The sequence below is a fragment of the Rhizobium sp. BK377 genome, from assembly GCF_014193935.1.
Lineage (GTDB): Bacteria > Pseudomonadota > Alphaproteobacteria > Rhizobiales > Rhizobiaceae > Rhizobium.
Window position 1 is genome coordinate 1,357,381 of sequence record NZ_JACIAC010000001.1, and the last position, 56,673, is coordinate 1,414,053.

Annotated in this window: 57 protein-coding genes (2 of these 57 cut by a window edge); 37 read left to right on the forward strand and 20 right to left on the reverse strand. The window is 59.7% G+C overall.

Annotation, left to right across the window (positions count from 1 at the left end; all coding sequences use genetic code 11):
• Positions 1-108: the final stretch of a methyl-accepting chemotaxis protein gene (locus FHT92_RS06710; protein WP_183823349.1), read on the forward strand. The gene continues 2,229 nt to the left of window position 1, outside the view; only the last 108 of its 2,337 coding nucleotides appear in the window; its start codon lies off the left edge, out of view; it ends in the stop codon at positions 106-108.
• Positions 109-184: 76 nt separating this feature from the next.
• Here FHT92_RS06710 and ptsN read toward each other — a convergent pair whose 3' ends face one another.
• The 6 genes from ptsN to lptC form a co-directional block, all read right to left on the reverse strand.
• Entirely contained in the window at positions 185-649 is a 465-nt protein-coding gene (gene ptsN / locus FHT92_RS06715; RefSeq protein ID WP_183746231.1) for a PTS IIA-like nitrogen regulatory protein PtsN, read from the reverse strand.
• Between the two features lie 71 nt (positions 650-720).
• A complete protein-coding gene (gene hpf, locus FHT92_RS06720) occupies positions 721-1,302 on the reverse strand; it encodes a ribosome hibernation-promoting factor, HPF/YfiA family (protein WP_183746508.1) in 582 nt (193 codons plus the stop codon).
• 323 nt (positions 1,303-1,625) lie between these two features.
• A complete protein-coding gene (gene rpoN / locus FHT92_RS06725) occupies positions 1,626-3,173 on the reverse strand; it encodes an RNA polymerase factor sigma-54 (RefSeq protein WP_183746228.1) in 1,548 nt (515 codons plus the stop codon).
• 155 nt (positions 3,174-3,328) lie between these two features.
• Positions 3,329-4,129: an LPS export ABC transporter ATP-binding protein gene (gene lptB / locus FHT92_RS06730; RefSeq protein ID WP_183823351.1), complete on the reverse strand. Its 801-nt coding sequence runs from the start codon at positions 4,127-4,129 to the stop codon at positions 3,329-3,331.
• 16 nt (positions 4,130-4,145) lie between these two features.
• On the reverse strand, positions 4,146-4,793 hold the full coding sequence (locus FHT92_RS06735) for an LptA/OstA family protein (protein ID WP_183746222.1): 648 nt from the start codon (positions 4,791-4,793) through the stop codon (positions 4,146-4,148).
• A gap of 13 nt (positions 4,794-4,806) precedes the next feature.
• Positions 4,807-5,472, reverse strand: coding sequence for an LPS export ABC transporter periplasmic protein LptC (gene lptC, locus FHT92_RS06740; RefSeq protein WP_183746219.1), 666 nt, complete (start codon positions 5,470-5,472; stop codon positions 4,807-4,809).
• Positions 5,473-5,686: 214 nt separating this feature from the next.
• Between lptC and sppA the strand changes: the two genes are divergently transcribed.
• The 3 genes from sppA to FHT92_RS06755 all read left to right on the forward strand — a co-directional run bounded on the left by sppA (position 5,687) and on the right by FHT92_RS06755 (position 7,400).
• Entirely contained in the window at positions 5,687-6,637 is a 951-nt protein-coding gene (gene sppA / locus FHT92_RS06745) for a signal peptide peptidase SppA (RefSeq protein WP_183823353.1), read from the forward strand.
• A 30-nt stretch (positions 6,638-6,667) separates the two neighbouring features.
• Positions 6,668-6,967: an integration host factor subunit beta gene (locus tag FHT92_RS06750; protein WP_003544934.1), complete on the forward strand. Its 300-nt coding sequence runs from the start codon at positions 6,668-6,670 to the stop codon at positions 6,965-6,967.
• Positions 6,968-7,067: 100 nt separating this feature from the next.
• Positions 7,068-7,400: a LapA family protein gene (locus FHT92_RS06755; protein WP_183823355.1), complete on the forward strand. Its 333-nt coding sequence runs from the start codon at positions 7,068-7,070 to the stop codon at positions 7,398-7,400.
• A 6-nt stretch (positions 7,401-7,406) separates the two neighbouring features.
• Here the strand turns inward: FHT92_RS06755 and FHT92_RS06760 are convergent, their stop codons facing one another.
• Complete coding sequence (locus tag FHT92_RS06760; RefSeq protein WP_183746210.1) at positions 7,407-7,850, reverse strand: GNAT family N-acetyltransferase; 444 nt, start codon at positions 7,848-7,850, stop codon at positions 7,407-7,409.
• Positions 7,851-7,882: 32 nt separating this feature from the next.
• The gene (locus FHT92_RS06765) at positions 7,883-8,335 is read right to left on the reverse strand and encodes a CoxG family protein (protein WP_183823846.1); all 453 of its coding nucleotides are present in this window, start codon (positions 8,333-8,335) and stop codon (positions 7,883-7,885) included.
• Between the two features lie 115 nt (positions 8,336-8,450).
• Between FHT92_RS06765 and FHT92_RS06770 the strand changes: the two genes are divergently transcribed.
• The 5 genes from FHT92_RS06770 (at position 8,451) to FHT92_RS06790 (ending at position 14,179) form a co-directional block, all read left to right on the forward strand.
• A complete protein-coding gene (locus tag FHT92_RS06770) occupies positions 8,451-9,548 on the forward strand; it encodes a class I SAM-dependent methyltransferase (RefSeq protein WP_183746204.1) in 1,098 nt (365 codons plus the stop codon).
• The gene (locus FHT92_RS06775; RefSeq protein ID WP_183746201.1) at positions 9,545-10,402 is read left to right on the forward strand and encodes a TrmH family RNA methyltransferase; all 858 of its coding nucleotides are present in this window, start codon (positions 9,545-9,547) and stop codon (positions 10,400-10,402) included. Before FHT92_RS06770 ends, FHT92_RS06775 begins: the two co-directional genes overlap by 4 nt.
• A complete protein-coding gene (lspA, locus tag FHT92_RS06780; RefSeq protein WP_183823357.1) occupies positions 10,399-10,905 on the forward strand; it encodes a signal peptidase II in 507 nt (168 codons plus the stop codon). Before FHT92_RS06775 ends, lspA begins: the two co-directional genes overlap by 4 nt.
• Positions 10,906-11,110: 205 nt before the next feature.
• Positions 11,111-13,195 carry a hybrid sensor histidine kinase/response regulator gene (locus FHT92_RS06785; protein ID WP_409527145.1) on the forward strand — a complete coding sequence of 695 codons (2,085 nt, stop codon included), beginning with the start codon at positions 11,111-11,113 and terminating at the stop codon, positions 13,193-13,195.
• 108 nt (positions 13,196-13,303) lie between these two features.
• On the forward strand, positions 13,304-14,179 hold the full coding sequence (locus FHT92_RS06790) for a GNAT family N-acetyltransferase (protein ID WP_183823361.1): 876 nt from the start codon (positions 13,304-13,306) through the stop codon (positions 14,177-14,179).
• 375 nt (positions 14,180-14,554) lie between these two features.
• Here the strand turns inward: FHT92_RS06790 and FHT92_RS06795 are convergent, their stop codons facing one another.
• Positions 14,555-16,840, reverse strand: coding sequence for an NADP-dependent malic enzyme (locus tag FHT92_RS06795; RefSeq protein ID WP_183823363.1), 2,286 nt, complete (start codon positions 16,838-16,840; stop codon positions 14,555-14,557).
• A 113-nt stretch (positions 16,841-16,953) separates the two neighbouring features.
• Between FHT92_RS06795 and mutS the strand changes: the two genes are divergently transcribed.
• The 4 genes from mutS (at position 16,954) to murJ (ending at position 24,552) form a co-directional block, all read left to right on the forward strand.
• On the forward strand, positions 16,954-19,680 hold the full coding sequence (mutS, locus tag FHT92_RS06800) for a DNA mismatch repair protein MutS (protein WP_183823365.1): 2,727 nt from the start codon (positions 16,954-16,956) through the stop codon (positions 19,678-19,680).
• Between the two features lie 13 nt (positions 19,681-19,693).
• The gene (locus FHT92_RS06805) at positions 19,694-19,969 is read left to right on the forward strand and encodes a hypothetical protein (RefSeq protein WP_183746183.1); all 276 of its coding nucleotides are present in this window, start codon (positions 19,694-19,696) and stop codon (positions 19,967-19,969) included.
• A gap of 114 nt (positions 19,970-20,083) precedes the next feature.
• Positions 20,084-22,975, forward strand: a complete 2,892-nt coding sequence (locus FHT92_RS06810; protein ID WP_183746180.1) for a [protein-PII] uridylyltransferase — start codon at positions 20,084-20,086, stop codon at positions 22,973-22,975.
• Entirely contained in the window at positions 22,972-24,552 is a 1,581-nt protein-coding gene (murJ, locus tag FHT92_RS06815) for a murein biosynthesis integral membrane protein MurJ (protein WP_183823367.1), read from the forward strand. Before FHT92_RS06810 ends, murJ begins: the two co-directional genes overlap by 4 nt.
• An 89-nt stretch (positions 24,553-24,641) precedes the next feature.
• Here the strand turns inward: murJ and FHT92_RS06820 are convergent, their stop codons facing one another.
• Positions 24,642-25,070 carry a YcbK family protein gene (locus FHT92_RS06820; RefSeq protein WP_183823369.1) on the reverse strand — a complete coding sequence of 143 codons (429 nt, stop codon included), beginning with the start codon at positions 25,068-25,070 and terminating at the stop codon, positions 24,642-24,644.
• A gap of 185 nt (positions 25,071-25,255) precedes the next feature.
• On the opposite strand from FHT92_RS06820, the gene FHT92_RS06825 reads away from it, so the two are divergent.
• From FHT92_RS06825 to FHT92_RS06900, 16 genes are all read left to right on the forward strand, one after another.
• Positions 25,256-25,651 carry a VOC family protein gene (locus FHT92_RS06825; protein ID WP_183823371.1) on the forward strand — a complete coding sequence of 132 codons (396 nt, stop codon included), beginning with the start codon at positions 25,256-25,258 and terminating at the stop codon, positions 25,649-25,651.
• A gap of 100 nt (positions 25,652-25,751) precedes the next feature.
• Entirely contained in the window at positions 25,752-26,816 is a 1,065-nt protein-coding gene (trpS, locus tag FHT92_RS06830) for a tryptophan--tRNA ligase (protein ID WP_183823373.1), read from the forward strand.
• Positions 26,817-26,893: 77 nt separating this feature from the next.
• Entirely contained in the window at positions 26,894-27,385 is a 492-nt protein-coding gene (locus FHT92_RS06835) for a universal stress protein (RefSeq protein WP_112541815.1), read from the forward strand.
• Positions 27,386-27,492: 107 nt separating this feature from the next.
• Complete coding sequence (locus tag FHT92_RS06840; protein WP_183746163.1) at positions 27,493-28,059, forward strand: NifU family protein; 567 nt, start codon at positions 27,493-27,495, stop codon at positions 28,057-28,059.
• Between the two features lie 88 nt (positions 28,060-28,147).
• Entirely contained in the window at positions 28,148-28,807 is a 660-nt protein-coding gene (tsaB, locus tag FHT92_RS06845) for a tRNA (adenosine(37)-N6)-threonylcarbamoyltransferase complex dimerization subunit type 1 TsaB (protein ID WP_183823375.1), read from the forward strand.
• Positions 28,804-29,304: a GNAT family N-acetyltransferase gene (locus FHT92_RS06850; RefSeq protein ID WP_183823377.1), complete on the forward strand. Its 501-nt coding sequence runs from the start codon at positions 28,804-28,806 to the stop codon at positions 29,302-29,304. The genes tsaB and FHT92_RS06850 overlap by 4 nt, the downstream gene beginning before the upstream one ends.
• 33 nt (positions 29,305-29,337) lie before the next feature.
• Positions 29,338-29,766 (forward strand): Fur family transcriptional regulator, encoded by a 429-nt coding sequence (locus FHT92_RS06855; RefSeq protein WP_183823379.1) that lies wholly within the window; start codon positions 29,338-29,340, stop codon positions 29,764-29,766.
• Positions 29,767-29,793: 27 nt separating this feature from the next.
• Positions 29,794-30,591: a lysophospholipid acyltransferase family protein gene (locus FHT92_RS06860; RefSeq protein ID WP_183823381.1), complete on the forward strand. Its 798-nt coding sequence runs from the start codon at positions 29,794-29,796 to the stop codon at positions 30,589-30,591.
• A gap of 47 nt (positions 30,592-30,638) precedes the next feature.
• The gene (gene miaB / locus FHT92_RS06865; RefSeq protein ID WP_183823382.1) at positions 30,639-32,048 is read left to right on the forward strand and encodes a tRNA (N6-isopentenyl adenosine(37)-C2)-methylthiotransferase MiaB; all 1,410 of its coding nucleotides are present in this window, start codon (positions 30,639-30,641) and stop codon (positions 32,046-32,048) included.
• 18 nt (positions 32,049-32,066) lie between these two features.
• On the forward strand, positions 32,067-33,119 hold the full coding sequence (locus tag FHT92_RS06870; RefSeq protein WP_183746144.1) for a PhoH family protein: 1,053 nt from the start codon (positions 32,067-32,069) through the stop codon (positions 33,117-33,119).
• Positions 33,119-33,634: an rRNA maturation RNase YbeY gene (gene ybeY, locus FHT92_RS06875; RefSeq protein ID WP_183823384.1), complete on the forward strand. Its 516-nt coding sequence runs from the start codon at positions 33,119-33,121 to the stop codon at positions 33,632-33,634. The genes FHT92_RS06870 and ybeY overlap by 1 nt, the downstream gene beginning before the upstream one ends.
• Positions 33,631-34,764, forward strand: a complete 1,134-nt coding sequence (locus tag FHT92_RS06880) for a hemolysin family protein (protein WP_183746138.1) — start codon at positions 33,631-33,633, stop codon at positions 34,762-34,764. The genes ybeY and FHT92_RS06880 overlap by 4 nt, the downstream gene beginning before the upstream one ends.
• A gap of 78 nt (positions 34,765-34,842) precedes the next feature.
• Entirely contained in the window at positions 34,843-36,447 is a 1,605-nt protein-coding gene (gene lnt, locus FHT92_RS06885) for an apolipoprotein N-acyltransferase (protein WP_183823386.1), read from the forward strand.
• A 153-nt stretch (positions 36,448-36,600) separates the two neighbouring features.
• Entirely contained in the window at positions 36,601-37,020 is a 420-nt protein-coding gene (locus FHT92_RS06890) for a helix-turn-helix domain-containing protein (protein WP_183746132.1), read from the forward strand.
• A 176-nt stretch (positions 37,021-37,196) separates the two neighbouring features.
• The gene (metK, locus tag FHT92_RS06895) at positions 37,197-38,450 is read left to right on the forward strand and encodes a methionine adenosyltransferase (protein ID WP_183823388.1); all 1,254 of its coding nucleotides are present in this window, start codon (positions 37,197-37,199) and stop codon (positions 38,448-38,450) included.
• Positions 38,447-39,148, forward strand: coding sequence for a tRNA (guanosine(46)-N(7))-methyltransferase TrmB (locus FHT92_RS06900; RefSeq protein WP_183823390.1), 702 nt, complete (start codon positions 38,447-38,449; stop codon positions 39,146-39,148). The genes metK and FHT92_RS06900 overlap by 4 nt, the downstream gene beginning before the upstream one ends.
• Before the next feature lie 175 nt (positions 39,149-39,323).
• On the opposite strand, the gene FHT92_RS06905 is transcribed toward FHT92_RS06900, so the two are convergent.
• On the reverse strand, positions 39,324-39,581 hold the full coding sequence (locus FHT92_RS06905) for a DUF1150 family protein (protein ID WP_007814896.1): 258 nt from the start codon (positions 39,579-39,581) through the stop codon (positions 39,324-39,326).
• 47 nt (positions 39,582-39,628) lie between these two features.
• Positions 39,629-40,054, reverse strand: coding sequence for an Hsp20 family protein (locus FHT92_RS06910; protein WP_183823392.1), 426 nt, complete (start codon positions 40,052-40,054; stop codon positions 39,629-39,631).
• Positions 40,055-40,336: 282 nt separating this feature from the next.
• On the opposite strand from FHT92_RS06910, the gene FHT92_RS06915 reads away from it, so the two are divergent.
• Positions 40,337-41,281, forward strand: a complete 945-nt coding sequence (locus FHT92_RS06915; RefSeq protein WP_183823394.1) for a nucleoside hydrolase — start codon at positions 40,337-40,339, stop codon at positions 41,279-41,281.
• A gap of 72 nt (positions 41,282-41,353) precedes the next feature.
• On the opposite strand, the gene grpE is transcribed toward FHT92_RS06915, so the two are convergent.
• Together grpE and hrcA are read right to left on the reverse strand one after the other, a co-directional pair.
• Positions 41,354-41,989: a nucleotide exchange factor GrpE gene (grpE, locus tag FHT92_RS06920; RefSeq protein ID WP_183746116.1), complete on the reverse strand. Its 636-nt coding sequence runs from the start codon at positions 41,987-41,989 to the stop codon at positions 41,354-41,356.
• 111 nt (positions 41,990-42,100) lie between these two features.
• A complete protein-coding gene (hrcA, locus tag FHT92_RS06925; protein ID WP_183746114.1) occupies positions 42,101-43,186 on the reverse strand; it encodes a heat-inducible transcriptional repressor HrcA in 1,086 nt (361 codons plus the stop codon).
• 175 nt (positions 43,187-43,361) lie between these two features.
• Between hrcA and rph the strand changes: the two genes are divergently transcribed.
• The 4 genes from rph (at position 43,362) to hemW (ending at position 46,434) form a co-directional block, all read left to right on the forward strand.
• The gene (gene rph, locus FHT92_RS06930) at positions 43,362-44,078 is read left to right on the forward strand and encodes a ribonuclease PH (RefSeq protein WP_183746111.1); all 717 of its coding nucleotides are present in this window, start codon (positions 43,362-43,364) and stop codon (positions 44,076-44,078) included.
• Positions 44,079-44,151: 73 nt separating this feature from the next.
• A complete protein-coding gene (locus FHT92_RS06935) occupies positions 44,152-44,568 on the forward strand; it encodes a VOC family protein (protein ID WP_183823396.1) in 417 nt (138 codons plus the stop codon).
• 9 nt (positions 44,569-44,577) lie between these two features.
• Positions 44,578-45,222: an RdgB/HAM1 family non-canonical purine NTP pyrophosphatase gene (gene rdgB / locus FHT92_RS06940; RefSeq protein WP_183823398.1), complete on the forward strand. Its 645-nt coding sequence runs from the start codon at positions 44,578-44,580 to the stop codon at positions 45,220-45,222.
• Between the two features lie 15 nt (positions 45,223-45,237).
• The gene (hemW, locus tag FHT92_RS06945; RefSeq protein ID WP_183823400.1) at positions 45,238-46,434 is read left to right on the forward strand and encodes a radical SAM family heme chaperone HemW; all 1,197 of its coding nucleotides are present in this window, start codon (positions 45,238-45,240) and stop codon (positions 46,432-46,434) included.
• 106 nt (positions 46,435-46,540) lie between these two features.
• Here the strand turns inward: hemW and FHT92_RS06950 are convergent, their stop codons facing one another.
• Positions 46,541-47,461 (reverse strand): DMT family transporter, encoded by a 921-nt coding sequence (locus FHT92_RS06950; protein ID WP_183823402.1) that lies wholly within the window; start codon positions 47,459-47,461, stop codon positions 46,541-46,543.
• Between the two features lie 141 nt (positions 47,462-47,602).
• On the opposite strand from FHT92_RS06950, the gene gcvA reads away from it, so the two are divergent.
• Positions 47,603-48,487 carry a transcriptional regulator GcvA gene (gene gcvA, locus FHT92_RS06955; RefSeq protein ID WP_183746096.1) on the forward strand — a complete coding sequence of 295 codons (885 nt, stop codon included), beginning with the start codon at positions 47,603-47,605 and terminating at the stop codon, positions 48,485-48,487.
• On the opposite strand, the gene FHT92_RS06960 is transcribed toward gcvA, so the two are convergent.
• The 5 genes from FHT92_RS06960 to mutM all read right to left on the reverse strand — a co-directional run bounded on the left by FHT92_RS06960 (position 48,484) and on the right by mutM (position 54,256).
• A complete protein-coding gene (locus tag FHT92_RS06960; RefSeq protein WP_183823404.1) occupies positions 48,484-49,566 on the reverse strand; it encodes a saccharopine dehydrogenase C-terminal domain-containing protein in 1,083 nt (360 codons plus the stop codon). The two genes, gcvA and FHT92_RS06960, sit on opposite strands and share 4 nt — an antisense overlap.
• A 131-nt stretch (positions 49,567-49,697) precedes the next feature.
• Entirely contained in the window at positions 49,698-51,251 is a 1,554-nt protein-coding gene (gene dnaA, locus FHT92_RS06965; RefSeq protein ID WP_183746091.1) for a chromosomal replication initiator protein DnaA, read from the reverse strand.
• A gap of 858 nt (positions 51,252-52,109) precedes the next feature.
• The gene (gene rpsT, locus FHT92_RS06970) at positions 52,110-52,388 is read right to left on the reverse strand and encodes a 30S ribosomal protein S20 (RefSeq protein ID WP_007814867.1); all 279 of its coding nucleotides are present in this window, start codon (positions 52,386-52,388) and stop codon (positions 52,110-52,112) included.
• A 194-nt stretch (positions 52,389-52,582) separates the two neighbouring features.
• Complete coding sequence (locus tag FHT92_RS06975) at positions 52,583-53,356, reverse strand: enoyl-CoA hydratase (protein ID WP_183823406.1); 774 nt, start codon at positions 53,354-53,356, stop codon at positions 52,583-52,585.
• Between the two features lie 9 nt (positions 53,357-53,365).
• Positions 53,366-54,256, reverse strand: coding sequence for a bifunctional DNA-formamidopyrimidine glycosylase/DNA-(apurinic or apyrimidinic site) lyase (mutM, locus tag FHT92_RS06980; protein ID WP_183823408.1), 891 nt, complete (start codon positions 54,254-54,256; stop codon positions 53,366-53,368).
• Between the two features lie 153 nt (positions 54,257-54,409).
• On the opposite strand from mutM, the gene ubiE reads away from it, so the two are divergent.
• Positions 54,410-55,186, forward strand: a complete 777-nt coding sequence (gene ubiE / locus FHT92_RS06985) for a bifunctional demethylmenaquinone methyltransferase/2-methoxy-6-polyprenyl-1,4-benzoquinol methylase UbiE (RefSeq protein ID WP_183746082.1) — start codon at positions 54,410-54,412, stop codon at positions 55,184-55,186.
• A gap of 5 nt (positions 55,187-55,191) precedes the next feature.
• Positions 55,192-56,673 carry the 5' portion of a 2-polyprenylphenol 6-hydroxylase gene (gene ubiB / locus FHT92_RS06990; RefSeq protein ID WP_183746079.1) on the forward strand. The gene runs 93 nt beyond the window's last position, so the window shows 1,482 of its 1,575 coding nt (coding positions 1-1,482); its start codon is at positions 55,192-55,194; its stop codon lies beyond the right edge, outside the window.

Here is a 56,673-nt window from a genome sequence, read left to right on the forward strand (position 1 = left end):
GCGCCGGCTGCTCCGGCACAACGCGCGGCTGCTCCGGCGCCGCGCCGGGCCGCTGCCAAGTCGCTCGGCTCGACCGCTGTCGCTCAGGACAATTGGGAAGAGTTCTGATTGCTGAACGCATGACAAGAAAAAGGCGCCTGATCCCTCGGGCGCCTTTTTTGCATTCAGGGCAGATCGTCAGACGTCAGGCAGCGTTCGACGTCTGCTCTTCGTTGAGGAAGGCATAAATCGCGGATGCGGAATCGGTCGCGCGTAACTTGGCGACCAGATCATGGTCGCGCAGGACGCGGGCGATGCGTGAAAGCGCCTTCAGATGATCGGCGCCCGCACCTTCGGGCGCCAGAAGCAGAAACACCAAATCGACGGGCTGATCGTCCAACGCTTCGAAGTCGACGGGCTGTTCCAGCCGAGCGAAAATACCGACGATGGAGTGGATATTGACGAGCTTGCCGTGGGGAATGGCGATGCCGTTGCCGACGCCGGTCGAGCCCAGACGTTCGCGCTGCAGGATCACATCGAAGATTTCCCGCTCGGAAAGCCCCGTCGTTTTGGAGGCTTTTGCTGCCAATTCCTGAAGCAACTGTTTCTTGGAATTTACCCTGAGGGCGGGAATGATCGCATCCTGGTGCAGCAAATCTGCCAATGCCATTTCTTTTTCCTTCTGTCGCCGAAATCAGGATTTGAGAGAGCAGCACCTTGCGCCGCTCCCTCGTCCTGATCTCAGCCTTTGATATTGGCCGAATCGATCCAGCCAATATTTCCGTCGTGACGACGGTAAACGATGTTGATTTGTTCCTTGCCGGGGCTGCGGAACAGGAGAAGCGGCTCGTCGGTCATGTCAAGCGCCATGACGGCGGTTGCGACAGACATCGTCTTGAGCTGCTTCGTGCTTTCGGCGACGATGGCCGGAGCGAAATCGTCCGGGACCTCGTCTTCATGATCGGGAACCGCATCCATGACGGTATAGGCGACTTCTGCAAAGCCGTTGCCGTTCAGATGATTTCCGGCGTGGTGATCCTTGAGCTTCCGCTTGTAGCGGCGCAGGCGCTTCTCGATACGCTCGGATGCCGCATCGAAGGCAATCTGCGGATCCATGGCCTCGCCTGCGGCATGCAGCACGACGCCACTATCGAGATGAAGCTTACAATCGGCGGAAAAACGAGAATTCGACTTTTCCACGATCACTTGGCCGGAATATCCCCCGTCGAAGTATTTCGTGACGGCCAAACCAATTTGGTCCTCAATCTTTTGACGGAACGAGTCACCAATTTCCATATGTTTACCGGATACACGCACACTCATGGAGTTTCCCTTCTTATGGTCGTTTGCGAGTATCAGTTTACGCCAAGCCTTAACCTCATCCAAGCACTTCGCGCAATCTCAAGCAAGATGAGCTCAAGTCTGCGTGTCCCTGGTGCCATGAGGATGATGGGGATAATGCCCGGATGCCCTTCGCTGCTCCGATTGCGGCGGGCTTCTAGCGACAGCTTTCCGGAAAGTCAATAGTCTGGCGCGACGAAACCCAGCACACACGGAAAACGTGCAGCGGAAATCACTGAAATGGGAGGGTCTCCACCATAAACGATTCCTGGCGGCGGCCATAAAGCTCATCCTTGCGTTGCAACTCAGAAGCCGGCGACCTTCGCCAGCGCGCGTTTTTCCCTGCGGCGCTGGACGGAGGAGGCGATGTTCATCGCCTCTCGGTATTTGGCGACCGTCCGACGAGCGAGATCGATCCCACCCTTCTTGAGCATATCGACGATGTCGTCGTCGGAGAGCACCGCATCTGGACTTTCCTGCAGGATCAGCGCGCGAATCTTGTGGCGAACGGCTTCGGCAGAATGGCTGTCGCCGCCCTCGACTGAGCTAATCGAAACCGTGAAAAAATACTTCAGCTCGAAGAGGCCGCGTGGCGTCAGCATGTATTTATTCGAGGTGACGCGGCTGACCGTCGATTCATGCATCTTGATCGCCTCGGCCACCGTCTTCAGGTTCAGTGGCCGCAGATGATCCACTCCATGCAAGAGGAAGGCATCCTGCTGGCGCACGATCTCGCTTGCGACCTTCATGATGGTCTTGGCGCGCTGGTCGAGGCTGCGCGTCAGCCAGTTGGCGCTCTGCAGACATTCGGAGAGGAAGGCATGATCCTCGCCGTTCTTCGCTACGTGCGAGAAATAAGACTGATTGACGAGAACCCGCGGCAACGTATCCGGATTGAGCTCGACCAGCCAGGCGCCATCCGAGGAAGGGCGAACGACGACGTCAGGCATGATCGCCTCTGAAACGCCAGCCTCAAAACCGCTGCCTGGCTTCGGATTGAGCTGGCGAATTTCGGCGAGCATCTCGAGCAGGTCTTCCTCATCGACGCCGCAGAGGCGCTTCAGGGTGATGAAGTCACGCCGTGCCAGCAGTTCGAGATTTTCGACCAGCGCCTGCATGGCGGGATCGAAACGATCCTTCTGGCGAAGCTGGATCGCCAGACATTCGGCAAGGCTGCGGGCAAAGACGCCTGGCGGATCGAGCGTCTGCAGCGCTAAGAGCACGCGCTCGATGTCTGCTGCGTCGGTACCGAGACGCTCGCCGGCTTCCGCGACATCTGCCTGCAGATAGCCGGTATCGTCGAGCTGATCGACGAGATTCTGGGCAATTAGGCGATCGGCCATATCGGGCAGTATGAAGGGTATCTGCTGGGCGAGATGATCACGTAAGGAAACCTGGCCTGCGACGAAATCGTCGAGATCGTAATTGTCAGCACCTTCGGCGCTGCCCGGCATCGATTTCCACTGGCTGATGAGTTCCGGTGCGTCGAGACGCTGCGGCGCGCCGTCATCAGGGAAGACATTGGTGTAATTGGAATCCAGCTCGTCGCTCAGCCGGCTTGAGCTGCCATTATCGTACCAGTCGCCGGACAGCGTTTCGCTAGGGTCCTCATATTCTCCGTCACCCGCATCATCCGTTTGCGGAGTGTGTGGTTCGTCCGCAGCCTCGCCGCGTTCGCCGCCCTCGCCTTCGCCCGACGGAAATTCCAGGAGCGGGTTCTTCTCCACTTCCTGGGCGATGAACTGAGTGAGTTCGACATGCGTCATCTGCAGCAACTGGATGGATTGCATCAGTTGCGGTGTCATCACCAGGGACTGGTTCTGTCTCAGAAAAAGATTGGCAGACAGGGCCATGGCGGACGCGAAACTCCCTCGACTCCTCCAGGAAACCGCGTCCGATCAAGGCTTCGGGCCACGGAAATCCGAGTTGGCCCAAAAATTGCTTTTTTATCCTATTTGGTCAAGCGGAACTATGCCGCAGCCGCAATTTTCTGTCGTCCGGGACTGGTTCAGAGACTGAAATTGTCGCCCAAGTAAAGCCGGCGCACTTCCGGATTGTTGACGATATCGTTCGCACGCCCATGGGTCAGCACTTCGCCGGCATGAATAATATAAGCGCGGTCGATCAGCCCCAACGTTTCACGCACATTGTGATCGGTGATCAAAACACCGATGCCGCGTGCCGTCAAATGATGCACAAGGTTCTGAATATCGGCAACCGAGATCGGGTCGACACCGGCAAAGGGCTCGTCGAGCAGCATGAAGGTCGGGTCGGTCGCAAGCGCGCGGGCAATTTCCAGGCGCCGGCGCTCACCGCCCGAGAGAGCCACAGCCGCGCTCTTGCGGAGCTTCGCGATGTGAAACTCCTCGAGCAATTCGTCGAGCTTGCGCTCGCGCGCCGCCTTGTCCTTTTCATGCACCTCGAGGACGGCGCGGATATTCTCCTCCACCGTCAGCCCACGGAAGATCGAGGCTTCCTGCGGCAGGTAGCCGACACCGAGGCGGGAGCGGCGATACATGGGCATCGTCGTCACGTCGTTGCCGTCGATTTCAATCGTTCCCTCATCGACCGGCACAAGACCGGTGATCATGTAGAAACAAGTGGTCTTACCAGCGCCGTTCGGTCCCAGAAGACCCACGGCCTCACCACGCCGCACGACCAGCGAAACGCCATTGACGACACGGCGCGTCGCATAGGTCTTGGTCAGACCGCGTGCGATCAGCGTTCCCTGATAACGGGCCTTGTCAACAGGAGCCGCGGCTTCCGTCGCGGCTCTGCCGGACTTGGTGGATAAGGAGAATAGCTTCACGTGAAAGGCCGACTTCTCAGTTCTGCTTTGGCTGCTGACTCGGCTGCGATTTCGGGTCGAGCTGAATCTGGACACGACCACCGCAGCTTTCAAGCTCTGCCTGACCGGTCGCCATGTGAACCGTGAGCTGGCAGCCAGTAAAGACGTTCGGTCCGTCGGTGAGCACGACCTTCTTGCCGGTAAGGATAAAGACCTGCGAGGTCATGTCGAAATTGCCATCATCGGCTGTTGCGGTCTGCGTTCCCGAGGTCAGGTAGACCTTATCGGTCACCAGAATCTTATCGATATCCGCGCTGCCCGAAGCAAGCGAGTTCGATTGTTCGGCAGCAGCCTGTGCCGGCTGGGCAGCAGGTGCCGGCTGGGCAGCGCCGCCCGTTTGGGGCTGCTTCGCCTTATCCTTGTAATAGACCGTCATCTTGCCGGCCTGTAGCGTCGTCGTACCCTGAACGACCTTGACGTCGCCGGTAAAGAGCGCCGTGTGCTCCTGGTCATGGATTTCCAGTTTGTTGCTTTCAATCTGGATCGGCTGATCACTGGAAAGTTTCATACCTGGCATCGTCGTCGACTGGGCGGCCGCCCCCGCGACCGACAGAACGAAGGCAAGCGCGCCGGTGATGAAAGCTACGCCAGTCTTGCAAGTTGAAATGCGACAATCTTTTGTCATGTGACCCGGCTCTTTAGGTGCCCTGTTTATGGATGGTGGATGATTCAACATTCATGCGAACATTCCCCTCGAATGTGATCGCGCGCCCCTTATCCGTTATATTCATGGTGCGCGCAACAATCGAAGTATTGTCCTTGGTAATTCTGACGGGATCCTCGGTCGACATGTTTCCGCCCTTGATATCGAGATGGGCGGACTGAAAATTCGCAACCAGACCGCTGCTCAAGACGAGCGTGAACGGCGCCGTCATGTGAAGGTTGTCGGTCGCGCGATTGAAATCTGCCGTTGCGGCAGTAACGCGAGCCATCAGACCGTCATTCATCGGTACGGCGGCCTTGATCGTCTCGAGCGTGATGAGGTCGGGATTGCGGATGTCCTGAAGAGCGCGTTCGGCGAGCATCGAATAGTTGATGCCGTCGGAGTTACGTCCGGCGATCGCCGGCTTTTCCATCACCACCTTGCCGTTTTCGATCTTGGCGCCCTCGATCTTGATGGTTTCCGGGAGGTACGTGCGGATCACCGAGACCGCAATGAAGATGAAGGAAATAATGAGAGCTGCGACCGGCAGCAAGAACTTCAGGCGACGGACACGCGTGGAATGGAACCGGGCAAGGCCATAGGCGCTGTCCTTTGGCCCTGCGTATGCGGGCTTCCCGTTATTCCTGAGGGTATCGAGCATATGCCTGGTCCGTGTGTGATGATTGCGCCGCTTATATAGCGATGCCAGCGTCAATCACAGTTCGTTTCGCATTATTACATTGGCTTGCCAATATGGATTTTTTTCTGCAACAAGCAACTAAACCGAAAATAGCGGGTTTCCGGGCATTTTCTCGCGGCAGCTTGCGCCTTATTTCCTCAGCGGCGACCGCTGGGTTGCATCTCTGGAGGTTGAAATGGACAGCTCGATCATCGCAGACCGCCGGCTGCTGCGCCGCAGACTTGGCTTCTGGCGCCTTACCGCGGTCGTGCTGCTCGTTGCGCTCGGCTTTGCGCTTTATAATTTTGCCTTCAGCGAAGGCAGCACCGCGCGGCCGCATGTCGCCCATGTGACTGTCTCTGGGCTGATCACCGACGATGACGAGCTGCTCGAGCGGCTGGAAAAGATCAAGGACAATGATCAGGTCAAGGCAGTCGTGATCTCGATTTCCTCGCCCGGAGGCACGACTTATGGCGGCGAAAAGATTTTCAAGGCGATCCGGGCTATTGCAGAGAAGAAGCCCGTCGTCTCCGACGTCAGGACGCTTGCAGCTTCCGCCGGCTACATGATCGCGACGGCAGGCGATACGATCATCGCCGGCGAAAGTTCGATCACCGGCTCTATCGGCGTCATCTTCCAGTATCCGCAGGTCCAGCCACTTCTCGACAAGCTCGGCGTCTCGCTGCAGGAGATCAAATCCTCTCCGCTCAAGGCCGAACCCTCGCCGTTCCACGATACCAGCGAGGAAGCCAAGGCCATGATCCGCAACATGGTTCTCGACAGCTACGATTGGTTCGTCAACCTCGTAGCGGACCGGCGCAAATTGCCGCACGATGAGGTGCTGAAGCTTGCAGATGGAACTATCTACACAGGCCGACAAGCGCTCAAGGTGAAGCTCATTGACGCCATCGGCGGAGAGCCGGAAATCCGCGCCTATCTGACCTCGCGAAACGTCAGCGCCAAACTGCCGGTCGTCGACTGGGACAAGAAGAGCAACACGCCATTTCTGCTCGCTGAAGCTGTTTCTCGGTTGATTACGATCCTTGGTTATGGCGATCTTGTCAAAGGCCAGGATCTGAACGGCATCCTGCCCCCAAAGTTGCTCCTTGACGGGCTGCTTTCAGTTTGGCAGGTTGGCCAGGATTGAATAAGAAATCAATAATTTAAGGGGGCGACCGTGATCAAGTCCGAATTGGTGCAGATAGTTGCGGCACGCAATCCGCATCTCTACCATCGGGATGTGGAAAATATCGTCAACGCGGTCCTCGACGAGATCACTGATGCGCTTGCCGCCGGCAACCGTGTCGAACTGCGCGGCTTCGGCGCATTTTCCGTAAAGAACCGCCCTTCCCGCTCCGGTCGCAATCCGCGCACCGGCGATACGGTCTTCGTCGAGGAGAAGTGGGTTCCTTTCTTCAAGACTGGCAAGGAACTGCGCGAGCGCCTGAATCCCGGACAGGCAGACGAAGAGGATTGATCCTCGACACCGCGCATCACGCCGCACTTGAACTTCGCCGCCGCACTTCTATTCTGGCGTCCATGAAGCTTGCCTTCGCTAAACCGGCGCGGAGAACGAAATGACCAAGAAGATCATCAACCTTTTGATTTTGCTGCCGCTTGGTATCATCCTGATCATCTTCTGCGTCGCCAACCGGCAGAGTGTGACGCTCGCCTTCAATCCGTTCCGGCCGGAAGATCAGGTTCTTTCCCTGGCCGCGCCCTTCTTCGTTTTCCTGCTGATCGCCTTCATCATCGGCATGCTGGTGGGCTCTGCTGCGACCTGGTTCAATCAAGGCAAACACCGCAGGCGCGCACGCGTAGAAGCTAAGGAAGCAATCCGCTGGCAGGGTGAAGCTGACCGCCATAAGACGCGGGCGGAAGAGATCGCCGGGCAATTACCCTCGCGGTGATTGCCGCTATTCCGTCGTTGCGGGAGTGAAACTCAGCTCTTCATAATCGCCTTCGGTCGAGGCGCCCCTGCCGGTGACCTGGAAGCCGTGCGCCAGATAGAAGGTCTTTGCGTGGCTGTTGTTGACGAGGCATTTCAGCCGATATGTGTGTTTCGGCCAGGCGGGAAGCGATTGCAGCAAGGCGGCTCCCGCGCCTTTGCCCTGAAATTCGGGCAAGACATAGAGCATATGGATGAAGTCATCCGCCGCCCAGATCGAGATGAAACCGGCTATCCTGCCGTCAGGTGCCTCGCAGACGGAAACGACTTCGCCATTGGTATGGGCCGCAAAGTCCTCTCTGTGAAATTTGCCGGGGTCGACCCAAGTGAAAGTCTGCCGCCGAACGGTCAGATAGAGTTCCGCAAGCTTTATCGTGTCTTCGGGGCGGTTCGGCCGGATTTTCCAGTTCATGGATCTTGCGTGAAACGAGTTATGCATGGTGTCTAGCTTGCAGCCTTTTCAATAATCGCCGCATTGAAATTTCCCCAAAAGCGGCGGGCGAGCTTTTCCAATGTTGCGCGGATCAATCTGCCGCCGAGTTCGGCGAGCCGGCCGCCCGTGTCCCCATCAGCTTTATAACGCAACAGGGTATGCAGACCCTCGTCCTCCAGGGCGACATCGGCTTCGCCCCTGGCAAAGCCGGCGATGCCGCCCCGCCCTTCCGCGGCGATGGTGTACCTGCGCGGCGCATCGACATTCGAAAGCCTGATCTCACCGTTAAACGTCACCGAAAACAGGCCGAAGCCAACTTTCACCGTTGCCAGGAATTGCGTGGGTGACAGCTTTTCCACGCTCTGGCAGCCTGGAATGCACCGCCTGATGATATCGGGATCGTTCATGGCAGCCCATACTACGTCCCGCGGTGCAGCAATGCGTTCCTCCCCTATCAGGTCCATCAGCAATTCCCCGTTTCCATGGCCGGAGCATATCATAACGGGAAAGCGCTTTGCCAAGGTCGGGCGGGATGCTATTTGCACTGGCTCAAGTGAATTTAAGACGCGGAAGACCACGTTGAAACAAAGAGAACGCCGGCTTGGCGCGAAGATAGCGACAGGCCCTTCCGGCGGGCGCCGCTCCGATGTGCGGCCTGCAAAGCCGGAAAAGACGGCAATTAAGGCGGCACCGGCGCGCGAACAGCGCCCGCCGGCAGCCGTTCCAGCGATAATCGAACGCCCGCTTATGGCGCGCCACGGCGAACGGCCGGCGGAGCGCGTGCCTGTCATCCTGGAATCGACGGGTGCGGGCGATTTCCATCTGATCGACAGCGGCAACGGCCAGAAGCTTGAACAATATGGCCCCTATAGGGTCGTGCGGCCTGAGGGACAGGCGCTTTGGCAGCCATCGCTGCCCACCCATGTCTGGGAGAAGGCCGATGCTGCCTTCACCGGCGATACTGATGAAGAAGGCACCGGCCGCTGGCGTTTTCCGAAGCAAGCCCTTGGCGAAACCTGGCCGCTCAACCTGCTCGGTGTAGATTTCTTCGGCCGTTTCACCTCCTTCCGGCATGTCGGCGTCTTCCCGGAGCAGATTGTTCACTGGAGCTGGATGAAGAGCCAGGCAGAAAGCGCCGGACGCCCGCTGAAGGTGCTGAACCTCTTCGGCTATACCGGCGTCGCCTCTCTGGTCGCCGCCGCTGCCGGCGCGGAAGTCACCCATGTCGATGCCTCGAAGAAGGCGATCGGCTGGGCGCGCGAAAACCAGGCGCTGGGGCGCATGGAAAAGCTGCCGATCCGCTGGATCTGCGAGGACGCGATGAAATTCATCCTGCGCGAAGAACGCCGCGGCAGCCAGTACGACATCATCCTTACCGATCCGCCGAAATTCGGCCGCGGACCGAACGGCGAAGTCTGGCATCTCTTCGAACATTTGCCGCTGATGCTGGACATCTGCCGGGAAATTCTGTCGCCGAAGGCGGTTGGCCTCGTGCTGACGGCCTATTCGATCCGGGCAAGCTTCTACTCCATCCATGAACTGATGCGCGAGACGATGCGCGGTGCCGGCGGCGTCGTCGAATCCGGCGAACTTGTCATTCGTGAAGCGGGGCTGGACGGCAAAACACCGGGCCGGGCGCTCTCGACCTCTCTCTTTTCCCGCTGGGTGCCGAAATGACCGAATTCCATGATCGTGGCCCCCGCAGGGTCGGGCAGGTGAAGGAAGTCACCTCGCTTGCCAATCCGATCATTAAAGACATCAAAGCGCTGACGAACAAAAAGTCGCGCGAGGAGAGCGGCACCTTCATCGCCGAAGGTCTGAAGCTCGTCATCGATGCGATCGAGCTCGGCTGGACGATCCGCACGCTCGTCTACGCCAAGGCCGCCAAGGGGAAGTCACTCGTCGAGCAGATGGCGGCAAAGACCGTCGCTTCGGGCGGGCTCGTGCTCGAAGTCAACGAGAAAGTGATCTCCTCGATCACACGTCGTGACAATCCGCAGATGGTGGTCGGCATCTTCGAAAGCCGCTGGAGGGCCCTGAAGGATATCAGGCCGAAGGAGGGCGAGACCTGGGTGGCGCTCGACCGTGTGCGCGATCCCGGCAATCTCGGAACGATCATCCGCACTGCCGATGCTGCCGGCGCCTCCGGTATCATCCTCGTCGGCGAAACGACCGATCCCTTTTCGCTGGAAACGGTGCGCGCTACGATGGGCTCGATTTTTGCGGTTCCGGTTTCCCGCGCAACGGCGGAGGAATTCATCGCCTGGAAGAAGCAGGCTGGCGTTTCGATCGTCGCGACCCATCTTGCGGGCTCTGTCGATTATCGTACGATCGACTACAAGAAGAAGCCGGTCGTGCTGCTGATGGGCAACGAACAATCCGGGCTGCCGGATCAGCTTGCCGGGCAAGCGGATGCGCTTGCCCGCATTCCGCAGCAAGGCCGCGCCGATTCTCTCAATCTCGCGGTTGCCACAGCCGTCATGCTTTTTGAAGCACGCCGCCATCTCCTCTCACTGACCGAGGGCAAATGACCAACCAGACGATCGTACGCCCGGCGCTCTTCTCGCGCCCCCTGCCAATACTGATCTTCATCGTGATCGCCGTTATCCTCGACCAGATCGTCAAGATCGCCGTCGATCGCTATTTGCCGCTGCAGGAAGCCGTGCCCGTCATTCCGATGCTGGCCCTTTACCGCACCTACAATCTCGGCGTCGCCTTCTCGATGCTTTCCGGCATGGATGGCTGGTTCATTGTCGGCATGCGTTTGGCCATCGTCGCCTTCGTGCTTTATCTCTGGCGCCGCACCGCCAAGGACCGCTGGCTGGCCCATCTCGGCTATGCGCTCATCATTGCCGGAGCGATCGGCAACCTCGTCGACCGTTTCACCTATGGGCATGTCATCGACTACATCCTCTTTCACACGGAAACCTGGTCCTTCGCCGTGTTTAACCTTGCGGACAGCTTCATCACCGTCGGCGCCGGCTGCGTCATTCTCGATGAGATGCTGCCGAAGCCGAAAAACACGGACCATTAAACTTTTAGCGGATTCCTGAAAACATTCGGAACGGGCAATATGTTAGCTGATCTGCATGCAGAGTCTGGCGCAGTTTCAGGAACGATTGTCCGCTACATTCGGCGGAGCCGCCGTTAGGTCTGATCGAGGCCGAACAGCGGGCCAATTCGTGTCGCCCCCTCCTGTTCGCCCCCATCAGCCCTTGCTCTTCTACTGGCTCGGCGGAGTGGGCTTGCTGACGGCGATCCTATTATTGCTTCTCTTCCATTGGGGTGATTCACTTCTGGCCGGTCTCGGCTTTGTCCTGCTTGCCGCCATCGTCGGCTACCTCGCCGTTCTTTTCAAGAATAGACAGAGACCGGGCGGCGGCGGCCGGGAAACATCAGAACGCATCGATGTGACCGGCCTGCTCGGTACAGTCCATGACGTGCTCGGCGATATCGTCGTCACCCGTATGATGGACCGGCGGATCATCGGCGCAAATGAGACGTTCCGTAATCTCACCGGACGCGCCACACCCGAAGGCCAGACCTGCGAAGAGATCGGCCTCGCCTTCCGTCCCGGACCGCAGCCGCACCGTTACGATGTGGAGATTTCGACACCGACCGGGCAACGCATCTATCTCTGGCACGATGTCGTGACCCGCGATCCGGCAAACGGGCGCCTGCTTCTGCAGAGCATCGCACGGGATGTGACCGAAGAGCGGCTTGCAGCAGAGCGCCGCGAGGAGGCGCTGCAGAAGGCCGAATATAACAGCGCCGCCAAATCGCGGCTGCTCGCAACCGTCAGCCACGAAATCCGCACGCCTCTGTCAGGCATTCTCGGCATGGCCCATCTGATTTCCGAAACGAAGCTGACGCAGGAACAGCAGAATTATCTGACCAGCATCCGCCAGTCCGGTCATGCGCTGACGCAGCTGGTCGAGGATCTGCTCGACTTCTCCACCATCGAGGTTGGCCGTTTCCAGCTCCATCCGCGCTCGGAATCGCTGCGCAAGCTCGTCGAAAGCGTCGTGGAGATGCTCGCCCATCGCGCCCATGAGAAGGGTATCGAGATCGGCGCGACGGTTTCCTCCGACGTGCCGGAGCTGATGAGCTTCGATCCGGCACGGCTGCGGCAGGTGCTCTTCAACGTCATCGGCAATGCCGTCAAGTTCACGCAGGCAGGCGGCGTCTTCATCCGCGTTTCGAGAGGCGCCGGCGAGCTGCTGATATCAGTGACCGATACCGGCCCTGGCATGGCGGCAGAGGAGCAGGCGCGCATTTTCGGGGAATTCGAACAAGGCGGTTCGCTTGCCCAGAAGAGCAACGGCACCGGCCTTGGCCTTGCAATCTCCGCCCGCATCATGCGGGAATTCGGCGGCTCGCTGACAGTTGCAAGCGAGAGGGGCAAGGGTAGCCAATTTACCATCCGCTTCCCTGTTGAACTTTCGGAAGAGGATAAAGCCAGCCGGAGCGCGTTGCTGGCGGGAAACAGCATCGTGCTGCTTGCCCCGGCTGGTGCAGCGCGCACGGCGATCGCCGAGACGATCACGACGCTCGGCGGGCGCTGCCACCTTGTCGCCGGCGGCGACGCAGCGCGCGAGAGCCTGCTGTCACTCGCCCGCAGCGGCGAGCGGCCGACCGATATCATCGTCGATCACCGCATGTCCGAAGAATTCTCGCTGCATATTGCCGATCGCACAGAGATCGCGGCGCTCGGCCTGCGCAAGGTGCTGCTCGTCAATCCGGAAGAGCGGAACTCCTATTCGCTCGACCTCTTCGATGCGTGGCTAATCCGGCCGTTGCGCGAGCAGTCGCTGATCGACGTGCTGCGCGGACGCATGCGCGGCATGGAAAAGCGTGATGCGCTGAACGACAATCAGCCCGGCCTCGGCCCATCCATTGCAGAACGGACGGCAATGGGTGGCGGTCTTTCCGTTCTCCTCGGCGAGGACGATCCGATCAACGCCATGCTGGTGCGCGTCATGCTGGAAAAAGGCGGCCACTCCGTCAGGCATGTGGATGATTTCGAAACTCTGCTCGATTATGCGCTGGGTGACGACAGGCCTGATATCATCATCAGCGATCTCTCCATGCCCGGCGGCAACGGCATCGATATGCTCGGACGCCTGCGGGGACACGAAAGGCGGCTCGATCTTCAGCCCGTACCGGTGATCGTTCTGACAGCGGACAAGAGCGACGAATCACGGCGGCAGGTCTTGCTCAACGGCGCCAATCGCGTCATGGTAAAACCGGTGGATCCGGTCAGGCTGCTCACCGAAGTACAGGCAGTTGTTGCTCTTTCAGCCCGTCGAGCTGAGGTGCGCTGAAGCTGAGAAGATCGGCACGCTTCTTGCGTGCATAAATTCGGTATGTCACTTTCCTGTCGTACATAAGTGTTTTATGGCGTGTGATAAGCCGGAGACGGGAGAATCGCTATGTCTGTTGACATCCTTAATTGTGACGCCACTGCCGAGGCCGCTCGGCCATCGACGGCAGCCGCGCCAAAGGAAGGCGATGTTCTCGGCCGCATCGGCAATCTGGAGACTCGCCTTGCCCGCAGCGCGCGGGAGATCGATGCCGCGCAGGCTGTGCGCTATCGCGTTTTCGTCGAAGAAATGAAGGCTCAGCTGCCGGCGGACGCGATGCGCCGTGAGCGGGATTTCGATGCCTATGACGCCTTCTGCGACCACCTTCTCGTTCTCGACCGATCGATCGAAGGCGATGCCGAAGATCAGATCGTTGGCACCTACCGTCTGCTCAGGCAGGACGTCGCCATGGCAAATGGCGGTTTTTACTCGGCTTCGGAATTTGCGATCGACGAGCTCATTGCCCGTCATCCCGACAAGCGCTTCATGGAACTCGGGCGCTCCTGCGTGTTGCCGGAATACCGAACCAAGCGGACCGTCGAACTGCTCTGGCAGGGTAATTGGGCCTATGCGCTGAAACATGGCATGAGCGCCATGTTCGGCTGCGCCTCCTTCCCGGGCGTTCACCCCGAACGCCACGCTTTGGCGCTATCCTTCCTCTATCACAGCGTGCTCGCCAAAGGCGAATGGGCCGTTGGCGCCCTGCCGCATCTGGCCCGCGACATGGACCTGATGCCGCCCGAAGGCGTCAATCCGAAGAAGGCGCTGATGGCGTTGCCGCCACTCATCAAGGGTTACCTGCGCCTCGGCGCGATGGTCGGCTCCAGCGCCGTCGTCGATCAGGCTTTCAACACGACCGACGTGCTGATCGTGCTGCCGATATCGAGCATTTCCGACCGGTACCTGAACTATTACGGCGCGGATGCAGGCCGTTTCTCAAGTTGAGGCGACTGCCTGACGACTGTCTCGTTAATTCATTCTGTTCGGCGTTTTCAATAAGGCGCATCGGCAATGCCAGCTGGGCTATGCCCGCCTACAACATTAACACCATGCGCCATGTCGAATGTCGGAAATCTCAAGAAGAAGGCTGGCAAGCTTCGCCAGCGCGAGAGGGATATTCTCTCGGCGACGATTACGCTTGATGACGTGAAGGCGCTTTCTTGAATACACTGCAAACGGCGCTTCGTTTCATAAGCCGCGGCGGCCGGAGACCTGGGGCGCGCGAATATTCATCGTTTGCGGTCCAGATGATAATCTGATCGCTTCTGCAGGTCAGGCCGCCCTAAGGCGGACCACGCACGCGGTCCGCCCTTCCTGTTGTCACGAACCGGCGGCGTAGGCCGCGATGGCAGCCATGTTGACGATATCGCTGTCCTTGGCGCCCATCGCGGTGATCTGCACTGCCTTGTCGAGGCCGACGAGGATCGGGCCAATGACTGTCGAGCCGCCGAGTTCCTGCAGCATCTTGGTCGAGATCGATGCCGAGTGGAATGCCGGCATGACGAGGACGTTGGCCGGTCCGGAGAGGCGGCAGAAGGGATATTGCTCCATCACTTTGCGGTTCAGGGCAACGTCGGCGGCCATTTCGCCATCATACTCGAAATCGACGCGTCGCTTGTCGAGGATCTTCACTGCTTCGCGCACACGTTCGGATCGCTCCCCCGAGGGATGGCCGAAGGTGGAATAGGCGAGCAAAGCGACGCGCGGCTGGTAGCCCATGCGGCGCGCCAGACCTGCGGCCTCCTCGGCAATATCGGCAAGCTCCTCGGCCGTCGGCATGTCGTGAACCGCGGTGTCGGCAACGAAGACCGTACGGCCGCGGCAAAGAGCGATCGACACGCCAATGACGCGGTGGCCGGGCTTCTGATCGATGCAGCGGCGCACATCGTCCAGCGCCGTCGAATAGTTGCGGGTGATGCCCGTCACCATGCCGTCAGCATCGCCAAGCGCCACCATGGTGGCGGCGAAATGGTTGCGGTCATTATGGATCAGGCGCTGCGCGTCGCGGTGAAGGTAGCCTTTGCGCTGCAGGCGGGCGTAGAGATAATCGATATAGGCCTCGACGCGGGTCGAGATACGAGCGTTGACGATTTGAAGACCCGGACGATTGAGGTCGATGCCGGCGCGCTCTGCCGTTGCATGGATCAGGTCCTCACGGCCGAGCAATATGGCGGTGCCAAGCTGCTGATTGGCGTATGACATGGCGGCGCGGAGCACCTGCTCCTCTTCAGCCTCGGCGAAAACCACCCGCTTCGGGTGACGGCGCACACGCTCATAAAGGCTGGCGAGCGTGGAGGCGATCGGATCGCGGCGGGCCGACAGCTCTCGCTTGTAGCCAGCCATGTCGGTGATGGTCTTGCGGGCGACGCCGCTTTCGATCGCCGCCTCGGCAACCGCGGCCGGAATGGCAGATATCAGGCGCGGATCGAAGGGAACCGGAATGATGTATTGAGCGCCAAAACGCGGGCGGTTGCCCTGATAGGCGGCGGCGACATCGTCGGGCACGTCTTCGCGCGCCAGGCTGGCCAGCGCCTTGACGGCTGCGATCTTCATCGCATCATTGATGGTCGAGGCACGAACATCCAGCGCGCCCCGGAAGATATAAGGAAAGCCCAGCACGTTGTTGACCTGGTTCGGATAATCCGAACGGCCGGTCGCCATGATGGCGTCATCACGGATGCGGGCAACTTCTTCCGGCGTGATTTCCGGATCGGGATTGGCCATGGCAAAGATGATGGGCCGGTCGGCCATGGAGCGGATCATCTCTTCGGAGAAGGCGCCCTTCTGCGACAGGCCGAACACCACATCGGCGCCTTTCATCGCCTCCTCCAACGTGCGGGTATCGGTGTTTGCCGCATGCGCCGATTTCCACTGGTTCATGCCTTCGGTACGACCCTGATAGATGACGCCCTTGGTATCGCAGAGGATGATGTTCTCAGGTGCAAAACCCATCGACTTGATGAGCTCGACACAGGCGATGGCGGCAGCGCCCGCGCCGTTGCAGACGAGCTTGGTGGTCTTGAGATCGCGGCCGGTTAGTTCCAGCGCGTTGATAAGGCCGGCGGCGGCAATGATCGCAGTGCCATGCTGGTCGTCATGGAATACGGGAATATCCATCAGCTCGCGCAGACGGCTTTCGATGACGAAACAGTCCGGCGCCTTGATGTCTTCCAGATTGATGCCACCGAAGGACGGACCGAGGAAACGCACGCAATTGATGAATTCGTCGACATTTTCCGTATCGACTTCAAGGTCAATGGAATCGACATCGGCAAAACGCTTGAAGAGTACCGACTTGCCTTCCATGACCGGCTTGGAGGCAAGCGCGCCGAGATTGCCGAGACCGAGAATAGCCGTGCCGTTGGAAATGACGGCAACCATATTGCCGCGGGTCGTGTAGTCGTAGGCAGTAGCAGGATCGGTGGCGATGGCTTTGACCGGCACAGCGACACCGGGAGAATAGGCCAGCGAGAGGTCGCGCTGCGTCGCCATCGGCTTGGTCGGGTTGATCTCCAGCTTGCCGGGCCGGCCCATCGCGTGAAATTCGAGCGCTTCCTTGTCGGTAACAGAGGTCACCGGCCGTTCTTTCTTCTCCATCTGCGACATGCCTCCTCCAAACGTCTGTGGGTGACGTTTTCCTCTTTCCCAATTGCTGTTGTCATCTATAGCGGCGCGCGGATAGGGTTGGCACCTGTTTTTTTGGGAAAAACTGCACCTCCGTGAACGCACGAATAGACAGCAGAAACGAAGCCTTCTCGGCAGCCGAGCTCGCCACTGAGGAAAGCCGCGCCTCGGCGACGCCGATGATGGAACAATATATCGAGATCAAGGCGAACAATCCGGATTCGCTGCTCTTCTATCGCATGGGCGATTTTTACGAGCTGTTCTTCGAGGACGCACTTGAGGCTTCACGCGCGCTCGGCATCACGCTCACCAAGCGTGGTCAGCACATGGGGCAGGATATTGCAATGTGCGGCGTGCCTGTGCATGCGGCCGACGACTACCTGCAGAAGCTCATCGGGCTCGGTTACCGCGTCGCCGTTTGCGAGCAGGTGGAAGATCCGGCAGAAGCCAAGAAACGCGGCTCGAAATCCGTCGTCAAGCGCGATGTCGTCCGCCTCGTCACGCCAGGCACCATCACCGAGGAAAAGCTGCTCTCGCCCTCGGAATCGAACTATCTGATGACGCTGTCGCGTATCCGCGGTGCTTCCGAGCCGGTGCTGGCGCTTGCCTGGATCGATATCTCCACCGGCGTCTTCCGGTTGGCGGAAACGGAAGCATCGCGATTGCTCGCCGATATCCTGCGCATCGATCCGCGCGAGCTCATCGTTCCCGATACGATGTTTTATGACGGCGAACTAAAATCGGTCTTCGACGTGCTCGGCCGCACCGCCGTCCCGCAGCCGGCTGTGCTTTTCGACAGCGCGACGGCAGAGACCCGCATAGCGCGTTATTTCGACGTTTCGACGCTCGACGGCTTCGGAAGTTTCTCGCGCGCAGAACTGGCGGCCGCGGCAGCAGCCATCGCCTATGTGGAGAAGACGCAGATTGCCGAACGGCCGCCGCTCGGCAGGCCGGAACGGGAAAGCGGCGCCTCGACGCTGTTCATCGATCCGGCCACACGCGCCAATCTGGAACTAGTGCGCACGCTCTCCGGTGATCGCAATGGTGCGCTGCTAAAGGCGATCGACCGCACGACCACCGGCAGTGGGGCACGGCTGCTTGCCGAACGGCTGATGTCGCCGCTCACCGATCCTGCCCGCGTCAACGAGCGCCTGGATTCAATTGGTTTCCTAATGCAGGAACCGTCGCTCTGCGGGGACCTGCGCGACGCGCTGAAACACGTACCCGACATGCCGCGGGCGCTCTCCCGCCTAGCGCTCGATCGGGGCGGTCCGCGGGATCTCTGGGCCATTCGCCAAGGGCTCGCCGCTGCCGCGCATATCGCCGATCTATTGGGAAGCGCGATGCTGCCAGAGGAGCTGGAACAGGCGCGCATGGGGCTGCAGGCTCTCCCGTCCGAGCTCGAAGCCCTGCTTGCCGAAAACCTCACAGAGGAATTGCCGCTTCTGAAACGCGATGGTGGCTTCCTGCGAGACGGTGCCAATGCCGATCTCGACGATGTTCGGGCGCTACGCGACCAATCGCGCCGGGTGATCGCAGGCCTGCAGCTGCAATATGCCGAAGAGACCGGCATCAAGTCGCTGAAGATAAAGCACAACAATATCCTCGGTTACTTCATCGAAGTCACCGCCGGCAATGCCGGACCGATGACCGATACAGCAGAGGCGAAGGCTCGCTTCATCCACCGGCAGACGATGGCAAATGCCATGCGTTTCACCACGACTGAGCTTGCCGACCTCGAAAGCCGCATCGCCAATGCCGCCGACCGCGCGCTGCAGATCGAGCTCGAGGCTTTCGACCGGATGACGGAAGCGACTGTTGCAGAGGCAGAATCGATCAAGGCTGGCGCACTGGCCCTTGCCGTCATCGATGTTGCGGTAGGTTTGGCGCTGCTTGCAGAAGAGCAGGCCTATTGCAGGCCGCTGGTCGACGGCTCGAAGATGTTTGCGATCGAGGGCGGGCGCCATCCCGTCGTCGAACAGGCACTGCGGCGGCAGTCCATCGGTCCCTTTGTCGCCAATAATTGCGATCTGTCGCCGGTCTCCGACGGCAAGGATGGCGCGATTTGGCTGCTGACCGGGCCGAACATGGGCGGTAAATCGACCTTCCTGCGGCAGAACGCGTTGATCGCCATTCTCGCCCAGATGGGTTCCTTCGTGCCGGCAACGTCGGCCCATATCGGTATCGTCGACCGGCTGTTTTCGCGTGTCGGCGCCTCCGACGATCTGGCGCGCGGGCGTTCCACCTTCATGGTGGAAATGGTCGAGACGGCTGCGATCCTCAACCAGGCAACCGATCGTTCCCTCGTCATTCTCGACGAGATCGGCCGCGGCACCGCGACCTTCGACGGCCTTTCCATCGCCTGGGCCGCTGTCGAGCATCTGCACGAAGCCAATCGCTGCCGCGGGCTTTTCGCCACGCATTTCCATGAGCTGACCGTGCTTTCGGAAAAGCTTGCGCGGCTATCGAACGCAACGATGCGCGTGAAGGAGTGGGATGGTGATGTCATCTTCCTGCACGAGGTCGGTCCGGGTGCGGCCGACCGCTCCTACGGCATTCAGGTCGCGCGGCTTGCCGGCCTGCCTGCCTCTGTCGTGACTCGCGCGCGTGATGTGCTGACCCGGCTTGAAGATGCCGATCGCAAGAACCCGGCGAGCCAGCTGATCGACGACCTGCCGCTTTTCCAGGTCGCGGTGCGCCGCGAGGAAACATCGCGCGGGCCTTCCAAGGTCGAAGAAGCCCTTAAGGCAATGAGCCTCGACGACATGACGCCGCGCGAGGCGCTCGATGCGCTTTACGACCTTAAAAAGAAGATGAAATAGGAGCAGCACCCCCGTGTTCATGGAAAAACTGCTTCAGGAAACGCAGCGCCTCTCCGTCATCGTCTCGATGCTCGAAATCATGAAACAATCTGATGGTAATCTGGAGGCGCGCGGCTGGAATACGCCAATCGGTATGGCGAAGATCACCGGTTCCTGCCTGAAGATCGGCGAGTTCTGCGGCGCGATCGTCGATGCCGGCTACCGTGAATGCGACAAGGCGACGCTTAACGGCATCATGAGCGAAACGCGGCAGGTTCTCGATACGCTGCTGACGCAGACTGCAGCTTGAGGGCTTGCGGCAAAGCGTCCGTCACCTGCGGCTTGCCAACACCATTTCGCCAAATTTAAAGGTTCATGGAATATGAAGGCCCGTGTCAATCCGCGGGTAAAGAGGCTATAGCGCATGCAGATCAAACAAGAGGCGCGCCATGAGCAAGCGGCTCGGACCGAAGAGATAACCGCCCGGCCGATGGTGACGCACGACATCGACTTCTCCGAGATCCTCGATGTGGAACTGCTGCAGGGGCAATGCAACGCCATTGCCGATGCCAACCGCAATCGTCCCGACGTGCTGCGGAACGATCTTCTTGCCGTTCTGAAGAAAGCCAGCGTCGAAGGACGCAGGAAGGCGCGGGAACTTCTCGACGCCCAAGGCGGCGGGCTTGATTGCGCTCATCGCATTTCCTGGCTGCAGGATCAGATCATCACCGCTCTCTATAATTTCGCCACCGCCCATGTCTTCCCGAAGCAGAGGGACAAGTTTGCGGTCACGGCAGTCGGCGGCTACGGTCGCGACACGCTCGCGCCGGGCTCGGATATCGATCTGCTCTTCCTCTTCCTGCCCAAGCCGGCGGAAGAGACGCACAAGGCCGTCGAGTTCATGCTCTATATGCTGTGGGATATGGGCTTCAAGGTCGGCCACGCGACCCGCACCGTCGATGAATGTATCGCGCTTTCCAAGTCCGACATGACCATCCGCACCGCCATTCTGGAAATGCGTTTTATTTGCGGGCTGCAGTCGTTGGAAACGGAGCTGGAAACCCGCTTCGACAAGGAAATCGTCACCGGAACAGGACCGGAATTTATCGCTGCCAAACTTGCCGAACGCGACGAACGCCACCGCAAGGCCGGCGATACGCGTTATCTCGTTGAGCCGAACGTCAAGGAAGGCAAGGGCGGCCTTCGTGATCTCCATACGCTCTTCTGGATTTCGAAATATTATTATCACGTCCGTGATCCGGCCGATCTGGTACCGCTCGGCGTGCTGTCGAAGCAGGAGTACCGGCTTCTCAAAAAGGCCGACGATTTTCTCTGGGCCGTGCGTTGCCATATGCATTTTCTGACCGGCAAAGCGGAGGAGCGTCTTTCCTTCGATATCCAGCGCGAGATCGCCGAGGCGCTCGGCTATCATTCCCGCCCTGGCCTTTCGGCCGTCGAGCGTTTCATGAAGCACTATTTCCTGGTCGCTAAAGATGTGGGCGATCTCACTCGCATCCTCTGCGCGGCACTCGAAGACCAGCAGGCGAAATCGATCCCGGGACTGACGGGCGTCATCAGCCGCTTCACCCATCGCAATCGCAAGATCCCCGGCAGCGTCGAGTTCGTGGAGGATCGCGGCCGCATCACGCTCGCCAATTCCGATGTATTCAAGCGCGATCCGGTCAGCATCATCCGCCTGTTCCATGTGGCCGATATCAACGGACTGGAATTCCACCCCGATGCGCTGAAGCGCGTCAACCGTTCGCTCGGCCTCATCAACAACGACCTGCGCGAGAATGACGAGGCAAACCGGCTTTTCCTGTCGATCCTCACCTCCAGGCGCGATCCCGCACTCATCCTGCGGCGCATGAACGAGGCCGGCGTGCTTGGCCGCTTCATTCCCGAATTCGGCAAGATCGTCGCGATGATGCAGTTCAACATGTATCATCACTACACGGTCGACGAGCACCTGATCCGCGCCATCGATGTTCTCTCGGAAATCGACAAGGGCAAGGCGGAGGAGCTGCATCCGCTCGCCAACAAGCTGATGCCGCATATCGAGGACCGCGAGGCGCTTTATGTTGCCGTGCTGCTGCACGATATTGCCAAGGGCCGGCAGGAAGACCATTCGATCGCCGGCGCACGTGTCGCCCGCAAGCTCAGTGCCCGCTTTGGCCTGTCGCAAAAGCAGACCGAGATCGTCGTCTGGTTGATCGAGGAACATCTGACCATGTCGATGGTCGCTCAGACGCGCGACCTGACGGACCGCAAGACGATCACCGATTTCGCCGACCGTGTTCAGTCTCTCGACCGCCTGAAGATGCTGATCATCCTGACGATCTGCGACATCCGCGCTGTCGGTCCGGGTGTCTGGAACGGCTGGAAAGGCCAGCTGCTGCGCACGCTGTATTACGAGACGGAACTGCTGCTTGCCGGCGGCTTCTCGGAAGTATCGCGCAAGGAGCGCGCCCAGGCCGCGGCCGAAGCGCTCAACGCCGCGCTTTCCGATTGGAGCCAGAAGGATCGCCGCACCTATTCCAAGCTGCACTACCAGCCCTATCTGCTTTCCGTGCCGCTGGAAGACCAGATCCGCCATGCGCATTTTATCCGCCAGGCGGACAAGGCCGGCCAGGCGCTGGCAACCACAGTGCGCACCGACAGCTTCCACGCGATCACCGAAATCACCGTTCTCTCACCCGACCATCCGCGCCTGCTCGCCGTCATTGCCGGCGCATGTGCGGCAGCCGGGGCCAACATCGTCGATGCGCAGATCTTCACGACCTCTGATGGACGGGCGCTCGATACGATCCATGTCAGCCGCGAATTTCCGAACGACGAGGACGAGCTTCGACGCGCCGGCACGATCGGCCGCATGATCGAGGACGTGCTTTCCGGCCGCAAACGCCTGCCCGAGGTGATCGCGACCCGCACGAAGAACCGGAAGAAGAGCAAGGCCTTCGTCATTCCACCGTCGGTGACCATCACCAACAGCCTGTCGAACAAGTTCACCGTCATCGAGGTGGAATGCCTCGACCGGCCGGGCCTGCTGTCGGAAATGACAGCCGTTCTGTCCGATTTGTCGCTTGACATCCAGTCGGCGCGCATCACCACCTTCGGTGAGAAGGTCATTGATACGTTCTATGTCACCGATCTCGTCGGCCAGAAGATCTCCGGCGACAGCAAGCGTTCCAATATCACTGCCCGCATGAAAGCGGTCATGGCCGAGGAGCAGGACGAACTGCGCGAACGCATGCCGTCAGGCATCATCGCCCCTGCCGCGACTGCCGCCGAAAAGAAAGCCGGTTCCCCCGTATGAGCCTCGTCAAGAAATTCGCCACGGTCGGCGGCGCCACGCTCGGAAGCCGCATCTTTGGTTTTGCCCGCGAAACGCTGATGGCAGCGGCGCTCGGCACCGGGCCGATGGCCGACGTCTTCTATGCCGCCTTCCGCTTCCCGAACCTCTTCCGCCGGCTCTTTGCCGAGGGCGCTTTCAATGCAGCCTTCGTGCCGCTCTTCGCCAAGGAGATCGAAGCGAACGGCATTGAGGGCGCCAAGCGTTTTTCGGAAGAAGTCTTCGGGGTTCTGTTCTCCGTCCTGCTGCTCATCACCATCGTGATGGAGCTTTGCATGCCGCTGCTGGTGCGCTTCGTCATCGCGCCTGGCTTTGCTGATGATCCCGAGAAATTCGGGATCACCATCCGCATGGCGGCAGTGATGTTCCCTTATCTCATGTGCATGTCTCTGACGGCGATGATGAGCGGCATGCTGAATTCGCTGCATCATTTCTTCGCCGCGGCCGTCGCACCTATCTTCCTCAATGTGGTGATGATCGGCGCGCTGTTCTATGCGCTCTATACCGGCGCCGAACCATTGGCGACGGCCTGGTATCTTTCCTGGGGCGTGCTGGCAGCGGGCGTCCTGCAGCTGGCCGTCGTCTATCTCGGTGTCCTGCATGCCGGCATGAGCATCGGCTTCCGCTTTCCGAAGATGACGCCCAACGTCAAGCGGCTGCTGATTCTCGCCGTCCCAGCGGCCGTCACCGGCGGTATTACGCAGATCAACCAGCTTATCGGCCAGGCGATCGCCTCTTCACGCGAAGGCGCCATCGCCGCCCTGCAATATGCCGACCGCATCTACCAGCTTCCGCTCGGCGTCGTCGGTGTCGCCGTCGGCGTGGTACTGCTGCCCGAACTGGCCCGCGCGCTGAAAGGCGGCGCGTTACGCGAGGCCGCCTTCCTGCAGAACAGATCGATCGAATTCGTGATGTTCTTGACGATCCCCGCCGGTTTCGCGCTGTGGATCCTGTCGGACGAGATCATCCGTGTGCTCTATGAGCGCGGCGCATTCCATGAGCAAAACACTCTGATCGTTGGCTCGATCCTTGCGATCTACGGTGTCGGGCTGCCGGCCTTCGTGCTCATTAAGGCGCTGCAGCCAGGCTTCTATGCCCGCGAGGATACCAAGACGCCGATGCGGTTTTCGGCAATCGCGGTCGCCACCAACTGCGCGACCGCGTTGACGCTCTTTCCCTATATGGGCGCACCGGGCATTGCGGTGGCGGAAGCGACAGCAGGCTGGATCAGCACCGTGCTGCTCTTCACCACGCTTCTGCGCCGCGGCCATCTGACATGGGAATGGGCGCTTGCCAAACGCGCCGCGTTGCTGATCGTCGCCTCTGCGGTCATGGGCGCCGTCATCTTCTACCTCAAGCAGCACTGGGCGCCCTGGCTTGCCTCGGGCGCGCCGCTTCTGACCAAGGTCGGCACGCTTGGTCTGCTGATTGCGATTTCGATGGTCGTCTATTTCGCGACCGCCTTTCTGATCGGTGGGGCGGACCTCGGCATGATACGGCGCAATCTCAACCGCAAACCGGCACCCGCGAAGGACGCCTGAGACTAGATTATCTCCGGTCCCTTCAAAGGAGGTGGAGACTCTAACTTTTTGTTTTCACGCAATTCGCGCGCAAAACCACTGGAATTTTCCTAGCAATCGACCCATCGTCGCTGCGGCCCGACATCGACATGGATGATGCCGTTGCAGTAGCTGCCGATCCCACCTATCCCGGGCGCGGTTTTCGCGGCCGCGATAATCGTTCGCTCCGACAGTCCAGGAATCCTGATATCGGCTGCCATACACTTTCCGTGTAGGGAGCCGTGGCGGCGGGGATGTGGCCGGAAGCCCGACGTTATCATCGGCCGACGTCCAGTCTTTGCCGCGATATGCGATAAGACCGCCCGCAATCGCGCCGGGAAACAGCCGGCGCGAACACTGACGGTCTGCATCGTGTAAGCTATACGCGTTTCGTATTTGGGAAGTTGGGTGGTCTGCCGTCGATTATCTTGACCGACAGCTGTCGTTGCTGATTGTAGGGCGAAAAGGCCTGCCATGGCGAGCAAACTAGCGTTCTGCATGGTACCTCCGATCGATTATTCCGACGGCCCGTTGGGCCGCAGCCGGGCGAGAGGATTTTCAGTTCAAAGAAAGCTTTTCTGTGAAATTTTATACTCAATTCTAGCTAAACATACTGATCAATTTGGCGTAAAATCGGGCACTTTTCTGAACATAAATGGAATAAACATCCAAATCTGGAGATCGCATGACCCAATCCCTGTTCCTCGTCACCCTCGTCGTCGATGACTATGACCGTGCCAAAGCCTTCTATTGTGAGGCTCTCGGCTTCGAATGCCTTCAGGATGAATTGCAGCCGGAAGGCAAGCGCTGGGTCGTCGTGAAACCGAGGGGCGGCGATGGGGCGGCCTTTCTGTTGGCACAAGCGGCAAACGAGACGCAGCGGGCCGTCATCGGAAATCAGACCGGCGGACGCGTCGGCTTCTTTCTGAAGACCGACGATTTCACACGCGACTATGCCGCGATGCTTGCCGCTGGCATTCGTTTCCTGGAGGAGCCGCGACACGAGGTTTACGGCACCGTCGCGGTCTTTGCGGACCCTTACGGCAACACCTTCGACTTGATCGAACATGCCGCGGGCTGAACCTCTTGATTGCAATCCTGAGCACGTGCATAAGCGCCCGCGTTAGCAACATGGGTCTTTGGCCCTGGGGCCCTCCACCAGCCTAATCGAGGACAACATCATGGGCGAATTCAAGAAGCTCGTATTCTCCGGCGTTCAGCCGACGGGCAACCTGCATCTCGGCAACTATCTCGGCGCGATCCGCCGCTTCGTGCAGCTCCAGGACGGTAACGACTGCATCTATTGCGTCGTCGATCTGCATGCGCTAACCGCGCAGCTCGTCCACGAGGACATGCTGTCGCAGACGCGTTCGATCGCAGCCGCCTTCATCGCTTCCGGCATCGATGCCGAAAAGCATATCGTCTTCAATCAGTCCGCCGTACCGCAGCACGCCGAACTCGCCTGGATCTTCAACTGTGTCGCCCGCCTCGGCTGGATGAACCGCATGACGCAGTTCAAGGACAAGGCCGGCAAGGACCGCGAGCAGGCCTCGCTCGGTCTCTATGCCTATCCGAGCCTGATGGCTGCCGACATTCTCGTCTACCGCGCCACGCATGTGCCCGTCGGCGAGGACCAGAAGCAGCACCTCGAGCTGACGCGTGACATCGCGATGAAATTCAACCTTGATTATGCCTCGCATATCCGCACGACCAACTACGGGATCGACATCACCGTTGGCGACGAGCCAGTGCATGCCTATTTTCCAATGGTCGAACCGCTGATCGGGGGGCCGGCGCCGCGCGTCATGTCGCTGCGCGATGGCACTAAGAAAATGTCGAAGTCCGATCCGTCGGACCTTTCGCGCATCAACCTGATGGACGACGAAGACGCGATCTCCAAGAAGATCCGCAAGGCCAAGACCGATCCGGATGGCTTGCCGAGCGAAGTGGCCGGCCTTGAAAACCGGCCGGAAGCTGAAAACCTCGTCTCGATCTATGCCGCACTCGCCGACAAGACGAAGGAACAGGTGCTCGCCGAATTCGGCGGCCAGCAGTTCTCCGTCTTCAAGCCGGCGCTGATCGATCTGGCTGTGCAGGTCCTGTCGCCGATAACAGGCGAAATGCGCCGGTTGATGAACGATACGAGCCATATCGACGCGATCCTGCGCAATGGCAACGAGCGTGCAAAAGCACGCGCCGACGTGACGATGCGCGAACTTCGCGAGATCATCGGCTTCCTATACTAGTCCGATCGACATGCAGAGCTCCCACGCAAAACGGGGGGGCTTGCAAATTTTTGGTCACAGGTGTCAGAGTTCGCGTCATGGTATCAAAGCGACTCTCACGGCTCGAAGGTCACCGCCGCAAATTCATGGCGGTGATAGACGGGACACCAGAATGCCAACGCGCCGTCCACTATGCCGGACGGCGCGCCAAGAATTCCAATGGCGGCCTCATCCTTCTCTACGTGATCCCGGAAGGCGATTTCCAGCAATGGCTCGGCGTCGAGGAGATCATGCGGGCGGAAGCCCGCGAGGAGGCGGAAGCCACCGTCGCCAAGGCTGCACAGATCGTGCGCGAGACGATCGGCATCGAGCCTGAAATTGTCATCCGCGAGGGCAACTCGGCCGAGCAGATCAATGCCGTCATCGAGGAAGACCGGGACGTCGCAATCCTCGTGCTTGCCGCAAGCTCCGCCAAGGAGGGACCGGGACCGCTGGTTTCGTCCGTCGCAGGACGCGGAGCTGCCTTTCCCATTCCCGTCACCGTGCTTCCGGACACGCTGACCAACGAGGAAATCGATGCCCTCTGTTAAGCCATTTCTTGAGTACCAGTCTCTTGAATCGGCCCGACAATAGGCTTATTTTCTTTTGAAGAATTCTAAAGACGGTTGAGGTCATGGCCCGCCGCATGGAGAGCGAGATGTTCATTCAGACCGAAGCCACGCCAAATCCTGCCACGCAGAAGTTCCTTCCCGGTAAGGTGGTGATGGAAAACGGCACGGCCGAATTCCGCAATGCCGATGAAGCTCAGGCTTCGCCGCTCGCTGCCCGTCTCTTCGAAATTCCGGGCGTGACCGGCGTCTATTTCGGCTACGATTTCATCTCCGTCTCCAAGGATAATGCCGAATGGCAGCATCTGAAGCCGGCTATTCTCGGCTCGATCATGGAGCATTTCATGTCCGGCAAGCCGGTCATGGGCGATGCGTCGATCCTGTCGGAAGAGGTCGATGCCGGCGATGAATTCTTCGATGAAGGCGACGAGTCGATCGTGCTGACTATCAAGGAACTGCTGGAGACCCGTGTACGTCCGGCTGTTGCCCAGGATGGCGGCGACATCACCTTCCGTGGATTCAAGGACGGCAAGGTTTACCTCAATATGAAAGGTTCCTGCGCCGGCTGCCCGTCTTCCACGGCAACGCTGAAGCACGGCGTCCAGAACCTGCTGCGCCATTTCGTTCCGGAAGTGCAGGAAGTGATTGCCGCTTAAAAATCTCTGATGCGTCCGGCCGTTCATCTGGGGTTCGGCCAGACGGATTTATGGATAGGCGACAATAGTTTATTCGGAAATTGATGGCATGATCGTTCTGGCGCTCGACACGGCAGGTGTGGATTGCGCTGCCGCTATCTATGACAGCGGCAGGGATACGATGCTGGGGGAGGCATCGGACATGATCGGCAAGGGGCATGCTGAACATCTGATGGGCATCGTCGATCGCGCGCTGGATCAGGCGGGCGTCGCACTTTCGGATGTCGGGCGCCTTGCCGTCACCATCGGCCCCGGCTCCTTTACCGGTATCCGCGTCGGAGTTGCTGCAGCCCGCGGCTTTGCGCTTTCCCTCCATATTCCCGCAGTCGGCATCACGACGCTCGAAGTCATGGCCGCTGCCCAGCGCGAGAAGACGCCTGGCCGCGCGGTACTCGCGGCGATGGATGCCAAGCGGGAAGAAATCTACCTTCAGTCTTTTGCTGCCGACGGCTCACCACTTGATGAAGCCCGCGCGGTCAGCATCGCCGAAGCGCAGGTCTTCGCTGCCGGTTTCGACGGCGAGATCACCGGTTCGGCGACTCCGTTGCTGAAACCCGGTGTAACGGGCGAATATGCCAACTCCTTCCCGATCTCCATCGTGGCACGCCTCGGTGCTGCCGTGAACCCAAATGCCGCAAAGCCGAAGCCCCTTTATCTGCGCGGACTCGACGCCAAGCCGCAGGCCGGGTATGCGATTGCAAGAGTATGACGATGCTGGAAGCCTATCTGACGCTGAAACCGGAATTCGAAATCGTTGCCATGGAGCCGGAGGATTGCTCCGACGTTTCCATCCTGCATGGCGAACGCTTCGCCCGCCCTTGGGGTGACGGCGAATTCCACAGCCTCCTGTCACAGAATACCGTCTTTGGCTTCGTCGCCCGCCAGACCAATGCTATCCTGAAAAAGACCCTGCCGGGCTTCATTCTCGCACGCCAGGTGGCGGGCGAGGCGGAAATCCTGACGCTCGCGGTGCAGGCGAAGGTCGCGCGTTCCGGCCTCGGCTGGCGGCTGATGCAGGCCGCCATGCGCGAGGCACGTCTTCGCGGCGGCGAAAGCATGTTCCTGGAAGTCGACAACGGCAATATCGCCGCCCTTGCGCTCTATCGCAAACTCGGCTTCGAGCAGGCTGGCGTGCGCAAGGGCTATTACAAGGACGCCAATGGGGAGACCTCTACGGCGCTTGTCATGAAGCGCGTTCTTCGGTAGTTCCCCTCTCGACAGGATAATGAGAAGGCAGCCATGACTGAGGTAGCCAAGACCCTAGAGGAGCTTTGCGCTGAACGCGGCATGCGCATGACCGAGCAGCGCCGAGTGATCGCGCGCATTCTTGAGGATTCTGCAGATCATCCCGATGTCGAAGAGCTTCATCGCCGGTCGGTCAAGGTCGACGCCAAGATTTCCATCTCGACGGTCTATCGCACGGTGAAGCTGTTCGAGGATGCCGGCATTATCGCCCGCCACGATTTCCGTGACGGCCGCTCGCGCTACGAGACGGTGCCAGAAGAACACCATGACCATCTGATCGACCTGAAGACCGGTGTCGTCATCGAATTCCGCTCGCCGGAAATCGAGGCGCTGCAGGAGCGGATCGCTCGCGAGCACGGCTTCAAGCTGGTGGATCACCGCCTGGAACTCTACGGGATTCCGCTGAAGAAAGACGAACTCTGATATCATGGCAGTCGGGGAGCGCCGTATTTGATCGTCTGGCTGCGCATTGCCTTCGCGCTGACCGTCATCGTCGTCGTCAGCGTCCTGCTCATGCCGCTACAGGTGCTGGCGCTGCGCTTCGACTGGAAACTCAGGCGCACCCTGCCCCGGCGCTGGCATCGTATCGTCTGCTACTGTCTCGGTATTCGCATCCGGGTGCGCGGCACGCTTGAGAGTCGCCGGCCGCTGATGCTCTGCTCGAACCATTCCTCATGGATGGACATCATGGTCATGTCCGCCGTGGCCGACGTCGCCTTTATCGCTAAGATCGAAGTGCAGGACTGGCCGATTTTCGGCACGCTTGCCAAGCTGCAGAAGAGTGTCTTCGTGGTGCGGGAGGAAAAACGCCGCACCGGACACCAGGCGAGCGAGATCGCCGCGCGCATGGTGGACGGCGAAATCGTCGTGCTTTTTCCCGAGGGAACGACGTCCGACGGCAACCGCTTGCTGGAGGTCAAATCGTCGCTCTTTGGAGCGGCCGCAATGGCCGTGCCCCATTCCCCGACCGGCACCGTCATGGTCCAGCCGGTTTCCATCGCCTATACGCAGGTGCACGGTATCGCCATGGGCCGCTATCACCGCCCGCTCGCAGCCTGGCCCGGCGATATCGAGCTTCTGCCGCATCTGATCGACATCTTGAAATGCGGCGCGATCGATGCCGAGGTTTCCTTCGGCGAGGCGATCGAATATGGCGAAAAGACCAATCGCAAGGATGTCAGCGCGACGATCGCTGCCCGCGTCCGCAACCTGCTGAACAGCAGCCTGCGCGGCCGCGATATCGCCTGAGCGAGATACCCTTTTCTCGCGCGTCAAAAACCACTAGATAACGGGCCATGACCCAGGACAGCGCCATTCTCCAGGCCCCGGAGGTTTCCCTCCGCGATGGCTCCAACAGCCGCAAGGTTTTCATCAAGACCTATGGCTGCCAGATGAACGTTTATGACTCGACGCGCATGAGCGATGCTCTTGCCCGCGACGGCTACGAGGCCACCGAGGACATGGAAGAGGCGGACCTCGTTCTGCTCAACACCTGCCATATTCGTGAGAAGGCGGCCGAGAAGGTCTATTCCGCGCTCGGGCGCCTGCGCGAGATGAAAAAGCGCAAGGCTGCCGACGGCCGCGAGATGATGATCGGCGTTACCGGCTGTGTCGCGCAGGCTGAAGGAGAGGAAATCCTGCGCCGGGCCCCGGCTGTCGATGTCGTTATCGGCCCCCAGACTTATCACCGGCTGCCGGAGGCGCTGCGCCGCGCCAAAGAAGGTCACCGCGTCGTCGACACGGAATATGCGATCGAGGACAAGTTCGAGCATCTGCCGCTCGCCGAGACACAGAAAATCCGCGCTCGTGGCGTCACCTCGTTCCTGACCGTGCAGGAAGGCTGCGACAAGTTCTGCACCTTCTGCGTCGTACCCTATACGCGCGGCTCGGAGATCTCGCGGCCGGTTTCGCAGATCGTCGAGGAGGCAATGAAGCTGGTTGCCGGCGGCGTGCGCGAAATCACCCTGCTCGGCCAGAACGTCAATGCCTGGCACGGCGTCGGCCCGAAAGGCGAAGAGTGGAGCCTTGGCGACTTGCTCTACAGGCTTGCCGATATCCCTGGTCTTGCACGTCTTCGCTACACGACCAGTCATCCGCGCGACATGGACGATCGGCTGATCGAAGCGCATCGCGACCTTCGCACGCTCATGCCTTATCTACACCTTCCGGTTCAATCCGGTTCGGACCGCATTCTAAAAGCCATGAACCGCCGTCACACGGCGGCCGAATATCTTTCCCTCATCGAGCGCATCCGCAAGGCCCGTCCCGATATCGCGCTCTCGGGCGACTTCATTACCGGCTTTCCGGGGGAGACAGACCGGGAATTTGAGGATACACTAAAACTCGTTGAGGAGGTCCGTTATGCACAGGCCTTCTCGTTCAAATATTCAACGCGGCCGGGTACGCCCGGAGCGGAATTGAAGGACCAGGTGCCGGAAAATATCAAGGCAGAACGGCTGGAACGCCTGCAGGCGCTGCTTCTCAAGCAGACGCAGGAATTCAACGAGTCCTGTATCGGCAAGGAAATCGATCTTCTCCTGGAAAAGCCCGGCCGTATGCCTGGCCAGCTTATCGGCCGGTCACCGTGGCTGCAGTCCGTGAATGTTGATGCAAAAGCATCGCAAATCGGTGACATTATTAAAGTGCGAATCACAGGAACCGGAACCAACAGCCTGTTTGCCGAACGCGCAGAGGCTGAGGTCTAACCCAGGGAGCTCGACCGCTTGAACGGACAAGAATTGGTTTCTTCTTCACCGCGCCACCCACGCATAGCGAGCGACGCCAATCACTTCGTCCTGACGTTCGAGAACAACCGGTTCGCCAGCGAACTTTTCGGACAGTTCGATCAGAATCTGAAGCTCTTGGAGCAGCGGCTTCATATCGATGCGCGAGCGCGCGGTAACTCCGTTGTCATCACCGGCGATGTGCTGGCGACCAATCAGGCGCGGCGCACACTCGATTACCTCTATGAAAAACTCCAGAAAGGCGGCAGTGTGGAGCGTTCAGACGTTGAAGGCGCAATTCGCATGGCGGTTGCTGCGGACGATCAGCTCACGCTGCCGACGATGGAGAAAAAAGCCAAATTGACGATGGCGCAGATTTCGACGCGCAAGAAGACGATCATCGCGCGCACGCCGACACAAGATGCCTATATGCGTGCGCTCGAGCGCTCGGAGATGGTGTTCGGCGTCGGGCCGGCTGGTACAGGCAAGACCTACCTCGCCGTCGCTCATGCCGCCCAGCTTCTGGAGCGCGGCGCGGTTGAGAAAATCATCCTTTCACGACCGGCCGTGGAAGCCGGCGAACGCCTGGGCTTTCTGCCGGGTGATATGAAGGAAAAGGTCGATCCTTATCTCCGCCCGCTTTATGACGCGCTTTACGACATGATCCCGGGCGACAAGGTCGAACGGGCGATCACTGCCGGCGTCATCGAAATCGCGCCGCTCGCCTTCATGCGCGGCCGTACACTTGCCAATGCCGCCATCATCCTCGACGAGGCGCAAAACACCACGGCGATGCAGATGAAGATGTTCCTCACGCGTCTTGGCGAGAATTCGCGTATGATCATCACCGGCGACCCGAGCCAGATCGACCTGCCGCGCGGCGTCAAATCCGGCCTCGTGGAAGCGCTCCACCTGCTGAACGAAGTCGAGGGCATCTCAATCACGCGCTTCAAGGATATCGACGTCGTGCGCCATCCGCTGGTCGGCCGCATCGTCAAGGCTTATGATGCGACCTATATAGCGGCAAACGAAGAGGCTAGCCAACAGGACTGATGGCCGATCTCGACATACAGATCAGCATCGAGGACACGGGCTGGCCCGCCGAAGATGTGTTGCATGCCCTTGGCGAACGGGTGCTGGGTGCGGCGGTCACTTACCTGCGGGAAGAAGAACAGCAGCCCTTCCCGAAGATGCCACCGGAAGTTTCGCTCGTCTTCACTGACGATGCCTCGATCCAGGACATCAATGCGGAATGGCGCGGCAAGGACAAGCCGACCAACGTGCTGTCATTCCCGGCTTTTCCGGTGAAGCCCGGCGAGATGCCCGGCCCGATGCTCGGCGATATCATCATTGCCAGGGAAACGGTGGAGCGAGAGGCGCAAGAGCTCGAAAAGAGCGTTTACGATCATCTGACCCATCTTATGGTGCACGGTTTCTTGCATCTGCTCGGCTACGACCATATGAAAAATGACGAAGCCGAAATTATGGAGGGGCTGGAGACTCGCATTTTGGCAGTACTCGGCCTATCTGACCCCTACGAGGGTCAAGACCTTAAAATGGAACCATGAGCGACTTTTCAACGAAGCCGGCGTCAGACGCCAGGGACTCCGACCAATCCTCCTCTTCCGACGAGGGTGGCAGTAGTCGACACCGACCGCAATCCTTCTGGTCACGCGCCGCACGCATGCTGCGACCGCAACAGGGCTCACGCCTGCGCGAAGACATAGACGCGCTGATGACCGATCCGGCTGCAGCCGATGCGTTTTCGCCCGACGAGCGGGCAATGCTTCATAACATCCTGCGCTTCCGCGAAGTGCGCGTTGCCGACGTGATGGTGCCACGTGCCGACATCGAGGCGGTCGACCAGAACATCACCATCGGCGAACTGATGATCCTGTTCGAGGAAAGCGGCCGTTCGCGCATGCCGGTCTATGCCGAAACGCTCGACGACCCGCGCGGCATGGTGCATATCCGCGACCTTCTTTCCTACGTTGCCAAGCAAGCGCGCAACAAGCGCCGCAGCGGCACGAAGCCTGCGGCGGGCGCACCGGCTATCGAGGTTTCGCCGGAGAATATCCAGAAGGCGCCGCGTTCGGCTAAACCGAATTTCGATCTCGGACGAGTCGACCTTCAGAAAACGCTCGCCGAGACTGGCATTATCAGGCAGATCCTCTTCGTGCCGCCTTCGATGCTGGCGTCCGATCTTCTGCGCCGCATGCAGGTGAACCGCACACAGATGGCACTGGTCATTGACGAATATGGCGGCACTGACGGCCTCGCCTCGCATGAAGACATTGTGGAGATGGTGATCGGCGATATCGATGATGAACATGACGATGAGGAAGTCATGTTCAAACGTGTTTCGGAAGACGTCTTCGTTGCCGACGCACGCGTCGAACTCGAGGAGATTGCCGAAGCCATCGGTCCCGATTTCGACATCAATGAGCAGATCGACGAGGTCGATACGCTCGGCGGCCTGATCTTCTCGGCACTGGGACGCATTCCCGTGCGCGGAGAAGTCGTTCAGGCCCTGCCGGATTTCGAATTCCACATTCTCGATGCCGATCCGCGCCGCATCAAGCGGGTGCGCATCACCCGCAAGCGCCAGGCAATCCGCCGCCGTGCCAAGGCGGACGGTGACGCATCGCTTATTGGCGACGGAAACGATGATCGGCCGGCGGAATCGACTGCAAACTGACCTTTCCGTAAGACGACAAGCGCGCGCTTTTTTGAAAGACTGCGATTGGATTGATTCGCGGCTTTGATGGGAGTGCGTATGGAGCGGCTTGCGGACAGGATTATCCTCGTCTGGGGTTTCAAACGGTCACTACTTGCGATCGCAGCAGGTGCCTTCGGCGTCCTGGCGCTGCCTCCCGTCGGCTTCTTCGCCGCGATGTTTATTTCCTTCCCGCTGCTCGTCTGGCTGATCGACGGGGCAGCCGCCTCGCCGGAAAGCAGCTTTCTCGGCAGGCTCTGGCCGGCCTTTGTCGCGGGCTGGTTGTTCGGTTTCGGTTACTTCGTTGCCGGGCTCTGGTGGCTTGGGCACGCACTAATGATCGATTCAGAGGAGTTCGCCTGGGCTTTGCCGCTCGCGATCCTCGGGCTTCCGGCCTGTCTTGCCATCTTTTACGGGCTGGCTGCGGCTCTCGCCCGTATCTTCTGGTCCGATGGCATGGGGCGGATTGCAGCACTTGCTGCCAGCTTCGGCCTGTTTGAGTGGCTACGCAGCTTCATCTTCACCGGTTTTCCGTGGAACGCCATCGGCTATGCCATGATGCCCATGCCTGTCATGATGCAGTCCGCGCATGTGATCGGCACGATGGGGGTGACGGCTCTTTCGGTCTTCGTCTTTGCTGCCCCTGCTCTCATCGGAACCCGGCAGGGAGCAAAACTCGGCGTCAGCCTTGCGGCGGTCCTCTTTGCGGCGCATCTCGGTTACGGCGCCTATATCCTCTATTTCACACCGAAGCCCGAGGCGTTACCCGAAGACAAGCGGCCCGTGGTCCGCCTGGTCCAGCCTGCAATCGAACAGACCGCCAAGATGGACAATGACGCGGACCGCGATGCTATCTTCGAGACACATCTCAAACTTTCGACGGAACCGCCCAAGGAAGGCGGCAAGAAGCCCGACATCATCGTCTGGCCGGAAACCTCGATACCCTTCATCCTCACCGACAACAAGGATGCGCTGACGCGGATTGCCGATACGCTCGACGACGACCAGATCCTGATCGCAGGCGCCGTGCGCGCTGAAGAACTCGGCCCCGGCAATCCCACCCGCTATTATAATTCGATCTATGTGATAGACGGGCGGGGGCAGATCGTCGCCGCCTCAGACAAGGTACACCTCGTTCCCTTCGGCGAATATCTTCCCTTCGAGGACATGTTCAACGAGCTCGGTGTCCAGAATGTAGTGGAGATGCCCGGTGGCTTTTCGGCGGCCGCCAGCCGTCATCTGCTCGAGCTTCCGAACGGGCTGAAATTCTATCCCCTCGTCTGCTACGAGATCATCTTCCCGGACGAAATGACTGGCGACATCACACAAGCGAATGCCATTCTCAACATCACGAATGACAGCTGGTTCGGCTCGACACCTGGTCCCTACCAACATTTCCAGCAGGCACGCGTACGAGCGGTCGAGACGGGTTTGCCGCTGATTCGCGATGCAAATAGTGGAATTTCAGCGGTTGTAGATGCACGCGGCGAAATCGTTGCAGGTCTGAGATTGGATGAAATGGGGTATATTGATGCAACCCTCGATGGATGGGGGAAAAACCCAGGAAGTCCATATCCTCACCAAACGTACTTCTGGTTGACTGAAACGTTGCTGATAGGCATTGCGCTAATTTCTCGCAAGGGTTTAATTTTCAGGTTGAATTGACCGAAAACCCCTAAAATTGCATAGTGGCAACAATCGGCGTTAGTAACGTATGTTTCAAGCTGGGTTATCGCGACTTGCAACGTGGCGTTACGGAATGAGGTCAGGGCATGCCGGTTAGAACAGAGTTGAATTTTTCTTTGCTAGGGCACGACCATGATTGAAAATAAGAAGAAGCCGAATCCTATCGACATCCATGTCGGTAGCCGCATTCGACTTCGCCGTACCATGTTGGGCATGAGCCAGGAGAAGCTCGGCGAAAGCCTCGGCATCACCTTTCAGCAAATCCAGAAATATGAGAAGGGTACCAACCGCGTTGGTGCAAGCCGCCTCCAAAACATCTCAAGCATCCTCAACGTTCCCGTTTCTTTCTTCTTCGAAGATGCTCCCGGCGAGCATTCCGCCGCCTTGACCGGCATGTCGGAAACCTCCAGCTCGAACTACGTCGTTGATTTCCTCTCCTCTTCGGAAGGACTCCAGCTCAACCGCGCATTTGTGAAGATCACCGATCCCAAGGTTCGACGTAAAGTCGTCGAACTGGTGAAGGCGCTCGCGGCGGAAGCAGACTCCGACTGAGCGTTGCCACGCTCGGAAGCTTAAGGCGGCTCAAAAGGCCGCTTTTTTGCGTTTTTGAGGCAAAATTTGTCATTTCGCCGCAGATATAAAGATATATTTATGTCCTTCTGTGCTTGTCATTCGAATGCGAACTGAGTACCTACTAACTGCTTTTGTTCTTTGAGGGGAATCCCGGAATGCGCGCGAACTATCTCTTTACCAGCGAATCTGTTGCCGAAGGTCACCCGGACAAGGTGTGTGACCGCATCTCCGACGAGATCGTCGATCTGGTCTACCGCGAAGCGGCAAAGACCGGCATCAATCCGTGGGGCGTGCGCATTGCCTGCGAAACCCTCGCGACGACCAACCGTGTCATCATCGCCGGCGAAGTTCGTCTGCCGCCCAGCCTGATGAAAAAGGACAAGGACGGCAACGACGTCATCAACCCGTCGAAGTTCAAGGCTGCGGCTCGTCGCGCCATCAAGGACATCGGTTACGAGCAGGACGGCTTCCACTGGAAGAAGGCCAAGATCGACGTGCTGCTGCATTCGCAGTCGGCGGACATCGCCCAGGGCGTGGACAGCGCCGCCGACCAGCAGGGCGATGAAGGCGCCGGCGACCAGGGCATCATGTTCGGCTACGCCTGCAAGGAAACGCCCGATCTCATGCCGGCGCCCATCTACTATTCCCACAAGATCCTTCAGCTGCTCGCTGTCGCCCGCAAGAAGGGTGAAGGCGAAGTCGCCAAGCTCGGCCCCGACGCCAAGAGCCAGGTGACCGTACGCTATGTGGACGGCAAGCCGGCGGAAGCCACGTCGATCGTTCTTTCCACCCAGCATCTGGACGACAGCTGGGATTCAAAGAAGGTCCGCAGCGTCGTCGAACCCTATATTCGCGAAGCTCTCGGCGATCTGAAGATTGCCCCCGATTGCAAGTGGTACATCAACCCCACCGGCAAGTTCGTTATCGGCGGCCCGGATGGTGACGCCGGCCTCACCGGCCGCAAGATCATCGTCGACACATATGGCGGTGCTGCTCCACACGGCGGTGGCGCATTCTCCGGCAAGGACACAACCAAGGTCGACCGTTCGGCTGCCTATGCTGCCCGCTACCTCGCCAAGAACGTCGTAGCTGCCGGCCTTGCCGACCGTTGCACGATCCAGCTCTCCTACGCCATCGGTGTTGCTCAGCCGCTGTCGATCTATGTCGACCTGCACGGCACCGGCAAGGGTGTTTCCGAGGATCAGGTCGAAGCCGCGATCCGCCAGAACATGGACCTGTCGCCGTCGGGGATCCGCCGTCATCTCGATCTCAACAAGCCGATCTATGCCAAGACCTCGGCTTACGGCCATTTCGGCCGCAAGGCCGGCCGCGACGGCTCGTTCTCCTGGGAGCGCACGGACCTCGTGAAGGCGCTCAAGGACGCCGTCAGGACCAAGGCTGCTGCATGACGGACATGGAACGGCGGGGCCGAGCGACCGAAGCCTTCTTCGGTCGCCGCAAGGGAAAAGCCCTGCGTGAACAGCAGGCCGACCGACTCGCTACGTTGCTTCCGGCATTCATCATCGATCTTTCGGCGGCTCCCCCAGAGCCGCTGAAGAAGCTCTTCCCTGATACGGTCGAGAGATTGCGGCTGGAGATCGGCTTCGGCGGTGGCGAGCATCTCATCCACCGTGCGCTGGAAATGCCTTCGACGGGCTTTATCGGCGTCGAACCCTTTGTGAACTCCATGCAGAAGCTGCTTGCCCGCGTCGATGAAACGGGTGCTCGCAACGTGCGTGTCTATGATGATGACGCGACTCAGCTTCTCGACTGGCTTCCCGATCACTGTCTCGATCAGATCGATCTGCTCTATCCAGATCCCTGGCCGAAGCGCAAGCACTGGAAGCGGCGCTTCGTCTCCAAGACCAATCTCGACCGTTTCCACCGGGTGCTGAAGCCGGGCGGGCTGTTCTGCTTCGCCTCCGACATCGACACCTATGTGAACTGGACGCTCCTGAAATGCTGCAACCATGGCGGCTTCGAATGGATGGCGCAGAATGCCACCGACTGGCTGACGCCCTATGAGGGCTGGCCGAGCACCCGCTATGAAGCCAAGGCCCGTCGTGAGGGCCGCTCTTCGGCCTATCTCACGTTCAAACGCGTCTGACCCGCATAGACCAGTCAATTTCGACGGCGTTGCCGTCGACTGGAATTTTTCGAGAATAGGGAAATACCGCAAGGCAGCTAGCGTATGGGCAAGGGACTGACGTCAGTCCCTTGCATCGCCCATTACGATCTTCACACATGCATTCGGCGGCCCGCGTTCGGCAGGCCGGTTTCGATCAATGCAGGCTGACTGTCTTCAGTTCGTCTTCGGCGGCCTTGAAGAAGGTGCTGGAGCGATTGTCGGTCAGCAGGATCGGCGTACCATCGGCGCCGAACAGTGCCCAGAGATCAACGCTTGGATCGATATCCGGCGCCTCAGGGAAGCACTTGGCAACCTCTTCGTTGCGTATTTTGCGGATATAGGCGACCTCGCCATTGCCGATGCCGGCAAGTTCAGACTTGGTCAGACGCGACGTGGCTTCTTTCATCAACATTCCTGTTCCTCCGAGAGAAGGGACCAACGGTTCAACAAACCGTTGTGCTACTGTGAAACCGAAATGTTAATTTTCTTGACCATCCGCGCCGGTTCCGGGCGAATTAGATCAACAGAGAGCAGGCCGTTCTTGAGGCTCGCACCTAAAACCTGCATGCCGTCGGCGAGAACGAAGGTGCGCTGGAATTGTCTCGCCGCGATACCGCGGTAGAGATAATCGCGCTCGCCGTGATCGACTTGGCGGCCGCGGATCAGGAGTTGGTTTTCCTCGATGGATACATCGAGCTCTTCCTCGGTGAAACCGGCGACCGCCAGCGTGATGCGAAGCCGCTCAGGCGCTTCCTGGCCTGCGGCGATACGTTCGATATTATAGGGCGGATAACCGTCGCTCGCCTTGGAAATCCGCTCGAGCGTCTTTTCCATGGCATCAAAGCCCAAAAGCAGCGGGCTGGCGAAAGGGGTGATACGGCTCATCTTCCAAAGTCCTTGATGCAAGCGACCTTCCCGGACCTCATATGCAGCATCCGGATACCGCCAATATGGGGACGACCGTTGTCTGCTGCAAGGCGTGATGACCGCTGGCCGGACCTCCCGCACTTTTAATGTAAAGCCGCACGAGGCCGCTTCCTTGACAAAGGACGCAGCGCCCCGCATCAAAACATGCCCCGGCGCACCGTGCTGATTTGCGACGAGTGCGTGAAAACAATGAGAAGGTGCATGCTGGAACGACGTGCACCAGATAATGGAACGATTCGGATGGCTGAACCGAGAAAAATCATCATCGACACGGACCCTGGCCAAGACGACGCTGCCGCGATCATGTTGGCCTTCGGCAGCACTGAAGAGATTGACGTGCTGGGCATCACCACCGTCGCGGGCAATGTGCCGCTGTCTTTGACAAGCCGCAATGCGCGCATCATCTGCGAGCTTTGCCAGCGCACCGACATCAAGGTCTTTGCCGGCGCCGATCGGCCGATCGCCCGAAAGCTGGTCACCGCCGAGCACGTGCACGGCAAGACGGGCCTCGATGGCCCGACGCTTCCTGAACCGACGATGCCGCTGCAGGCTCAGCATTCCGTCGATTTCATCATCGAAACGCTGCGACGCGAGCCGGCAGGCACAATCACGCTCTGCACGCTCGGACCGCTGACCAATATCGGCCTCGCCTTTCAGAAAGCGCCCGACATCGTGCCGCGGATCCGCGAACTCGTGATGATGGGCGGCGGATTCTTTGAGGGCGGCAACATTACGCCAGCTGCTGAATTCAACATCTATGTCGATCCGGAAGCCGCCGATATCGTATTCCGCTCAGGCGTGCCCGTCGTCATGATGCCGCTCGACGTGACACACCAGCTCCTGACCCGCAAGGACCGCGTCAAGCGCATGGCCGAAATCGGCACCGCGCCTGCCAAGGCGATGGTGGAGATGCTGGAATTTTTCGAGCGCTTCGACATAGAAAAATACGGCTCGGACGGCGGTCCGCTGCACGATCCGACCACGGTCGCCTACCTCCTGAAACCTGAGCTCTTCAAGGGCCGGGACTGTAACGTCGAGATCGAGGTCGCATCGGAGCTGACTGTCGGCATGACCGTCGTCGACTGGTGGCATGTGACAGACCGCAAGCGCAATGCGAAGGTCATGCGCTACGTGGATGCCGACGGCTTCTTCGATCTGCTGATCGAGCGCTTTGCGCGAATATAGCCTGCAAACGAAGACTGATGTGAAAAAGGCCGCCGATGCGGCCTTTTTCAATTGTCAGGCATTCTCTTTGTTTCAGGCGTCCTTCTCGTCCAGCACCGAGTTGGCCTCGGCTTCCACGAGTTTCGGACCGCCCTTGGCGACGCCGACCATGGCCGGGCGCAGCACGCGCTCGCCGATGGAGAAGCCGGCCTGTACGACCTGCACGACCGTGTTGTTCGGCACTTCGGTATTCGGCACCTCGAACATCGCCTGATGGAAGTTCGGGTCGAACTTCTGGCCGACCGGCTCCAGCTTGCGAACGCCGTGGCGCTCCAGAGCCGAGAGCATGGAACGCTCGGTCATTTCGACACCTTCGATCAGCGTCGTCAGACCGGCATCAGCCGTTTCCTTCACTTCAGCAGGAATGGCATCGAGCGCACGGCGCAGGTTGTCCGAGACGGCCAGCATGTCGCGGGCGAAGCCTGCGACGGAATAAGACTTGGCGTCTTTGACCTCGCGCTCTGTGCGGCGGCGCAGATTGTCCATTTCGGCAGCGAGCCGCAGGTAGCGGTCGCGCAGCTCGGTATTTTCGGCCTTCAGAAGCTCAAGCGGATCGGGCTCGCTTGCGGCAGCTTCTTTCACGGCTTCATTTTCGACGTTTGCGGCAGCGTCGGCTGCGGCTTCTGCCGCAGTTGCGTCAGGTCCGTTCTGCGTCGTTTCATCGGTCATGACGGTCTCCGGTTAGTGTCTTCTCAGATGCGCCCGATATCGATGTTTGGCCGGAAAAAATCAAGTCTGCGTGACGAAGAAGCGAAGATTCGAGCGGTTTTGCGAAGTATTTCAGAGAGAACCGCGCGAAAGGCGCGAAACGAGCTGGGCGGTATAGTCCACCATCGGGACGATACGGGAATAATTGAGCCGGGTCGGGCCTATGACACCGACAGCGCCGACGATGCGGTCATCATCATCGCGATAAGGTGCGACGATTAATGAAGAGCCCGACAGCGAGAACAGCTTGTTTTCCGAGCCGATGAAGATGCGCACCCCCGGCCCGCTTTCAGCTAGGTTCAGGAGTTCGATCAAGCTGTCCTTCTTCTCCAGGTCGTCGAAGAGCAGGCGCAGCCGGTCGAGATCTTCCGCACCCACGCCTTCCAGAAGGTTTGCGCGGCCACGGATGATGAGCTGTGCCGGTTTGGTCTCGTCCGAACTGCCGGCCCATACGGCAATGCCGCGTTCCACGAGATCCCGCGACAGCGCATCAAGTTCATGGCGAACTTCGTCTTTCAGGCGGCTCAATTGCAGACGCAATTCCGGCAACGTCTGCCCGGTCATGTGCGCATTGAGAAAATTGGCAGCTTCGGTAAGTTGCGAAGAGGTGACGCCCGCAGGCAGCTCGATAATGCGGTTTTCCACCTGGTCGTGATCGCCGACAAGAACAGCCAGCGCCTTGGTCGGTTCCAGACGGATGAACTCGACATGTTTCAAGACCGGATCGCTCTTGGAAGTGATGACGAGGCCGGCACCGCGCGAGATGCCCGAGAGCATGCGGCTTGCCTCGTTCATCATCGATTCTACCGGATTGTCGCGGCTTCCAGCCCGAACCTGGCGGTCGATGCTGGCACGCTCCTCGACTGAGAGATCGCCGACCTGCATGAAGGCATCGACGAAGAAGCGCAGTCCAACCTGGGTCGGCAGGCGGCCGGCGCTGACATGCGGAGAATAGATAAGCCCGAGCTCCTCCAAATCGCTCATGACATTGCGAACGGAGGCAGGCGACAGCGACATGGGAAGAAGACGCGAGAGATTGCGAGAGCCGAGCGGCTCGCCATGCTCCAGATAGCCTTCGACGATGCGCCGGAAGATTTCCTTCGATCGTTCATCCAGCGCGGCCACGGCATCCGAAATTGATGTCGACCTGTAGCTCATGAACTTTCGCACCCGCACTGAATGATGTGAGGGAAATATAGCCAATCTGCCCCCGTGGCAAAAGGGAATTTGCAAATGCTCGCAGCCAATCGTAGAAGCTGGCGACGATACATGCATGCATGACACCGCCCGAGAAGCGCTCACGCTTTTCGGCATGATGTTTCAGGAGAAAAGAATGCGGCCTTCAGGCAGAAAAACCGACCAGATGCGCAAGGTCTCCTTCGAGCGCAATTTTTCCAAGCACGCGGAAGGCTCCTGTCTGGTGAAGTTCGGTGACACGCATGTGCTCTGCACGGCGAGCTTGGAAGACAAGACTCCGCCGTGGCTGCGCAACACCGGCAAGGGCTGGGTCACCGCCGAATATGGCATGCTGCCGCGCGCGACCGGCGAACGCATGAAGCGCGAAGCCGCCGCCGGCAAGCAGGGCGGCCGCACGCAGGAAATCCAACGCCTCATCGGCCGCTCGCTGCGGGCCGTTGTCGACTTGGCCGCGCTTGGCGAACGCCAGATCACGCTCGACTGCGATGTCATCCAGGCGGATGGCGGCACGCGCACGGCCTCGATCACCGGTGGCTGGATTGCGCTTTATGACTGCCTGCGCTGGATGGAAACGCGCAACATGATCAAGGCCGACCGCGTACTGAAGGATCATGTCGCAGCGATCTCCTGCGGGATCTTCGCCAAGCAGCCGGTGATCGACCTCGATTATCTCGAAGATTCCTCGGCCGAGACCGATGCCAATTTCGTCATGACGGGCGCCGGCGGCATCGTGGAGATTCAGGGCACGGCAGAAGGCACGCCTTTCAGCGAGGAAGAATTCTCCTCACTGATGGGCCTTGCCAAGGCAGGCATTTCCGAACTGGTCGACTTGCAGAAACAGGCGATCGCCTGAGGCTTTCTTCAAGCCTTGCTAGTAAATTTCCTCGTCCCTGCTTCCGGGGGCAAGGCCGGACAAAGGGCGGGTAATGGCGCACCCCATCGAAGGCATTCTTGAAACTGCGCTCTACGCAACCGATCTCGATGCGGCCGAGGCCTTCTATGGGACTGTGCTCGGCCTCGAGAAGATCGCACGTTCAGGCAACCGCCATGTCTTCTTCCGTTGCGGACCAGGCGTGCTCCTGATCTTCAACCCAGAGGAAACGGTGAAGCCACCGGCACCTGACAGCCTGCAGGTTCCGCCACATGGCACCACCGGAAAAGGTCATGTCTGCTTCAGGGTTCCGGGAGACAGTCTCGATGCGATGGCGGAGAAGCTGAAAGCCGCCGGCATCGGCATCGAATCCGAGGTTCACTGGCCGCAAGGCGGCCGATCGATTTATTTCCGCGATCCCTCGGGCAATAGCCTGGAGTGCGCGGAGGCGAAAATCTGGGGCATGGGATAAGGATATTTTATGCGTAAGCTTGAAACCAAGACTATCGTCGTCGCCAGCCATAATCAGGGCAAGATCCGCGAGATCCAGGATCTGATCGGGCCGCTCGGCTTCACCGCGAAATCGGCCGCCGAACTGAATTTCATCGAGCCTAAGGAAACCGGGACGACCTTCGAGGAGAATGCCACGATCAAGGCGCTTGCCTCGGCTCAAGCCTCCGGCATGCCCGCACTATCAGACGATTCCGGCCTCGTTGTCGATGCACTCGGCGGTGATCCCGGCGTCTACACTGCCGACTGGGCAGAGACCGGCAATGGCACCCGCGATTTCGCCATGGCTATGGAGAAAATCGAAAACGCATTGGAAAAGGCCGGCGCCACGAAGCCCGAGCAGCGCACAGCGCGTTTCGTCAGCGTGCTCTGCCTTGCCTGGCCGGATGGCCATACGGAGCTTTTCCGCGGCGAAGTGGAAGGCGCCGTCGTCTGGCCGCCGCGCGGGACGCAAGGTTTCGGCTATGATCCGATCTTCCAGCCGGAAGGTTATGATGTGACTTTCGGCGAGATGAGTGCGGAGGAAAAGCACGGCTGGAGCATCGGCAAGCCGCAGGCGCTGTCGCACCGCGCCCGGGCCTTCAAGCTCTTTGTCGAAACCTGCCTGGAAGCATAAGGCCAAGCTTTGAATATGATCGAACCGCCTGCGCTGATGCCCGATGCAAAGCTTCTGCCCGATACCGGCGAGCCCGGTTTCGGAATCTATGTGCATTGGCCTTTCTGCGCGGCAAAGTGTCCCTATTGCGATTTCAACAGCCATGTCCGCCATCAGCCGGTCGATCAGGAGCGCTATGTCGCGGCTTTCCTGAAGGAGATCATGGCTGCCCGGATCATGAGCGGACCAAAGACGGTCACCAGCATCTTCTTCGGTGGTGGCACGCCTTCGTTGATGAAGCCGGAAACGGTCGCCGCGATCATGAACGGCATTTCACGGCATTGGCATGTGCCTGAAGGTATCGAGATCACCATGGAGGCCAACCCCTCCAGCGTCGAGGCTGACCGCTTCCGCGGCTATCGCGCTGCCGGCGTCAACCGCGTCTCGCTCGGCGTGCAGGCACTGAACGATCACGATCTCAAATTCCTCGGACGACTGCATGACGTTGCCGACGCACTGAAGGCGATCAGGCTGGCCCGCGACATTTTCCCGCGCATGTCCTTCGACCTGATCTATGCCAGGCCGAACCAGACGGTGGAGGAATGGGAACGCGAATTGAAGGAAGCGATCTCTTATGCCGTCGATCATCTTTCGCTCTACCAGCTCACCATCGAGGAGGGCACGCCCTTCTACGGCCTCCACAAGGCGGGAAAGCTGATCGTACCTGATGGGGACCAGTCCGCCGCACTCTATGAGGCCACGCAGGAGATCACCGAGCGGGAAGGATTGCCGGCCTATGAGGTGTCAAATCATGCCCGGCCCGGCGCCGAGAGCCGCCACAACCTCACTTACTGGCGCTACGGCGATTATGCCGGCATCGGCCCCGGCGCGCATGGGCGCCTGACGCGCGGGCCAGAAAAGATTGCGACGGCAACGGAACGCAAGCCGGAAACCTGGCTGGAACTCGTCGAACGCGATGGGCACGGTCTCATCGAGCAAGAGCGTCTCGGTTTCAATGAGCAGGCCGATGAATTGCTGCTGATGGGACTGCGCCTGAAGGAAGGCGTCGATCTTGCCCGGTGGCAGCAGCTTTCCGGCCGCGATCTCGATCCGAAGCGCGAAGAATTTTTATTGGAACACGGCTTCATCGAGCGGATCGGCAATTCCCGCCTGCGCTGTACGCCGGCAGGCATGCTGATCCTCGATTCCGTCGTCGCTGACCTCGCCTGCTAGAGCATCCCTTAAATTTCGAAACGCGGGAATGCTCTATTCTCTTTGCTTTTACACAATTCCAGGTGCAAAATCGCCGCGCACTTAAGCTGGAAGTGCTCTTGCCGCGTCAGGCAGCGTGCCTCTTTCTGAAATTGACGAGCCGTCCATCGATCGCCGCAAGCCCGGCCGCAATCAGTGCCATGCCGATCAGATGCTTGATCTGCATTTGCTCGCCGAGTGCTGCGGCGCCAAGCAGGATCGCACTGACGGGGATCAGAAAGGTCACCAGCATCAGATTCGTAGCGCCCGCCGTCGCCAGAATACGGAAGAAGAGCACATAGGCCACCGCGGTGGAGAGGATCGCGAGGCCGAGCAGCGCCAGCCAGGTTTCGCCAGAGGGTATGGCGAGCGTCCAGGGCCGATCAACGATCAGCGCGATCGGCAGCATCAGCACCGTGGAAGCGGTCACCTGCCCGGCGGCCGGAATGAGCGGAGCAAGGCCCATCCGGCGGAACCGCCGTCCCCAGATGCCGGCCAGCGAATAAGAGAAGGCCGCACCAAGGACCGCGAGTTGGGCAAGCACATTCGAGCCGAGATCCTTCAAGGCGTCGAAACCAATCATATAGGCCACACCGGCGAACCCCACGATCACGCCGAAGAGACGGTTGGCCGTCAGCTTTTCATCCGCTGTCAGCACATGGGCGACAACCACGGCAAATAGCGGCGTCGTGGCGTTGAGGATAGAGGCGAGACCGCTCGCAATATGGGTCTGACCCCAGGCGATCAGACAGAAGGGAATCATATTGTTGAGGAACCCCATGCCGAAGAAAGCGATCCAGCTCTGCCTGTCGCGCGGCATGGTGTGGCCCATGGCGCGCACAATCAGATTGAGTGCGATAGCGGCGAGCAATACACGGCCGGTCACGATGGTGAAAGGTGGCAGCGCCTTTACGAGAATGCCGTTGAAGAAGAAGGAGCCGCCCCAGAGAAGCGACAACACAAGCAGCATGACCCATTCTGCTGCTCCCATGGACTTCTGAATGGACATGACAGCTCCTTCGTCGAGTTTTGCTAAAGCGTTCCCTCCGGCTCGCCTCTATGGATTTGCCAGACATATCAACTTTTATTAGTATTCCTTGCCGTCTGACAAACGAGCATTTCTCCTGGCATGATTGAGCTGAACTAAACCATGATCGATCCACTGCCGTCGCTATCGGCTCTGCGCGCCTTCGAGGCGACCGCACGTCATCTCAGCATGACGCAGGCCGCGCACGAACTGCACGTCACACCCGGTGCCGTCAGCCTGCAGATTCGCGATCTCGAGGCTTCACTTGGCGTTTCGCTGTTCGAACGGCGGACCCGGCAAATTCTGCTGACGGCGGAGGGCAGGGATTATTTCGCCACCCTGCGGACCGCCTTCCAGCTCGTGCGCGAGGCGACGGCCTCGCTGACTGCGCGGCGGCGCGGCAATGCGCTGACGCTCACCTGTACGGCAGGCTTCGCAACGCACTGGCTATTGCCGCGGCTTCAGCGCTTCGAGGACACGCATCCTGATATCGATGTTCGTATCAGCGCCTCCCATCGCATGTTCGATTTCGAGCGCGATGGCATCGACCTCGCCATCCGCCACGGGCTCGGCGGTTATGAAGGATTGATCAGCGAGCGGCTGGTGGATGATGAGCTGGTACCGGTCTGCACGCCCGCGCTTGCGGCGGCCCTTGGCGCCGATCCTTCGCCCGATCTGCTTGCGGGATATCAGCTCATCCACGACGTCTACCGCCGCGACTGGCAGCTCTGGCTGGCTGCAGCGGGCGCCACCAAGGTGGACGCCGCCCGTGGCCCGATCTTCAGTGACGGCAACGGCGCCTTCGAGGCGATGAAATCGGGTTTCGGCGTGGCGCTGATGCGCCGTTCCTTCATCGAGAAGGAGCTTGCCGAAGGACGACTCGTCGCGCCGTTCCCACTGGGACTCACGAGCAAGCTTGCCTACCATCTGGTTTATCCGGGCACAGCACTGGAGCGCCCGGCGGTCGCAGCCTTCCGTCGCTGGCTGCTTTCAGAAGCGAAAGCCTAGCCTCTGCTTGCGGCACCTGCCTTGAACAAGCTGCCCGTCGGTGTCTTCAGGAACATGTCCAGCGGAATGTGTTCCTGATGCAGGAAGCCAGCAGCCGGCAGCAGGCCGTCGCGGACCATTTCGATGACCGCAACCACCGATGCCGAGGTCGTCCAGGCGATTGCCGTACGTCGGGCTCCGGCAATTTCGATCGGGTGATACACGCGCACGAACTCTTTACGGCGCAGGGCGCCATTGACCGTGCCTTCAGCCGCGACATGCACATAGACGACGTCGTCATCAACCGGCGGCTTGGCGTTGGTCAGAATCTCGCCGGCGAGCTGACGGCGGTCGCGCATCAGGAGCTCATGGAAGAAGAAATTCATCAGCTCCATGTGGCCGGGATAACGCATCGTCTTGTAGTCGAGGTTGTCGACCTTACCGAGCATGGTGTCGCACATGGTCCCGAGGCCGCCGGAGGTCGTGAAGGCCTCTAGCTTGACGCCGCCAACATAGATCGTCTCGTGCCATTCCATCGGCGAGACAAGCTTGCGCACGCCCCCCTCGATAACCTCGCAATCGTTCAGATATTCATTGACCACGCCCTCCGGCGACCAGTTGAAGGCATAGCCCAGAAGGCCGGTCGGATGTTGCGGCAGAGCGCCGACGCGCATGCGGATAGAGCGGCAGCGATCGAAGCCATCGGCAAGGCTTGCGCCGACGATGCCAACGAATCCTGGCGCCAGGCCGCATTGCGGCGCCATCAGTCCGCGGGCAGTCTTGGAAAGCTCGATGATGAAATTGGTGGTCGGTACATCCTCGGTCAGATCGAAGTAGTGGATGCCTGCAAGATGGGCAGCCCGCGCCAGCTCGATATTCAAATGATAGGGTAGGCAGGAAAGAACCGCCTCGACGCTCGACAGCAGCTCGCCGACCACCGAGCCGTCGGTGATATCGCCAGCCCGGCATTTGAACGGCAGGTCACCCACGGGCAGTTGCGCATCGACACCAATAACCTCGAAGCCACCCTCATGCAAAAGCGTTGCCGCCAGCCGCCCGACCTTGCCCAGGCCGATCACGGCAATCCGTTCAAAACTCATTGATGTCCTCCCGAATGCCGACGTTCGTTGCCGGCGTATTTTTCACGTGAGGGCTGTATAGAATAAAACGCTTATAAAAGAAAACAGCCGGGACTTCTCCCGGCTGCCGGAACGCGATGATTGTACACCGCTTATTCGTTGATGAGGCGCTTCAGAAGCTCGATCTCATGTGAAAGCTTCGTATCTCCCGTGATCAGTTCCTCGATCTTGCGCACGGCGTGCAAAACCGTTGTGTGATCGCGTCCGCCGAAGCGGCGGCCGATCTCCGGGAAGGAGCGTGGCGTTAGCGTCTTCGCCAGATACATGGCGATCTGGCGCGGCTTGACGATGACGCGCGTGCGGCGATTCGAGACCAGTTCCTGGCGCGAAACGTTGTAGTGACGCGCGACGATACGCTGGATGTCCTCAATACGTACACGACGCGGCTCGCCTGAACCGACGAGATGAGCCAGCAGCTCGTCCACGCGCTCGATCGACAGGTTCGGCTCGAAAGAGCGACGGAAGATTAGCTGGTTGAAGGCACCTTCCAGTTCGCGGCCGCTCGCAGTGATGTTGCGGGCGACATGCTGCAGCAGCTCGGCCGGGATTTCCAGTGACGGATCCTCCAGGCGTGCAGCCGTCAGACGACGCTTGAGGATTTCAAGACGCATCTCGTAATCCGGGGCATCGAGCTCGATCGCCACGCCGCCCTGCAAACGCGAACGAACGCGCGGATCGAGCGATTCCAGTTCCCACGGCGCACGGTCGGCTGCGACGACGACCTGCTTGGCGCTGTCGAGCAGCATGTTCAACAGGTGGCAGAACTCATGCTGGATCATCTTGCCCTGCAGGAACTGCATGTCGTCGATAATCAGAAGATCGATGTTGCGCAGCGAGTCCTTCAGCGTCAGCGCGTCGTTGTCGCGGATCGCTGTCGCGAAGCGCCACATGAAGTATTCGGCCGTCAGATAGACGACGCGCAGGCCACGCGGGTTCTGTACCGCAGCATTGGCGATCGCCTGCAGCAGATGGGTCTTGCCGAGGCCGACTGTCGCATGAAGGAAGAGCGGGTTGAAGCGCACGGCGCCCTGACCTGCTTCCGCAATGGTCTTTGCGGCGGCGAGCGCCACACGGTTGGAGCTGCCCTCAACGAAGGTGTCAAAGGTGAAGCGGGAATCCAGCGGCGAGCCGAAGAGCGGCGAACCGACACTTGCCGGGCGCGCCGCAGCGGCGGCCGAAACGGCCTGCTGAACGATCTGCCCCGCCGGCTGGGCGGATGCCGGCCGGCGAAGCTGGGTGGGCTGGGCCACCGGCTCGACGGCAACTGCCTCGTCCAGCGCCTTCACGCCAGTGCGCGTTGCCGTGCGCACAAGGATCTCGACCTTCAGGATTTCGGGATCTTCAACCTGGAAGAGGCCAACAATGAGATCGAGATAGCGATTGTTGATCCACGATTTCAGAAAGGTCGTGGGAACGGTGAGACGAACGACACTCTTGGAGACCGAATGAAGCTTGAGCCGTGCGAACCAGCTTGCGTAGACGTCGGGGCCGACTTGTGCCTTCAGACGCGCGCTGACGCGGTCGAAGAGAACGCCATGCTTCATCTCGCCCTTTTCTTCCGTTGCGCTCAGGTCAATGGAACCGAAAGACTGCGGTGCAGCTTCCCCGTTATCCAGCGCACCCGTGGTCATCGAATTCATCTGCATAATGCCGCCTTTCATTTCCTCGGGCGGTCATTCGTTGACAGCCGCCCGATCATTCCCCGCTTTGACAAAGCCGGCGGCATCCTCATGATCCGCCCGGCATGCCGGTTCACTCAAACACTGTCTCTTTCGAGACTGACACAGAGCCCCTGCGGCGGTCGCGGTCATGCGACAACCGTTAAACGCTCTATGTCAGGCTGGCGGCCGATCCTCGTTTTTCGCCCGCAAGCCCGAACGCAATGTTACACTTTCCCCTGCCCTTCTCCCGGCCTCGCGCAATACGTGCGGCCGAGGAGCGCACAAAACGTCCCCGCCCCGTGACAGCCACGTCACGGTACAATGCCGTCGAGTGCGTGAGAAAACGGAAGCTGTCCGCTCCGTCGCAAGTGACACAGTACCATTATCCTGCCGACGTGGCAGTTTGGACTGACTTCTGCAGGTGATGTCCGCGCCCTTTGCTGGACGCCATTTAGGCAGGATCAAAAGGCAAGATCAACGATGAATTTTACGCAAAATTTACAGGCGGCCATTGACTCCGGCGGCCCTTTTAGGGCGTCACACCACCGTCAAAAAAGAATCGCTTTTGAATCAAGGAGATTCCCCAAGTGGGGTATTTTGGACACGCATAAAAAGAAAAAAGAAAAAATCTGCTTGACTCATTTGGGGCCACCGGCTGGGTGACCAGAGTCGCAAGCCTTAAAAAGATCCTTGCGTAAGCCATTGTTTCAAAACAATTTTTCCTGTCATGCCTCTGACACGAAATCGTCTCCGGATTAACCATACCCGAGCCACGTGGTTGAATCGAAAAAGCCCGGTAAAATTACCGGGCTAATCATAACGAGCAATTCGTTAATGAGATATTTAGGCGTTCGCGGAAGCCGAAAGAGCCTTCACACGAGCAGCGAGGCGCGAAACCTTGCGGGATGCAGTATTGGCGTGCAGAACGCCCTTGCTCGCGGCGCGCGCCAACTCGGGCTCAGCGGCGATGAAGGCTTCTTTTGCCTTGGCGGCATCACCAGCGGCGAGTGCCTCTTCGACCTGGCGAACGTAGGTGCGAACGCGCGAACGGCGAGCCTTGTTGACTGCGGTGCGGCGTGCGATCTTGCGGGTCGCCTTTTTCGCCGAAGTTGTATTGGCCATGGATGCCTCTCTCAAGAATTCGAACAAAACTCCGCCATTGCCGCGCTGGCCCTGCGGCCACTCAATTCAGCAATACGGGAGCATTAGCGGAAAACCTGCGCGGCTTTCCGAACCGTGGGCGGGCATATAACGCTAAAGCTCACCCGCGTCAACGCGCATTTTCAAGGAAACGCGCCTTTCCCGGCAGCATCCGCTCACCTGTTCTTGAAGGCCGGTTTGCGCTTTTCGATGAAGGCGGCCATGCCCTCTTTCTGGTCCTCGGTCGCAAAGAGGCTCTGGAAGAGGCGGCGTTCGAAACGTAGGCCCTCCTCCAGCGTCGTCTCAAAGGCGCGGCTGACTGCCTCCTTCGCCATCAGGACTGAAGGATGCGACAGCGATGCGACCTTGGTTGCTGCCTCCAGCGCCTCATCCAGCAGCCTCTCGGGCGCCACCACACGTGAAACGAGTCCCGCGCGCTCGGCTTCCGCCGCATCCATCATCCGGCCGGTCAGGATGAGGTCCATCGCCTTGGCCTTGCCGACCGCCCGCGTCAGGCGCTGCGAACCACCGATGCCGGGAATGACACCGAGGGTGATCTCCGGCTGTCCGAACTTTGCGGTTTCAGAGGCAATGATAAAGTCGCAAAGCATGGCAAGCTCACAGCCGCCACCGAGCGCAAAACCGCTGACGGCGGCGATGATCGGCTTGCGGGCTTTGGCGATCTCGTCCCAGCCGCTGATGAAATCGCTCTTATAGACTTCGGCGAATTCGAGCGGCTGCATTTCCTTGATATCGGCGCCGGCGGCAAAGGCCCGCTCGGAGCCGGTCAGCACGATCGCGCCGATAGCCTCATCGGCATGAAAGGCCGCATAGGCCTGCTTCAATTCCTTGAGCACGGTCGAATTCAGCGCATTCAGCGCCTGCGGCCGGTTCAATGTGATGAGGCCGACATTGCCGCGGGTTTCGACAACAAGTGTTTCATAGGCCATGGCGCTCTCCTATTTCTGGCAGGCGACACAATAGAAGGTGGAACGGCCGGCCTGCACGATGCGCGAGACCGTACCGCCACAGCCCGGTGTGCGGCAAGCAAGACCTTCGCGATCATAGACGGAAAAGGAATGCTGGAAGTAGCCGAGCGAGCCGTCCGTCTGGATATGGTCACGCAGCGACGATCCGCCCGCAGCGATCGCATCGGCGATGACATCGCGAATAGAGCTGACCAGCAGGTTCAGCGCCTCTTTCGGCTTACCTGCCTTGGTCACCAGCGTGCCGGCTGCGCGCGTCGGCAACAGATGCGCCCGCCAGAGCGCCTCGCAGACATATATATTGCCGAGCCCGGCGATGTTCTTCTGATCGAGCAACGCGCTTTTCAGCGGCTGTGCCTTGCCGTGGAAACGCTCAGCCAGATAGTCGGCCGACAGTTCGTTGCCGGTCGGTTCCGGCCCTAGGCCGAACAGAAAGGGATTGGCATCGAGCTCGGAGCGGTCGGCGATGTCCATGAAGCCGAAGCGGCGCGGGTCATTATAGATGACGCGGCGCGGGCCGCCCTCCCCTTGCAGATGGAAGATAGCGTGATCGTGCTTCTCATCCTTGGAGCGCTCGTGGTGGAAATCGCCAGGCGTGGCCGTCACCGGCCCCTGTTCGATCCGAAAGGAGCCGGACATGCCGAGATGGGAGATGATCGTCCTTCCGCTGTCGAGATCGATCAGCAGATACTTGGCCCGCCGTCCGAGGCCGATGATCGTGCGGCCGGACACCTGGCTCTCGAAATCGTCCGGGAAAGGAAAGCGCAGGTCGCCCCGGCGCAATTCCAGTCTTTCGATATGCGCGCCTTCCATTGCCGGCGTCAGGCCGCGCTTGACTGTTTCGACTTCTGGCAATTCCGGCATCTTAACCCATCTATATCTAACGTGTTTCAACCGCCAGCGATGTGCGCTATAGCGCCAACGTGCCGCGGGCGGACCGTGGCCCACAGATAGCGCTGCCGCCACACTTTCGCTATGGTCGCCGCGCCGAATTCTTGATGTGAACGGAGTAGCTTGATGCCAGACAGCCGGACCTCCGCCGATGGCGGCATGGAAACATCCTACGGCTTCCGCGAGGTGCCGACCGGTGAGAAGCAGGGCCTCGTCAACGAGGTCTTCCACAAGGTCGCCAAGCGCTATGACATCATGAACGACGTCATGTCCATGGGCATGCACCGCGTCTGGAAAGACGCCATGATTGCCGCTCTGAACCCGCGCAAGGAGCCCGGCTACAAGGTGCTCGACGTTGCCGGCGGCACGGGTGATATCGCCTTTCGGATCGTCGAAGCATCGAACCGCCAGGCGCATGCGACCGTGCTCGACATCAACGGCTCGATGCTCGGTGTCGGCGCCGAGCGGGCGGAAAAGAAGAAGCTTTCCGACAATATCACCTTCGTGGAAGCTAATGCCGAGGACCTTCCTTTCGAGGCGAACAGTTTCGATGCCTATACGATCGCCTTCGGCATCCGCAACGTGCCGCGGATCGAGGTCGCTCTCTCGGAGGCCTATCGCGTGCTGAAGCGGGGCGGCCGTCTGCTGGTGCTCGAATTTTCGGAAGTGGAGCTACCGGTTCTCGATAAGGTCTATGATGCCTGGTCGTTCAACGCCATTCCAAAATTCGGCAAGGCGATCACCGGTGATGCCGAGCCTTACCAATATCTGGTGGAATCGATCCGCAAATTCCCGAACCAGGAGAATTTCGCGGCAATGATCCGGACAGCCGGCTTCTCGCGCGTGACATACACGAATTATACCGGCGGCATCGCAGCGCTGCATTCCGGCTGGAAGCTCTGATCCGCATGAGCGCTTTCGGGGCATATTTCAGGCTCGCAAGGGTCGGCTGGATTCTGGTGCGCGAGGGCGTTATTTCGGCGCTGCCTTCGGAGGGCCTACCGCCATCCGTCAGCCTGGCGAAATCCTTCGTCGGCATGTTCGCCCGCAGTCGCAGCAAATATCAGAAGCGCAGCGACCGATTGGCGAAAGCCGTCGAGCGGCTCGGGCCGTCCTATGTAAAGATTGGTCAATTCCTCGCGACGCGTCCTGATGTCGTCGGCGTCGAGTTCGCCGACGACCTGTCGCAGCTTCAGGACCGGATGGCCTTCTTCCCGGCGGCAGCGGCCAAGGCGAATATCGAAGGCTCGCTCGGACGATCGATGGCCGACCTCTACGCGAGCTTCGGCGATCCGATTGCAGCGGCTTCCATTGCGCAGGTGCATCCGGCGGAGGTCGATACGCCGACAGGACCCAAGAAGGTTGCCGTGAAGGTCGTGCGGCCCGGTGTCCGGGCGCGGTTTGCCCATGATATCGAGGCGATGTATCTCGTCGCCCATATGCAGGAACGCTTGATGCCGGCCAGCCGACGCCTGCGGCCGGTGGAGGTGACAAAGACGCTGGAACAGACCACAAAGGTGGAGATGGACCTGCGCCTTGAGGCGGCCGCCCTTTCAGAGATTGCCGAGAATACCGAAAAGGATCCGGGCTTCCGCGTGCCGAAGGTGGACTGGGAACGCACCGGCCGCGACGTCATTACCATGGAGTGGATCGACGGCGTTAAAATGTCCGATGTCGAAGGGCTGCGGGCTGCCGGCCACGATCTCAACCAGCTTGCGGACACGCTGATCCAGTCATTCCTGCGCCATACGCTGCGCGACGGCTTCTTCCATGCCGACATGCATCCGGGCAACCTCTTCGTCGATTCCGACGGCATGATCGTTGCCGTCGACATGGGCATTGTCGGGCGTCTCGGGAAGAAGGAGCGCCGCTTCCTTGCCGAGATCCTCTACGGCTTCATTACCCGCGACTATGTCCGGGTGGCGGAAGTGCATTTCGAGGCAGGTTATGTACCTGGCCACCACAATGTCGAGAGCTTTGCCCAGGCGATCCGCGCGATCGGCGAGCCGATCCATGGCCAGCCGGCCGAAACCATCTCCATGGGCAAACTCCTGACGCTGCTTTTCGAGGTGACTGAGCTTTTCGACATGCAGACGCGGCCCGAGCTCGTGATGCTGCAGAAGACGATGGTCGTCGTCGAAGGCGTCTCGCGTATGCTCAATCCGCGTTTCAATATGTGGAAGGCCTCCGAGCCCGTTGTCGGCGACTGGATCAAGAACAATCTCGGTCCGAAGCGCATCGTCACCGATCTCAAAGACGGGCTGAAGGCCGCCGTGAAGCTTGCCGAAGCCGCGCCCGAAATTGCCGCTCAGACCGAAAAATTCCACCATCAGCTTCTGCATATGAGCGAGCACGGGTTGCGCTTCGACGAACAGACCGCCGAGGCCATA

Excerpts from the sequence above, each read along its gene's own strand:
- lptC (WP_183746219.1), bottom strand. The coding sequence starts at position 5,472 with ATGCTCGATACCCTCAGGAATAACGGGAAGCCCGCATACGCAGGGCCA.
- FHT92_RS06840 (WP_183746163.1), top strand. The coding sequence starts at position 27,493 with ATGTTCATTCAGACCGAAGCCACGCCAAATCCTGCCACGCAGAAGTTC.
- rdgB (WP_183823398.1), top strand. The coding sequence starts at position 44,578 with ATGCGTAAGCTTGAAACCAAGACTATCGTCGTCGCCAGCCATAATCAG.
- rpoN (WP_183746228.1), bottom strand. The coding sequence starts at position 3,173 with ATGGCCCTGTCTGCCAATCTTTTTCTGAGACAGAACCAGTCCCTGGTG.
- FHT92_RS06765 (WP_183823846.1), bottom strand. The coding sequence starts at position 8,335 with ATGGACCTGATAGGGGAGGAACGCATTGCTGCACCGCGGGACGTAGTA.
- FHT92_RS06880 (WP_183746138.1), top strand. The coding sequence starts at position 33,631 with ATGAGCGACTTTTCAACGAAGCCGGCGTCAGACGCCAGGGACTCCGAC.
- mutM (WP_183823408.1), bottom strand. The coding sequence starts at position 54,256 with ATGCCGGAATTGCCAGAAGTCGAAACAGTCAAGCGCGGCCTGACGCCG.
- FHT92_RS06905 (WP_007814896.1), bottom strand. The coding sequence starts at position 39,581 with ATGTTGATGAAAGAAGCCACGTCGCGTCTGACCAAGTCTGAACTTGCC.
- FHT92_RS06835 (WP_112541815.1), top strand. The coding sequence starts at position 26,894 with ATGGTATCAAAGCGACTCTCACGGCTCGAAGGTCACCGCCGCAAATTC.
- trpS (WP_183823373.1), top strand. The coding sequence starts at position 25,752 with ATGGGCGAATTCAAGAAGCTCGTATTCTCCGGCGTTCAGCCGACGGGC.
- FHT92_RS06950 (WP_183823402.1), bottom strand. The coding sequence starts at position 47,461 with ATGTCCATTCAGAAGTCCATGGGAGCAGCAGAATGGGTCATGCTGCTT.
- FHT92_RS06855 (WP_183823379.1), top strand. The coding sequence starts at position 29,338 with ATGACTGAGGTAGCCAAGACCCTAGAGGAGCTTTGCGCTGAACGCGGC.
- metK (WP_183823388.1), top strand. The coding sequence starts at position 37,197 with ATGCGCGCGAACTATCTCTTTACCAGCGAATCTGTTGCCGAAGGTCAC.
- FHT92_RS06810 (WP_183746180.1), top strand. The coding sequence starts at position 20,084 with ATGCAGATCAAACAAGAGGCGCGCCATGAGCAAGCGGCTCGGACCGAA.
- FHT92_RS06820 (WP_183823369.1), bottom strand. The coding sequence starts at position 25,070 with ATGCAGAACGCTAGTTTGCTCGCCATGGCAGGCCTTTTCGCCCTACAA.
- FHT92_RS06790 (WP_183823361.1), top strand. The coding sequence starts at position 13,304 with ATGTCTGTTGACATCCTTAATTGTGACGCCACTGCCGAGGCCGCTCGG.
- ubiE (WP_183746082.1), top strand. The coding sequence starts at position 54,410 with ATGCCAGACAGCCGGACCTCCGCCGATGGCGGCATGGAAACATCCTAC.
- FHT92_RS06890 (WP_183746132.1), top strand. The coding sequence starts at position 36,601 with ATGATTGAAAATAAGAAGAAGCCGAATCCTATCGACATCCATGTCGGT.
- hemW (WP_183823400.1), top strand. The coding sequence starts at position 45,238 with ATGATCGAACCGCCTGCGCTGATGCCCGATGCAAAGCTTCTGCCCGAT.
- FHT92_RS06735 (WP_183746222.1), bottom strand. The coding sequence starts at position 4,793 with ATGACAAAAGATTGTCGCATTTCAACTTGCAAGACTGGCGTAGCTTTC.
- ybeY (WP_183823384.1), top strand. The coding sequence starts at position 33,119 with ATGGCCGATCTCGACATACAGATCAGCATCGAGGACACGGGCTGGCCC.
- lspA (WP_183823357.1), top strand. The coding sequence starts at position 10,399 with ATGACCAACCAGACGATCGTACGCCCGGCGCTCTTCTCGCGCCCCCTG.
- dnaA (WP_183746091.1), bottom strand. The coding sequence starts at position 51,251 with ATGCAGATGAATTCGATGACCACGGGTGCGCTGGATAACGGGGAAGCT.
- murJ (WP_183823367.1), top strand. The coding sequence starts at position 22,972 with ATGAGCCTCGTCAAGAAATTCGCCACGGTCGGCGGCGCCACGCTCGGA.
- FHT92_RS06975 (WP_183823406.1), bottom strand. The coding sequence starts at position 53,356 with ATGGCCTATGAAACACTTGTTGTCGAAACCCGCGGCAATGTCGGCCTC.
- grpE (WP_183746116.1), bottom strand. The coding sequence starts at position 41,989 with ATGACCGATGAAACGACGCAGAACGGACCTGACGCAACTGCGGCAGAA.
- FHT92_RS06760 (WP_183746210.1), bottom strand. The coding sequence starts at position 7,850 with ATGAACTGGAAAATCCGGCCGAACCGCCCCGAAGACACGATAAAGCTT.
- gcvA (WP_183746096.1), top strand. The coding sequence starts at position 47,603 with ATGATCGATCCACTGCCGTCGCTATCGGCTCTGCGCGCCTTCGAGGCG.
- FHT92_RS06775 (WP_183746201.1), top strand. The coding sequence starts at position 9,545 with ATGACCGAATTCCATGATCGTGGCCCCCGCAGGGTCGGGCAGGTGAAG.
- ptsN (WP_183746231.1), bottom strand. The coding sequence starts at position 649 with ATGGCATTGGCAGATTTGCTGCACCAGGATGCGATCATTCCCGCCCTC.
- sppA (WP_183823353.1), top strand. The coding sequence starts at position 5,687 with ATGGACAGCTCGATCATCGCAGACCGCCGGCTGCTGCGCCGCAGACTT.
- FHT92_RS06795 (WP_183823363.1), bottom strand. The coding sequence starts at position 16,840 with ATGTCGCAGATGGAGAAGAAAGAACGGCCGGTGACCTCTGTTACCGAC.
- rph (WP_183746111.1), top strand. The coding sequence starts at position 43,362 with ATGCGGCCTTCAGGCAGAAAAACCGACCAGATGCGCAAGGTCTCCTTC.
- FHT92_RS06935 (WP_183823396.1), top strand. The coding sequence starts at position 44,152 with ATGGCGCACCCCATCGAAGGCATTCTTGAAACTGCGCTCTACGCAACC.
- hpf (WP_183746508.1), bottom strand. The coding sequence starts at position 1,302 with ATGAGTGTGCGTGTATCCGGTAAACATATGGAAATTGGTGACTCGTTC.
- FHT92_RS06900 (WP_183823390.1), top strand. The coding sequence starts at position 38,447 with ATGACGGACATGGAACGGCGGGGCCGAGCGACCGAAGCCTTCTTCGGT.
- FHT92_RS06755 (WP_183823355.1), top strand. The coding sequence starts at position 7,068 with ATGACCAAGAAGATCATCAACCTTTTGATTTTGCTGCCGCTTGGTATC.
- FHT92_RS06915 (WP_183823394.1), top strand. The coding sequence starts at position 40,337 with ATGGCTGAACCGAGAAAAATCATCATCGACACGGACCCTGGCCAAGAC.
- FHT92_RS06850 (WP_183823377.1), top strand. The coding sequence starts at position 28,804 with ATGACGATGCTGGAAGCCTATCTGACGCTGAAACCGGAATTCGAAATC.
- tsaB (WP_183823375.1), top strand. The coding sequence starts at position 28,148 with ATGATCGTTCTGGCGCTCGACACGGCAGGTGTGGATTGCGCTGCCGCT.
- FHT92_RS06910 (WP_183823392.1), bottom strand. The coding sequence starts at position 40,054 with ATGAGCCGTATCACCCCTTTCGCCAGCCCGCTGCTTTTGGGCTTTGAT.
- FHT92_RS06960 (WP_183823404.1), bottom strand. The coding sequence starts at position 49,566 with ATGAGTTTTGAACGGATTGCCGTGATCGGCCTGGGCAAGGTCGGGCGG.
- lnt (WP_183823386.1), top strand. The coding sequence starts at position 34,843 with ATGGAGCGGCTTGCGGACAGGATTATCCTCGTCTGGGGTTTCAAACGG.
- miaB (WP_183823382.1), top strand. The coding sequence starts at position 30,639 with ATGACCCAGGACAGCGCCATTCTCCAGGCCCCGGAGGTTTCCCTCCGC.
- FHT92_RS06825 (WP_183823371.1), top strand. The coding sequence starts at position 25,256 with ATGACCCAATCCCTGTTCCTCGTCACCCTCGTCGTCGATGACTATGAC.
- hrcA (WP_183746114.1), bottom strand. The coding sequence starts at position 43,186 with ATGAGCTACAGGTCGACATCAATTTCGGATGCCGTGGCCGCGCTGGAT.
- rpsT (WP_007814867.1), bottom strand. The coding sequence starts at position 52,388 with ATGGCCAATACAACTTCGGCGAAAAAGGCGACCCGCAAGATCGCACGC.